The 57671-nt window shown below is 73.8% G+C and carries 45 protein-coding genes and 1 pseudogene (2 of these 46 only partly in view); 33 read left to right on the plus strand and 13 right to left on the minus strand.

Annotated elements, in window-relative coordinates; all coding sequences use genetic code 11:
- A protein-coding gene (locus tag Sspor_RS34990) for a UDP-N-acetylglucosamine--N-acetylmuramyl-(pentapeptide) pyrophosphoryl-undecaprenol N-acetylglucosamine transferase (protein WP_202202675.1) crosses the window boundary here: on the minus strand, nt 1-1067 show its 5' portion. The gene continues 124 nt to the left of window position 1, outside the view; only the first 1067 of its 1191 coding nucleotides appear in the window; it begins with the start codon at nt 1065-1067; its stop codon lies off the left edge, out of view.
- A gap of 73 nt (nt 1068-1140) precedes the next feature.
- On the opposite strand from Sspor_RS34990, the gene Sspor_RS34995 reads away from it, so the two are divergent.
- From Sspor_RS34995 to Sspor_RS35040, 10 genes are all read left to right on the plus strand, one after another.
- Nucleotides 1141-1866, plus strand: a complete 726-nt coding sequence (locus Sspor_RS34995; RefSeq protein ID WP_202202676.1) for a response regulator transcription factor — start codon at nt 1141-1143, stop codon at nt 1864-1866.
- Nucleotides 1863-3251: a sensor histidine kinase gene (locus Sspor_RS35000; protein ID WP_202202677.1), complete on the plus strand. Its 1389-nt coding sequence runs from the start codon at nt 1863-1865 to the stop codon at nt 3249-3251. The genes Sspor_RS34995 and Sspor_RS35000 overlap by 4 nt, the downstream gene beginning before the upstream one ends.
- Before the next feature lie 219 nt (nt 3252-3470).
- Nucleotides 3471-3866, plus strand: coding sequence for a peptidoglycan-binding domain-containing protein (locus tag Sspor_RS35005; RefSeq protein ID WP_237404161.1), 396 nt, complete (start codon nt 3471-3473; stop codon nt 3864-3866).
- Nucleotides 3867-3945: 79 nt separating this feature from the next.
- Nucleotides 3946-4341: a peptidoglycan-binding domain-containing protein gene (locus Sspor_RS35010; RefSeq protein WP_202202679.1), complete on the plus strand. Its 396-nt coding sequence runs from the start codon at nt 3946-3948 to the stop codon at nt 4339-4341.
- Nucleotides 4342-4346: 5 nt separating this feature from the next.
- Entirely contained in the window at nt 4347-4760 is a 414-nt protein-coding gene (locus Sspor_RS35015; protein ID WP_202202680.1) for a peptidoglycan-binding domain-containing protein, read from the plus strand.
- Nucleotides 4761-4849: 89 nt separating this feature from the next.
- Nucleotides 4850-5254 carry a peptidoglycan-binding domain-containing protein gene (locus Sspor_RS35020; protein WP_202202681.1) on the plus strand — a complete coding sequence of 135 codons (405 nt, stop codon included), beginning with the start codon at nt 4850-4852 and terminating at the stop codon, nt 5252-5254.
- 83 nt (nt 5255-5337) lie between these two features.
- A complete protein-coding gene (locus Sspor_RS35025; protein ID WP_202202682.1) occupies nt 5338-6108 on the plus strand; it encodes a tyrosine-protein phosphatase in 771 nt (256 codons plus the stop codon).
- Between the two features lie 69 nt (nt 6109-6177).
- Nucleotides 6178-7122 carry a hypothetical protein gene (locus tag Sspor_RS35030; RefSeq protein WP_202202683.1) on the plus strand — a complete coding sequence of 315 codons (945 nt, stop codon included), beginning with the start codon at nt 6178-6180 and terminating at the stop codon, nt 7120-7122.
- A 19-nt stretch (nt 7123-7141) separates the two neighbouring features.
- On the plus strand, nt 7142-7765 hold the full coding sequence (locus Sspor_RS35035) for a hypothetical protein (RefSeq protein WP_237404428.1): 624 nt from the start codon (nt 7142-7144) through the stop codon (nt 7763-7765).
- Nucleotides 7746-8579, plus strand: coding sequence for an inositol monophosphatase family protein (locus Sspor_RS35040; RefSeq protein ID WP_202202685.1), 834 nt, complete (start codon nt 7746-7748; stop codon nt 8577-8579). The genes Sspor_RS35035 and Sspor_RS35040 overlap by 20 nt, the downstream gene beginning before the upstream one ends.
- Here the strand turns inward: Sspor_RS35040 and Sspor_RS35045 are convergent.
- Nucleotides 8576-9766 carry an SLC13 family permease gene (locus Sspor_RS35045; protein ID WP_237404162.1) on the minus strand — a complete coding sequence of 397 codons (1191 nt, stop codon included), beginning with the start codon at nt 9764-9766 and terminating at the stop codon, nt 8576-8578. The genes Sspor_RS35040 and Sspor_RS35045 overlap by 4 nt on opposite strands.
- A 159-nt stretch (nt 9767-9925) precedes the next feature.
- Between Sspor_RS35045 and Sspor_RS35050 the strand changes: the two genes are divergently transcribed.
- Together Sspor_RS35050 and Sspor_RS35055 are read left to right on the plus strand one after the other, a co-directional pair.
- The gene (locus tag Sspor_RS35050) at nt 9926-15781 is read left to right on the plus strand and encodes a WD40 domain-containing protein (RefSeq protein WP_372499806.1); all 5856 of its coding nucleotides are present in this window, start codon (nt 9926-9928) and stop codon (nt 15779-15781) included.
- A 54-nt stretch (nt 15782-15835) separates the two neighbouring features.
- Complete coding sequence (locus Sspor_RS35055; protein ID WP_202202687.1) at nt 15836-16759, plus strand: aminoglycoside phosphotransferase family protein; 924 nt, start codon at nt 15836-15838, stop codon at nt 16757-16759.
- 2 nt (nt 16760-16761) lie between these two features.
- Here the strand turns inward: Sspor_RS35055 and Sspor_RS35060 are convergent, their stop codons facing one another.
- Nucleotides 16762-17352 carry an isochorismatase family protein gene (locus Sspor_RS35060; RefSeq protein WP_202202688.1) on the minus strand — a complete coding sequence of 197 codons (591 nt, stop codon included), beginning with the start codon at nt 17350-17352 and terminating at the stop codon, nt 16762-16764.
- A 166-nt stretch (nt 17353-17518) separates the two neighbouring features.
- Between Sspor_RS35060 and Sspor_RS35065 the strand changes: the two genes are divergently transcribed.
- Nucleotides 17519-18514, plus strand: a complete 996-nt coding sequence (locus tag Sspor_RS35065) for a GlxA family transcriptional regulator (RefSeq protein ID WP_202202689.1) — start codon at nt 17519-17521, stop codon at nt 18512-18514.
- Nucleotides 18515-18526: 12 nt separating this feature from the next.
- Here the strand turns inward: Sspor_RS35065 and Sspor_RS35070 are convergent, their stop codons facing one another.
- Nucleotides 18527-19285 (minus strand): anti-sigma factor, encoded by a 759-nt coding sequence (locus Sspor_RS35070; protein WP_202202690.1) that lies wholly within the window; start codon nt 19283-19285, stop codon nt 18527-18529.
- Nucleotides 19282-19866, minus strand: a complete 585-nt coding sequence (locus Sspor_RS35075; RefSeq protein ID WP_266818077.1) for a sigma-70 family RNA polymerase sigma factor — start codon at nt 19864-19866, stop codon at nt 19282-19284. Before Sspor_RS35075 ends, Sspor_RS35070 begins: the two co-directional genes overlap by 4 nt.
- A 222-nt stretch (nt 19867-20088) precedes the next feature.
- Between Sspor_RS35075 and Sspor_RS35080 the strand changes: the two genes are divergently transcribed.
- The 4 genes from Sspor_RS35080 (at nt 20089) to Sspor_RS35095 (ending at nt 24930) form a co-directional block, all read left to right on the plus strand.
- On the plus strand, nt 20089-20727 hold the full coding sequence (locus Sspor_RS35080; protein ID WP_202202692.1) for a fasciclin domain-containing protein: 639 nt from the start codon (nt 20089-20091) through the stop codon (nt 20725-20727).
- 108 nt (nt 20728-20835) lie between these two features.
- Nucleotides 20836-22458 carry an SDR family oxidoreductase gene (locus tag Sspor_RS35085; RefSeq protein ID WP_202202693.1) on the plus strand — a complete coding sequence of 541 codons (1623 nt, stop codon included), beginning with the start codon at nt 20836-20838 and terminating at the stop codon, nt 22456-22458.
- A gap of 75 nt (nt 22459-22533) precedes the next feature.
- Complete coding sequence (locus tag Sspor_RS35090) at nt 22534-23913, plus strand: cryptochrome/photolyase family protein (RefSeq protein ID WP_202202694.1); 1380 nt, start codon at nt 22534-22536, stop codon at nt 23911-23913.
- 93 nt (nt 23914-24006) lie between these two features.
- Nucleotides 24007-24930 carry an alpha/beta fold hydrolase gene (locus tag Sspor_RS35095; RefSeq protein ID WP_202202695.1) on the plus strand — a complete coding sequence of 308 codons (924 nt, stop codon included), beginning with the start codon at nt 24007-24009 and terminating at the stop codon, nt 24928-24930.
- On the opposite strand, the gene Sspor_RS35100 is transcribed toward Sspor_RS35095, so the two are convergent.
- Nucleotides 24918-25964: a MerR family transcriptional regulator gene (locus tag Sspor_RS35100; protein WP_202202696.1), complete on the minus strand. Its 1047-nt coding sequence runs from the start codon at nt 25962-25964 to the stop codon at nt 24918-24920. The two genes, Sspor_RS35095 and Sspor_RS35100, sit on opposite strands and share 13 nt — an antisense overlap.
- 99 nt (nt 25965-26063) lie before the next feature.
- Here Sspor_RS35100 and Sspor_RS35105 point away from each other — a divergent pair.
- From Sspor_RS35105 to Sspor_RS35150, 10 genes and pseudogenes are all read left to right on the plus strand, one after another.
- Nucleotides 26064-26642, plus strand: a pseudogene (locus Sspor_RS35105) (sigma-70 family RNA polymerase sigma factor); the annotation flags it as partial.
- Nucleotides 26643-26799: 157 nt separating this feature from the next.
- Entirely contained in the window at nt 26800-28056 is a 1257-nt protein-coding gene (locus tag Sspor_RS35110; RefSeq protein ID WP_202202698.1) for an NAD(P)/FAD-dependent oxidoreductase, read from the plus strand.
- Nucleotides 28053-28862 carry a DUF1365 domain-containing protein gene (locus tag Sspor_RS35115; RefSeq protein ID WP_202202699.1) on the plus strand — a complete coding sequence of 270 codons (810 nt, stop codon included), beginning with the start codon at nt 28053-28055 and terminating at the stop codon, nt 28860-28862. Before Sspor_RS35110 ends, Sspor_RS35115 begins: the two co-directional genes overlap by 4 nt.
- On the plus strand, nt 28859-30157 hold the full coding sequence (locus Sspor_RS35120) for an SAM-dependent methyltransferase (protein ID WP_202202700.1): 1299 nt from the start codon (nt 28859-28861) through the stop codon (nt 30155-30157). Before Sspor_RS35115 ends, Sspor_RS35120 begins: the two co-directional genes overlap by 4 nt.
- The gene (locus Sspor_RS35125) at nt 30154-30969 is read left to right on the plus strand and encodes a DUF1295 domain-containing protein (RefSeq protein WP_202202701.1); all 816 of its coding nucleotides are present in this window, start codon (nt 30154-30156) and stop codon (nt 30967-30969) included. The genes Sspor_RS35120 and Sspor_RS35125 overlap by 4 nt, the downstream gene beginning before the upstream one ends.
- Complete coding sequence (locus tag Sspor_RS35130; RefSeq protein ID WP_202202702.1) at nt 30966-31625, plus strand: alpha/beta fold hydrolase; 660 nt, start codon at nt 30966-30968, stop codon at nt 31623-31625. Before Sspor_RS35125 ends, Sspor_RS35130 begins: the two co-directional genes overlap by 4 nt.
- Nucleotides 31626-31719: 94 nt before the next feature.
- A complete protein-coding gene (locus tag Sspor_RS35135) occupies nt 31720-33309 on the plus strand; it encodes a molybdopterin-dependent oxidoreductase (RefSeq protein WP_202204046.1) in 1590 nt (529 codons plus the stop codon).
- A 230-nt stretch (nt 33310-33539) separates the two neighbouring features.
- Nucleotides 33540-34667 carry a sensor histidine kinase gene (locus Sspor_RS35140; RefSeq protein WP_202202703.1) on the plus strand — a complete coding sequence of 376 codons (1128 nt, stop codon included), beginning with the start codon at nt 33540-33542 and terminating at the stop codon, nt 34665-34667.
- Nucleotides 34655-35329: a response regulator gene (locus tag Sspor_RS35145; RefSeq protein WP_202202704.1), complete on the plus strand. Its 675-nt coding sequence runs from the start codon at nt 34655-34657 to the stop codon at nt 35327-35329. Before Sspor_RS35140 ends, Sspor_RS35145 begins: the two co-directional genes overlap by 13 nt.
- A 107-nt stretch (nt 35330-35436) precedes the next feature.
- Nucleotides 35437-38400, plus strand: coding sequence for a helix-turn-helix transcriptional regulator (locus tag Sspor_RS35150; protein ID WP_202202705.1), 2964 nt, complete (start codon nt 35437-35439; stop codon nt 38398-38400).
- A 14-nt stretch (nt 38401-38414) separates the two neighbouring features.
- Here the strand turns inward: Sspor_RS35150 and Sspor_RS35155 are convergent, their stop codons facing one another.
- From Sspor_RS35155 to Sspor_RS35165, 3 genes are all read right to left on the minus strand, one after another.
- The gene (locus Sspor_RS35155) at nt 38415-40010 is read right to left on the minus strand and encodes an ATP-binding cassette domain-containing protein (RefSeq protein WP_202202706.1); all 1596 of its coding nucleotides are present in this window, start codon (nt 40008-40010) and stop codon (nt 38415-38417) included.
- Nucleotides 40007-42697: a class III lanthionine synthetase LanKC gene (gene lanKC, locus Sspor_RS35160; RefSeq protein ID WP_202202707.1), complete on the minus strand. Its 2691-nt coding sequence runs from the start codon at nt 42695-42697 to the stop codon at nt 40007-40009. Before lanKC ends, Sspor_RS35155 begins: the two co-directional genes overlap by 4 nt.
- Nucleotides 42698-42813: 116 nt before the next feature.
- Nucleotides 42814-42939, minus strand: a complete 126-nt coding sequence (locus tag Sspor_RS35165; RefSeq protein ID WP_202202708.1) for a class III lanthipeptide — start codon at nt 42937-42939, stop codon at nt 42814-42816.
- A 255-nt stretch (nt 42940-43194) separates the two neighbouring features.
- Here Sspor_RS35165 and Sspor_RS35170 point away from each other — a divergent pair, with 255 nt between their 5' ends.
- From Sspor_RS35170 to Sspor_RS35195, 6 genes are all read left to right on the plus strand, one after another.
- Entirely contained in the window at nt 43195-45468 is a 2274-nt protein-coding gene (locus Sspor_RS35170) for a WD40 repeat domain-containing protein (RefSeq protein WP_202202709.1), read from the plus strand.
- A 143-nt stretch (nt 45469-45611) separates the two neighbouring features.
- Nucleotides 45612-46286, plus strand: coding sequence for a hypothetical protein (locus Sspor_RS35175; RefSeq protein ID WP_202202710.1), 675 nt, complete (start codon nt 45612-45614; stop codon nt 46284-46286).
- 461 nt (nt 46287-46747) lie between these two features.
- Nucleotides 46748-47350 (plus strand): hypothetical protein, encoded by a 603-nt coding sequence (locus tag Sspor_RS35180; RefSeq protein ID WP_202202711.1) that lies wholly within the window; start codon nt 46748-46750, stop codon nt 47348-47350.
- 122 nt (nt 47351-47472) lie between these two features.
- Nucleotides 47473-47946 carry a hypothetical protein gene (locus Sspor_RS35185; protein WP_202202712.1) on the plus strand — a complete coding sequence of 158 codons (474 nt, stop codon included), beginning with the start codon at nt 47473-47475 and terminating at the stop codon, nt 47944-47946.
- A gap of 81 nt (nt 47947-48027) precedes the next feature.
- On the plus strand, nt 48028-48627 hold the full coding sequence (locus Sspor_RS35190) for a hypothetical protein (RefSeq protein ID WP_202202713.1): 600 nt from the start codon (nt 48028-48030) through the stop codon (nt 48625-48627).
- A gap of 192 nt (nt 48628-48819) precedes the next feature.
- Nucleotides 48820-49836 carry a serine/threonine-protein kinase gene (locus Sspor_RS35195; RefSeq protein WP_202202714.1) on the plus strand — a complete coding sequence of 339 codons (1017 nt, stop codon included), beginning with the start codon at nt 48820-48822 and terminating at the stop codon, nt 49834-49836.
- A 75-nt stretch (nt 49837-49911) separates the two neighbouring features.
- On the opposite strand, the gene Sspor_RS35200 is transcribed toward Sspor_RS35195, so the two are convergent.
- The 4 genes from Sspor_RS35200 to Sspor_RS35215 form a co-directional block, all read right to left on the minus strand.
- Complete coding sequence (locus tag Sspor_RS35200; RefSeq protein ID WP_202202715.1) at nt 49912-50148, minus strand: response regulator transcription factor; 237 nt, start codon at nt 50146-50148, stop codon at nt 49912-49914.
- Between the two features lie 190 nt (nt 50149-50338).
- Nucleotides 50339-52777, minus strand: a complete 2439-nt coding sequence (locus Sspor_RS35205) for a SpoIIE family protein phosphatase (protein WP_202202716.1) — start codon at nt 52775-52777, stop codon at nt 50339-50341.
- Between the two features lie 129 nt (nt 52778-52906).
- Nucleotides 52907-53587: a 4'-phosphopantetheinyl transferase family protein gene (locus Sspor_RS35210; RefSeq protein WP_202202717.1), complete on the minus strand. Its 681-nt coding sequence runs from the start codon at nt 53585-53587 to the stop codon at nt 52907-52909.
- Nucleotides 53584-57671, minus strand: the 3' portion of a protein-coding gene (locus tag Sspor_RS35215; RefSeq protein WP_202202718.1) for a type I polyketide synthase. Its footprint extends 649 nt past the window's final position; the window shows 4088 of its 4737 coding nt (coding positions 650-4737); its start codon lies off the right edge, out of view; the stop codon is at nt 53584-53586. The genes Sspor_RS35210 and Sspor_RS35215 overlap by 4 nt, the downstream gene beginning before the upstream one ends.

The following is a 57671-nucleotide window of genomic DNA, read 5'->3' on the forward strand; positions in this document are numbered from 1 at the left end:
GCCGGGTCGGCCAGCAGCGGCCCGATGAGGCCGGCGAGGGATTCGGCGGTGGTCTCGGCGTCGGGCAGGAGCAGTCCCGCGCCCGCGTCCGACAGGACCCGCGCGTTGTGGGTCTGGTGGTCGCCGGGCGCGTACGGGTAGGGCACCAGGACCGACGGGACCCCGGTCGCCGCGAGCTCGGCGACGGTCGCGGAGCCCGCACGGCACACCACCAGGTCGGCGGCCGCGTACACGAGGTCCATCCGGTCCAGGTACGGCAGCGCCCGGGCGATCCGCTCCCCACCGGTCGACACCAGGTCGGCCACCGTGTCCGCCAGCGCGGCCGGACCGGTCTTGACCAGCAGCTGTACGTCGTCCCGGTACTGCCAGAGGTCGGCCAGCGCGGCCGCCGCCCGCGTGAGGCGTACCGCGCCCAGGCTGCCGCCGTTGAAGACGACCAGCCGGCGCCCCGCGGGCACCCCGAGCGCGCGCCGGGCCTCGGCGCGCAGCGCCACCCGGTCCGGTCCGGGCAGCCCGGCGAGGCCGGCCAGGGCGGCGGAGATCGGCATACCGGTGGTCAGCGCCCGGGCACCGCCCGACAGGTGGGCCCGGCTGCGGTCGAAGGCCACCGCGACGTGCGGGGTGAGCCGGGCCGCGAACTGGTTGGCGCGCCCGGGCACCGCGTTCGACTCGTGGATCACGGCCGGCAGCCCCGCCAGCCGGGCACCCAGCACGGCGGGGGCGCTCGGATATCCGCCCATGCCCACGACGGCGTGGGCCCCCTGCGCCCGGATCACCGCACGCGCCTGGTGCGCGGAGCGCAGCAGCGCCGCGGGGAGGAGGTACCGCTTCGCGCCCAGCGCGGGGTCGAAGGGGATCATGTCGACGGTGTGCAGGCGGTAGCCGGCGCCGGGGATCAGCTCGGTCTCCAGGCCCCGCTCGGTCCCGATGAACGAGACCACGGCTCCGGGCACGGCGGCACGCAGCGCCTCCGCGAGGGCGAGACCGGGATAGATGTGGCCGCCGGTGCCGCCCGCACCGATCACGACGGAGAGCGCCGCGGATGAGTGGGATGTGGTGGTGGTCATGTGCGCACACTCCCGGTGCGCCGTAAGAACCTTCTAAGAGGTTCTCTCAGAAGCCTTTGGCAGGCTTTGCCCCATGAGCTCCACGGACAGCACAGGCAGTACGGGCAGGTCAGGCGGGCACCGGATCCTCGTCGTCGACGACGAGCCCGAGGTCCGGGCAGCCGTCGAGGACGGACTCGCGGTCGAGGGGTACGAGGTCCGGGGCGCTCCGGACGGGCTCGCGGCCCTCTCCCAGGTCGCGGCCTGGGAGCCCGACGCGGTCGTCCTCGACGTGATGATGCCCGTACTCGACGGCCTCGCCGTCTGCCGGCAGCTGCGGGCGGTGGGCGACCGTACCCCCGTCCTCGTCCTGACCGCGCTCGACTCCGTCAGCGAGCGCGTCGACGGACTGGAGGCGGGCGCGGACGACTACCTCGTCAAACCCTTCGCCCTGGACGAACTGGTCGCCCGGGTCCGCGCGCTCCTGCGACGGGCCGCGCCCGGACCCGCCGGCGCCGCCGCCACGCTCGGCTTCGCCGACCTCGTCCTCGACCCCGCGACCCGGACCGGGCGCCGGGGGAGCCGTCCGCTGGAGTTCAGCCGTACCGAAGCGGCCCTGCTCGAACTGCTCCTGCGCCACCCCGGCCAGGTACTCCCGCGGGAACTGATCCTCGAACTCGTGTGGGGGCGGGACTTCGGGCCGGACTCCAACTCCCTCGCCGTCTACGTCGGCTACCTGCGCCGGAAACTGGAGGCAGCGGGCGAGCCCCGGCTGGTGCACACCGTCCACGGGGTCGGCTACCGGCTGGACGCGGCGTGAGCGGCGGCCGCCGGCGGCTCGGCCGGGTCTGGCGCAGGCGCGGCCCCCTGCGCACCCGGCTGGCGCTGTCCGTCACCGCCGCCGTGGCCCTCGTGGCCGTCGGGGTGTGCGCGGCGGCGTTCCTGGTGGTCCGGTCCGCGCTCTACGAGCAGCTCGACCTCAGCCTCACCCAGTCCGCGCGGCTCGCCGCCCAGCGCAACCCGGGGGCCGCGCCGGGCACCCTGGCCGGGGAATGCCGGTTCCTGGCGGCTCCCGCCTGCGCGGAGGTGGTGGCCGCCGACCCGGCCAAGGACCCCGCAACCCCGGGACTGCTGCCCGTGGACCCGGCCGCGCGAGAGGTCGCCGCGGGCAGCAAGGCCCCGTACTACACGAACATCACGGTGGCCGGGTATCCCGCCCGGATGCTCACCACCGACTACGCCAAGGGGCGCGCCCTCCAGGTGGCCCTGCGGGCCGACACCGTGGAGGACGGCATCGAGGAGGCGGCCGGGTGGCTGGTGCTGACGGCGGTGATCGGTGTGCTGCTGGCCGCCCTGCTGGGGTCCTGGGTCTCGCGGACCGGCCTGGCCCCGGTCACCCGGCTCACCGCGACGGCCGAGCGGATCGCCGCCACCCGCGACGCACGGCACCGGATCGAACTGCCGCCACCGGGGCGGGAGGACGAGATCACCCGGCTGGCCGCGAGCTTCAACACCATGCTCGGCGAGCTCGAACAGTCGATCGCCGCCCAGCGCCAGCTGGTCGCGGACGCCTCCCACGAGCTGCGCACCCCGCTGACGGCGCTGCGGACCAACGCCGAGCTGCTGGCCCGGGCCGATCGGCTCACGCCCGACCAGCGCGGCCGCGCCTCGGCCGCGCTGGGACGGCAGCTGCGGGAGGTGACCGGGCTCGTCAACGACCTGATCGAGCTGGCACGCGACGAGGAGCCGCAGCCGCTGGTGGAACAGGTCCGGCTGGGTGCGCTGGTGGAACACTGCGCGCAGGCGGCGCGGACGCACTGGCCGGCCGTGCCCTTCCACGTACGGGTGCCGGACCGGCCCGTCGTGGTGCCGGGGGTACCCGCGCGGCTCAGCCGCCTGCTGGGGAACCTGCTCGACAACGCGGCGAAGTTCAGCCGGGACGGGCTGCCCGTCGAGGTGGAGCTGGTGTCGGGCGTCCCGGGCGGCCGGGGACCGGAGCTGACGGTCCGTGATCACGGCCCGGGCATCTCGCCGGAAGACCTGCCGCACATCTTCGACCGGTTCTACCGGGCCGGGGCGGCCCGCGCCCTGCCGGGGTCGGGTCTCGGCCTGGCCATGGCCCGGCAGATCGCGAGGGCGCACTCCGCCGAGCTGACGGCCGAGGCCGCCCCGGGCGGGGGCGCGCTGTTCCGGCTGGCGTTCTGAACGCCGCACGGCCGTAGCCGGCGCCCGCGGCGGGCGGGGTACGACGACCGGGGCGGCGCCCGTCCCCCGAAGCCGCGGGACGTCCCTGGGACGAGCCTCGGGAAGCGGCTCTGAGCTGGGCGGATGCCCGTCCCTCGCGTCCCGTGCGGGTGGGACGCGGGAGGCGGCCGCGCGCCGTGTGGCAGCTTTTCGCTGTCACCAGCGAAAGGCTCTGCCGACATGCGTCACTCCCGCCCCGCCAAGGGCGTCACCTCGCTCCTCCTCGCGGCGGTCTCCGCCGGCGTCCTGCTCGTCTCCGCGCCGGCCGCCCACGCGGACGACTCCTCGTACAAGATCTGCAAGGACACCTACGGAACGCGCCTCTCGCCGAGCGGGCGCTACAACATCCCGCGGTTCAACTACTCCCAGGGCGATTCCGACGTCTGCGTCCGCGGACTCCAGGAGCTGGTCGCGCAGTTCGGCCTGACCTCGTGGGAGCAGAACGACGGCACCTTCGTCGACGGCGTCTTCGGCGCCCGTACCGACTCGGCCGTCCGCAGGTTCCAGAGGACCCACAACCTCGACGCCGACGGCATCGTCGGTCCGCGGACCTGGGAGAGGCTCCTGACGGGCTGAGCCCGTCCGGCCTCTCGCGGGCCTTCCCCTGCGCACCTTCCTTCCGTTGTTTTCCCTCATCGTCAGGAGACGCTCCTCCATGTCCTCGTTGCGCCGCATCCGCCCGCTGTCGGCACTCGCGCTCGCCGCTTGTGCCGTCGGCACGCTGCTGGTCACCGCCCCCACCGCCTCGGCGAGTGACTACCGTGACGCCTGTTACAGCAGCGTCGGTACCCGCACCTCCGCGAACGGCTGGGCCATCCCCGCACGCAACTTCAAGTACGGCTCGTCGGGCGTGTGCGTGCGCGAGATCCAGTCCGACCTCGCCTCGACCATCGGTGTCTCCGAAGCCGACTGGCCCGGTTTCATCGACGGCCTCTTCGGTCCGAAGACCGACGACTACGTGAGGGAGTTCCAGCGCCAGGCCCACCTGGACGTGGACGGCGTCGTCGGCCCCAAGACCTGGGAGGCGCTCATCTCCCGGACCACGGACTGATCGCCATGACGGACAAGGCAGCGCGCAGGCGCACGATCCGGGCGGGCGCGCTCGTCGCGGCCGCCGCGGCCCTCTTCGGAGGTCTGGCCACCGCCCCCGCCCAGGCCAGTTGGGGCAACGAGCTGCAGGCGTGCAAGGACGCCTACGGCGCCGAGTACTACATGGCCTGGGAGATTCCCACCGTGGTGCTCGCCAAGGGCTCGTCCGGCGTATGCGTCCGGGAACTCCAGGAGGAGCTCCTGGAGGCCGGCGCCGTCCGGAGCGAGGACCAGCCCGGCTTCGTCGACGGAAGCTTCGGCCCCAAGACGTACAACGCGGTGGTGAACTTCCAGCGCAGCGGCTCGACCAGGGGCGGCGCGGACGGTGTGGTCGGGCGCTACACCTGGCACCACCTGATCGCCACCGTCTACTTCGACTAGGCCGTCCCATCCGGATCCTGCCGGACGAGACCACGCAGCCACCCCGCGAGGCCGGCACGCCGACCCCGCACCGAGAGGAAACCCCTGGCATGAACACCATCAGGCGTACGGCGACCCGCGCCGCGGTCCTGGGCGCGACACTGCTCGCGGCCGCCGGACTCACCGCCCCGCAGGCCTCGGCCCAGGCCGGCTACCTGCAGTCGTGCACGAACCAGGTCGGCACACGCTGGGCGTCCAACGGCTGGCCCGTCCCGGCCGTGGACCTTGCCAGGGGCTCCTCCGGCGACTGTGTGCGGGCGCTCCAATGGGCTCTGGTCCGTACGGCGTTCGTGAACTCCGCCGATGCCCCGACCTTCGTCGACGGCGCCTTCGGCCCCAAGACCGAGGCGGCCGTGCTGCGGTTCCAGTCGAAGTACCCGCGGGAGACCGGCGGCCCGGACGGCATCGTGGGCGTCAAGACCTGGGGGTACCTCCTCCCCGCCGCGGAGGGCTGAGGGCCGTTCCGCCTCGACCCCGTCGGGCGGCCGTCCCGGGGCATGGTGTTGGCTTGAGGATCCGAAGACGGGGGAGGGATCCGATGGACCGGCACATCGCGTTCGAGCGGCTGCACAACTTCCGGGATCTGGGGGGCTATCGGTCCGCCGACGGCCGGACCGTCCGGTGGGGGACCGTGTACCGGGCAGACTCGCTCGGCAAGCTGGCGGGAGACGACTGGGAGCGGTTCCTGAGGCTCGGCATCGGGACCGTGGTCGACCTGCGCTATCCGTGGGAGATCGAGGCCAGGGGGCGGGTGCCCGAGGCGGAGCGGTTCCGCTACGTCAACCTGAGCATCGAGCACCGGCCCTACGACCAGGCCGAGATCGACCCGGATGTCGACCCCTGGCGCTACCTCGCGGACCGCTTCGCCGAGGTCACCGAGGACGGGGCCGAGGAGATACGGCAGGTCCTGGAGGAGATCGCGCACGCGCCCGGCCCCGTGGTCTTCCACTGCACCTCGGGCAAGGACCGGACCGGGCTCGTCGGAGTCTTCCTGCTGACCCTGCTCGGGGTCGGCCGGGCCGACGTCCTGGCCGACTTCGCGCTCACCGAACGGGCCACCGAGCGGCTCGCCGCCGACTGGCGGGCCGCCAACCCCGACCGGGTCATGAAGTGGCCGAGCTACGGCCGCGCCCCCGCCGTGATCATGGAGTTGGTGATCGCGGACCTGGAGGCCCGGTACGGATCCGTGCACGGCTACCTCGCGGACCGGGTCGGGCTGCCGGAACCGACGGTGGAACGGCTGCGCGCCCGCCTGCTGACGGGCGACGGCGACGGCGACGGCGACGGCGGGGGCCACCGCGCGACGTGAAGTCGCTCTGGTGGCGCCACCGGCGCATCTCCTACCATCGGAACACGGGTGGGGGAGGGGGGTGCGTTCATGGCAGCGCACGTGGGGCGGCTGGAACGGTTCGTTGCATGGGTGCTGCGCAACGCCGACGTCGTGGTCGCCCTGGGCATCGCGATGGCGGTCGGACTCCTCGACATCTTCGGAGACGTCATCAGTGACGACGTCTCCTCCGGTGCCACCCTCGTCGTCCTCGGCCTCCTCGCGACCGGCTCGATCGTGGAACGCGTACGCCGGCCCGCGAGCATCCAGGAGGCGATGAGCGGGACCCGGCAGGCCCTGGAAGACCTCGCGATGGTGCGTTCGCTCTCGGGCAACGAGGTCGGCGAGGCGCTGCGCAAGGCCCGCCAGCACACCAACCTCTGGTACTTCAAGGGCGGTACGGGCACCTACCTGCGGGCGGTCACGCTGCCCTTGTGCGTGGCCGCCGCGAAGGAACAGCGCTCCCAGCTCAACATGAAGATCGACATCGTCAGCCCGGCGGACGAGCGGGCCTGCGCCGCGTACGCCCGGTTCCGGCAGATGTTCGGCGGACAGCGTCGCGGAGACGACGTGTGGACCACCGACCGGGTCCGCCGCGAGTCGTACGCGACCGTCCTCGCCGCCTGCTGGTACCAGCGGCAGCTGACCACGCTGGAGATCAGCGTGCACCTGTCGGCCGCCGTGCCGACCCTGCGCTTCGACCTGTCCGAGACCTGTCTGATCATCACCCAGGACGACCAGTCCCGGGTGAACCTGCTGGTGGAGCGGGGGCAACCGCTCTACGACTACTACGTGACCGAGCTGCACCAGAGCCGCGAGCAGGCGACCGTGCTGGACCTGCGCGTCGCCTCCCCGCTCGGTCTGGAGCCCACCGTCGACGAGGTGCGGACGCTCTTCGACGACCTGCGGCTGCCACTGCCGCGCGTCTTCACCGACAGCGACATCGGCAAGATCATCGAAAAGGCCCTGCACGCGGAGGACCCCTACAGGAGGTGATGCGCTCCGGCGCGTGCCCATGGACCGCGACCTCGAAAGCACTCTCGTCACCCTGGAGGAAATCGCCTCCGGGACCCGGGAGTTACATGCAGTCCGTCATCCGCTCGGATTCCTCTGCCTGCCGCTGCTGAGAGAGGGGCCGCGCGGAATCTGTGTGCATCTCTTCGAGATCGGCAACCGTGCCGATCCGGACGCGTCACCGATGCACGCCCACAGCTGGGAACTGCGCAGCCGCGTGCTGTTCGGGCGGGTCGCCAACCTGCCCGTACGCACGAGCGTGGTGCGGGACGGCGAGGAGGGCGCCACCCACCGGGTCTTCGAGGTGTTCAGCGGGAGCGACGGCGTGGACGAGATCCGGCCGACCTCCGTCCTGGTACGGAGCGAGCCCGGCCCCGCCCACATCAGCTCGGGCGGGGAGACGTACACCCTGCCGGCGGGCGAGTTCCACGCCACCGCGCTGGAGGGAGTGGAGCCCGCGGCCACGCTCGTGCACGGCCTGTCGGTCCCCGGGCAGCTCGACCGCTCGCTGGGCCCGCTCGACGGCCGACCCCGCCGCACCACCCGCCGGCTGTGCGACACCGCGCAGACCGTGCGCAGCGTCCACACCGTCCTCAGGAGGATCGATGCCCAGCAGCGGGCCTGATTTCGACCGTGAGAGGCAGGTGGCCGTCGCCGCGGCGGAGGAGGCGGGCGGCCTGCTGCGCAGGCGATTCGGCACGGCGCGGTGCGTGCGTACGAAAGGCGGGGCCGGAGACGTCCAGGTGGACCTCGACCTCGCCGCCGAGGAGGTCGTGCTCAGCCGGATACGGCGCCACTTCCCGCACGACCGGATCCTCTCCGAGGAGGCCGGGCTCCTCGACGCGGCGGGCGAACGCACCTGGCTCGTCGACCCCTTGGACGGCAGCAACAACGTCGTGATCGGGCTGCCCACCTACGCGGTGGGGATCGGGCTGTGCCTGGGAGGCGCCCCGGTGATGGGAGTGGTGCACGAGCCGGTGACCGGGGAGACCTGGCACGCGGTCAGGGGGTACGGAGCCCACGGGCCGTCCGGTGCGCTGCCCGGCCCCGGCCTCACCCTGCCGCGCCCCGGCCCGCTCGTCGCCTGGACCCAGGGGTACGCCGTGCAGCGGGGCGACGCGGCGGCGGTGGCCCTGCGCGGCGTGCTGGAGCTGCGCTGCCGGCGCGTCCTGCAGCTGTGGGCGCCGCTGCTCGGCTGGAGCCTGCTGGCGCGCGGCACCATCGACGCCTTCGTCGGCTACCGCGCCGAGGGCGTGGACCTGCCGACCGGGGCGCTCCTCGCGGCCGAGGCCGGGGTGGAGCTGCGCACGCTGTCCGGGGAGGCGTTCAGACCCGGCTTCTCCGGGGCCGACACCGGGCGCAGCTTCGTTGCGGCGCGCGGCGAGACCCTCGCGTACCTGCTGGGGGAGGTGGGGGCCGTAGCCCCCGACGTCTCCTAGGTGGTCGCCGCCAGCGCCAGTGTCGCCGCGAGTGTGCCCGCCACCGCCAGCACGAACCCCGTACCGAGGAAGCGGCCCAGGCCGATCCGCGTACCGTGCCAGCGGCACCGCTCGAACCACAGCAGGGTGGCCAGCGAGGCCCACGGCGTGATGACCGGGCCCACGTTGACGCCGATGAGCAGGGCGAGCAGCTGCTCGTGATGGGCCACCGGAACGGCCGCCTCGCCCGCGAGGTAGGCCGGGAGGTTGTTCAGCACGTTCGAGAAGCCCGCACCGACCGCCGCCGACCTCAGCATGCCGACGACGCCGTTGTCGGACCCCATCGCCGTCGCGAGGACGTCGTGCAGTCCGTGGGCGTTGACCGTCTCCACGACCAGGAACATGCCCGGGACCAGGACGAGGAGCCGCCAGGGGATCAGGGACAGGCGCAGCGTCTCCCGGCTGCGCACCAGGAAGGCCACGACCACGACCAGCGCGGCCGCCGTCGAAGCCGACCACAGCGGCACGTCGGCGAGCAGGATCGCCAGCAGGAATCCGGCGCAGGCCACCGCGCTCACCCGGAACAGGACCCGGTCCGCGGGGCGCGGCAGGGGCGGCGGGGTGTAGCGGGTCTCGCCGCGGCGCCCCGGGCGCCAGTAGAAGCCCCACAGGCAGGCCATCGTGACCGCGATCGCGGCCAACTGCGGCGCCCACAGGGTGGCGGCCATCTCCGACGGGGTCAGGGCGATGCGGTCCGCGGCCAGCAGGTTCGTCAGGTTCGACACGGGAAGCAGCAGGCTGGCCGTGTTCGCCAGCCACACCGTGGTCATCGCCAGCGGTAGGGGCGCAATACCGACCCGGGTCGCCAGCGCCAGCATCACGGGGGTCAGCAGGACCGCCGTCGTGTCCAGGTTGAGGGTGATGGTGGTGACGGACGCGAACAGCACGCAGAGACAGAAGAGAAGGGGGTACCTGCCCCGTCCCGCCCGAGCCACCCAGGTGGCGACGACGTCGAAGACCTCCGCCTTGCCGGTCAGCTCGGCGAGCACGATGACGGACGCCAGGAACACCACCAGCGGACCGATGCGCTCCAGCACGTCCGAGGCGGGTCCGGTGGGCAGCAGGCCCGTGGCGACGCACAGCGCACCGAGTGCGAGCAGGCCGCCGGCCAGCCAGTCCAGTGGATGCAGACGCCTGAGGAGGGACACGGCGAACAGGTTCGCACATACACACGCCCCGGCATCAGACGGGGCGGACAGAATCGGACACGGCCGGCCGTTCGGGGTGTCCGGCGCCCCGGAGGAGATCACCTCGTCCTTGACGGGACAAACCTGCGGACGGGGGCACGGCCCTACGATGGACGCATGATGACGGACGGGCAATTCGGTGCTCCCGCAAGAGAGTTCGACTTCTTCATCAGTTACTCCCCGGCCGACGAGCGGTGGGCCGCGTGGATCGCCTGGACCCTGGAGGAGGCCGGCTACCGCACCGTGGTGCAGGCCTGGGACTTCGTACCGGGAACCAACTTCATAGACTTCATGGACCGGGGCGTCAGCGAGTCCCTGGCGGTCATCGCCGTACTGTCACGCCACTACGAGCGTTCCACCTACGGTCGCATGGAATGGCAGGCCGCGCTCCGGGCCTCGCCCGAGTCGCCCGAACGGAGGCTGCTGACCGTCCGGGTGGACGAGATCCCGATCGAGGGACTCCTCGCCACGATCACCTACGTCGACCTCGTCGGCGTGGCGGACATCGACGCGGCCCGCTCCCTGCTGCTGAACCGGGTCGGACAGGCCGTCGACGGCCATGCCCGCCCGGGCCGCCGTCCCGGCTATCCGGGGAGCGGACCGGGCCCCGTCCGGCACCCGGAGCAGCCCAATCCGGGTCAGCCGCAGCCCAGCGCGCTCGCCGGACCCGGCTGGTCGGGGCGCCGGCGGCCCGCCAGGGCGCCGCTCTACCCGCAGGCCGCCGCGGCCGGCGGCAGCGCCCAGGACGCCGTGACCGTCCTGCACCTGGCCGGGCCCGACTTCGGGCGCGGCCGCGAACCCGACTCCCTCAGCCGGCAGATCCGCGGCGACCTCATCATGCTCAGGGACGCGGGGGCACCCGCACCCGACCTGATGGTGGTCACCGGCGACCTCACCGCGTCCGGCAGCCCGCGCGAATGCGACCAGGCCCTCAGCTTCCTCACCGCCCTGCGGTCCCAGCTCGACCTGTCGCCCCAGCGGGTGATGGTCGTACCGGGCGCGCAGGACGTGAACCAGGCCGCCTCCCAGGCCTACTTCCACACCTGCGAGGCCGACGAGGTGGCACCGCAGCCGCCGTACTGGCCCAAATGGCGCCACTACACCCGGCTGTTCCGCAGCCTCTACCACGGCCTGGACACCGTGTTCGACAGCGACCAGCCCTGGACCCTCTTCCCGGTGCCCGAACTGAGCACCGTCGTCGCCGGATTCAACTCCTCCATGGCCTACAGCCACCGCCCCGAGGAGCAGTACGGCTTCATCGGCCGCGACCAGGCCGCCTGGTTCGCCGAAGCCATGCGCCGGTACGAGGAGGAGGGCTGGCTGCGCATCGGCGCGCTCCGCCACCCGCTCACCGACGGCCGCCGCCCCGGCGACGCCGTCGGCGGCCCCGGCGGGCTCCGGGACGGCGACACCTTCGCCCGGCTGGCCGCCCCGCGGCTGCACCTGCTGCTGCACGGGCCGACGGGCGGCCCCCGCACCACCAGCTCGGCCCCCAGCCGCACCCAGCTCGCCGGGGCCTCCGGGGCCTCCGGGGCGGCCGGTGAGCTGCCCCTGTTCGGCTCCGCGGCCCCCGCCAGGTTCCAGCTGCTCCAGGTCAGCGCGGAGGGCGTGACCCGCTGGGACGACCGGATCACCTCCGAGCCCGCGACCTTCCCCGCCGCATGGCGGCAGACCCGCCGGGTCTTCCCCGTACCGGAACTCCCCTCCGTCATCGACGTCGAGCCGGCCGCCGGCCGGGCCCCCCTGGACGACCCGGCCGCCTCGCTCGCCGAGCGCGTCAAGGAGATCTGCCGGGTGCGCCGGGAGGGCGTACGGCTGCGCGACGTCCCGCGCCGCGAACCGGGCGACATGGCGCAGATCATGGCCACCTGGCAGGAGCACGAGGACGGCGTCGTCCGGCAGCAGCGCATAGCCGTCCACCCCGGGAGCCCCACCGAGGAGGAACTCGACCGTTTCGTCGCCCAGGTGCACGCGACCGACACCGGATCCGAGGCCGTCCTGGTGTACGCGGGCGACGCCCCGGCCGGCGGGCTGCGCCGCAGGGCCGCCGCCCACGGCGTCCGGGTCCGGGTCCGCAGCTTCATCGAGTTCCAGGGCCTGCTCGACCTCCGGGGCTACGTCGCCGCGCAGACGGCCCGGCTCAGCAGCAGCGAACAGTACGCCCCCGGCCTCTACCTCCCGCAGCGCTACCGCGACGCCGACCGCTCCGACGGCCAGGGCCGGTCCGACCAGGAACGCGACGGACTCGTCGAGGAGCTGCTGGAACTCCTGGAGTCGGACCAGGGCCGGTTCGTGCTGCTCCTCGGCGACTTCGGACACGGAAAGACCTTCGCGCTGCGCGAGCTCGCCCGCCGCATCTCCGAACAGCTCCCGCACCTGACGCCGTTGCTGATCCCCCTGAACTCCCTCGACCGGGCGCACAGCCTCGAAGGCCTGGTCGCCGCCCACCTGGCCGGCCACGACGTCGACACCATCGACCTGCGGGCCCTGCGCTACATGCTCGCCCAGGGCCGGGTCGTCCTGCTCTTCGACGGCTTCGACGAACTGGTCAACCGGGTCAGCTACGACCGGGCAGCCGACCACCTCCAGGTCCTCCTCGACGCGGCCGTCGACCACGCCAAGATCGTCGTCAGCAGCCGCACCCAGCACTTCAAGTCGCACGCCCAGGTCCTCACCGCGCTCGGGGAGCGCGTCGGCCTGCTCCCGCAGCGCAGGATCCTGGCCGTCGAGGGCTTCACCCCGGCCCAGATCCGCGCCTACCTCGTACGCAGCTACGGCGACGAGCGCGCCGCCGACCGCCGCTACCAGCTCCTGCACAACATCCCCGACCTGCTGATGCTCTGCCGCAACCCCCGGCTGCTCTCCTTCGTCGCCGATCTGAGCCAGGACCAGCTGCGCGCGGTCGCCGGAGCCGGCCGGGCGCTCAGCCCCGCCCGGCTGTACGAGGACGTGTTCACCTCCTGGCTCGACCACGAGGAACGGCGCGGCCAGGGCGGGCCGGGCGCGCCGCCCGGGCTCACCATCGCGCAGCTGTGGGCCGCGGTCACCGCGCTGGCCTGGCGGCTGTGGGAGAGCGGCCGCAGCGCCCTGCGGCTCGACGAGCTCACCGAGACCGTGGCCGACACCCTCAGCGAACTCACCGAGTCCCCGCTCACCTCCTCCGAGCGCGCCCAGGCGGTCGGCGCGGGCAGCCTGCTGGTCCGCAGCGACGACGGGGTCTTCCAGTTCATCCACGGTTCCGTCGTCGAATGGCTGGTGGCACGGGAGGCCGCCCGCCAGCTCGCCCGCGGACAGCACACCCTGCTCCTCGCGCGCCCGTTCAGCCAGCTCGCCGTCGAGTTCTTCTGCGACCTCGCCGACCACGAGCAGTGCGCCCGCTGGGTGCGCGACGTCCTCGACTCCCCGGGGCGCGCCGCCGGAGAGGCCGGCCGCGCCAACGCCGTCCGGATCTCGGACCGGCTGCGGGTACCGGCCAACGCCGACCTGCGCGGCGCCCGGCTGGCCGGCGAGGACCTGTCGCACCGCGACTTCTCCGGGGTCGACCTCAGCGACGCGGACCTCACGGACGCCCGGCTGATCGGCGCCAACCTGTCCGGCGCTCTGCTGCGGGGCACCCGGCTGACCGGTGCCCGCCTCGACCGGGCCGACCTGAGCCGGGCCGACCTGACCGGAGCGAACCTCAGCCGGGCCCGGCTGACCCGGACCGATCTGCGCGGCGTCCTGCTGACCGGCAGCCGCTGGAACCGGGCCGCGCTGATCGACGTGACGATGGACGACGGGGTCCGGTCGGCCCCCGAGCTCGGCAGCGCCGCGATCGCCCCCGGGATGCCCGTGGACGCCGGGTTCCGGCCCTCCGCCGTCGGCGTCCCGTACGGATTCGGCATGCGCACCAGCCGCCTCCCCGAACCCATCGCCTACAGCAGCGACGGCGAACTCCTCGCGGTCGGCAGCGAGGACGGCTCCATCCTGGTCTGCGGAGCCGACGACGGCCGGGCCGTGCGCACCCTGCAGGGGCACGAAGGGCGCGTGTACGCCGTGAAGTTCCGGCCGGACGTCATCGCCACCGGTGGCTCCGACGGCGCGGTGCGGCTCTGGGACCCGGTGACCGGGGCATGCCGGCACCACCTGAGGGTCCACCCCGACGGGGTGTGGCCGGTCTCCTTCGACGCGGACGGCACCCTGCTCGCCACGGGCGACCGCGAGGGCCTGGTCACCGTCTGGGACGTGGCCACCGGCGAACCCCTGCACCGGATGCCGGGTCACACCGCGCCCGTCTACACCGCCGTCTACGGACCGGACGGCCTGCTGCTCACGGGCGACGCGAGCGCGAAGGTACGGCTGTGGGACCTGAGCACCGGGCACTGCGTCCGGGAGATCGACGGCCATCAAGGGGCCGTCTACCGCGCCCGGTTCAGCCCCGACGGGACCATTTTCGCCACCGCCGACCGGGGCGGGGGCGGGCAGGGCGGCACCGTGCGGATCTGGCGGACGGCCGACGCGCGGCTGCTGCACGAGTTCACCGGCCACACCGGCCGGGTGTACGTCCTGGACTTCCACCCCGACGGCAACCTCCTCGCCAGCGGCGACACCGACGGCCAGGTGCGGCTCTGGGACCCGGTGGTCGGCACCCCCGCCGGCATCCTCGAACGGGGCACCGGGGCCGTCTACCAGGTGCTCTTCGGCGACCACGGGAAGCTCCTGGCCGCCTGCGACAGCAACGGCGCCGTCCGGCTCTGGACGGTCACCGGCCGCCCCCACGGCTACACGGTCGCCCTCCACCCCCAGCAGCCGACCGAGCACCGCGGTACCGCCTGGGCGTGCGCCTTCCGGCCCGGCGACAGCCAGCTGCTCACCGTCGGCAACGACGGCGGCGCGCAGATCTGGGACGCGGCCACCGGCCAGGGCAAGCGCATCCTGCGCGGCCACGGCCGGCGGATCAGCGGGGTCGCCTTCAGCGCGGACGGCACACAGCTGGCGACGGCCGGCAACGACGGGGTCGTCCGGCTGTGGGAGACGCGCACGGGCCGGCGTACGGAGGAGCTCACCGGGCGCGGCGACCGGCTGGTCTCGGCGGCCTTCAGCCCTGTCGAAGCCGTCCTCGCCACGGCCAGCAACGACGGCGACATGTACCTCTGGGACCCGGTGGGCGGCGAGTACCTGAGGGAGCTCGACGCCGAGACCGAACACGTCTGGGCGGAGGCCTTCAACGCCGCCGGGACCCTCCTCGCCACCGCCAACGACGACGATTCCGTCCGCGTCTGGTTCCGCCCCACGGGTTCCCCCGTGTCGACGCTGACCGAGCACCGGGGCCGGGTCCGCTCGATCGCCTTCCGCTCGGACGCCGACGTACTGGCCACCGGCTGCGACGACAGTTTCGTACGGGTGTGGGACGCCAGGAGCGGCGACCTCCTGGAGCAGCTCGGCGGTCATGCCGACCGGGTCTACGGCGTCGCGTTCGGCCCGGGGGGCGCCTGGCTCGCCAGCGCGAGCTGGGACGGCACGGCCATCGTCCGGAGGGAGGGGCGGGAGGATCTGCGCCTGCGCGGACGCGGCGGCAGGCTGTGGGCGGTCGCCGCCCACCCGAGCCGTCCGCTGCTGGCCACCGGCGGCGACGACCGGGCCGTGGGCCTGTGGGACGCCGCGACGGGCGAGCATCTCACCGACCTCGTCGGGCACACCGGCCGCGTGCTCTCGCTCGCCTTCGCCCCGGACGGCACGACCCTGGCGAGCGGTGCCGAGGACGGCACCGTACGGCTCTGGAACGTCCCGGCGAACGGGGAACCGGCGTCCCTGCGCGCGACGCTGATGGGCATGGCGGGCGGCTGGGCGGCGCTGACACCGGCCGGCGGGTACAAGTACGAGGGCGACGTGGCCGGCGAGTTCTGGCACGTGGTCGGCATGTCCCGGTTCACCCCGGGGGAGCTCGACGAGTACCTGCCGGGTATCCACCGGCTACCGCTCGGCGAGGAGCTCTGAGGCCCGGCGGGTGCGTGGAGGCGGCCGCGGCAGGACCCCCTAGGGTTGGTCCGCATGACGCACCATGAGATAGAGGTCACCGCGGAGCTGGTCCGGGACCTGTTACGCGACCAGCACCCCGACCTGGCGGACCGCCCCGTGCGGTTCGGCGCCCGTGGCTGGGACAACCAGTTATGGCGGCTCGGGGACGACCTCGCCGTCCGGCTGCCCTGGGCGACGCAGTCCGCCGACGCGCTGCTGCGCAAGGAGCACGCCTGGCTGCCCGCCCTCGCCCCGGCCCTGCCGCTGCCCGTTCCCGTCCCGCAGCGCATCGGCGAGCCCACCGAGCGGTTTCCGCGCCCCTGGATCGTCACCACCTGGGTGCCCGGCGAGCCCGCCGACCGCGCCCCCGTCACGAACGGGCCGGACTCGGCCGACGCCCTGGCCGCCTTCCTGACCGCCCTTCACCGGCCCGCTCCCGAGGGGGCACCCGTCGGTGCCCACGGCCGCGCGGGGCCGCTGGAGGGAAGCGCCGAGGGGTTCGCCGACGGGCTCGCCTCGGCCACCCGCATGGGTCTGATCCCCGACCCCGATGCCGTCCGCGCGGTCTGGGAGGACGCCGTGAGCGCGCCCGTCTGGGCGGGCCCGCCGCTCTGGCTCCACGGCGACCTGCACCCGGCCAACGTCCTCACCGCGGACGGCACCTTCTGCGGCGTGATCGACTTCGGTGACCTCTGCGCGGGCGATCCGGCCTGCGACCTCGCCGCCCCCTGGATACTGCTGCCGGACGGCGCGGCCGACCGCTTCCACGCCGCCTACCGGCCGGCCCCGGACGAGGCGACCCTGCGCCGTGCCCGCGGCTGGGCGGTGCTGCGAGCCCTCGGCGGCATCCTCATCGGCGAGGCCGGCGTCCGTGGCAGGCCGGGAGGCAAGCCCACCTGGGGCCCGCCCGCCCAGGCCGCGCTGCGGCGCCTCGTGGCGACGGCGGGCCGGACGTAGCCTCAGCCCAGCGAGGAGACGGACGGGACGACGACTCCGTAGAGATCGGCGATCGTCGCGAGCGCGGCCCGGTGGAGCTGCTCGGCGGACACCTCGGCGACCGCCGTCCGCAGCGGACGCGTCGCGCAGGCGTCCGCGACGACCGTGGGCCGGTTGCCCCGCAGGAAAGCGCCCTCCGCGGAGAAGGTCACGCACATGTGGGTCATGAAGCCGGCGACGATCACGTCCTTGTGGCCGGCGGCGTCGACGTGGTCGCCCAGGTCGGTCCCGACGAACGCGTTGGGGACCGTCTTGACGACCACGGTCTCACCCTCGGCCGGAGCCACCCGGGGGTGGATCCGGCCGATCTCGGCCCGGATGTCGTACGGGCCTCCCTCGCCGCCGTCGTTGATCACATGGATGACCTTCGCCCCGGCCTCACGGGCCCGGGCCAGCAGCGCGGCGCCGGCCCCGAGGGCGGCCTCCCACCCCGTCAGCTCCATCACGCCCCGGGTGTAGGTGTTCTGGTAGTCGATCAGGATCAGCGTCGCCTCGGCCGGCGACGCCGGGCTCTGATCGAAGCCGCTCAGCTCGCGCAGGGTCGTCTTGGACATGGGAATACCCTCCTGGGGTGTCACGTCGGGAGATGCCGGCCGCGGACCGGCGGCCGTGCTCTCCACGCTAGGGACCGACCCTGGATGTCGGCAATGTCATCCAACCCGCAGAAACCGACATACGGTGGGTCCCGACAATGCCGTCGTCGCACCGATCGGAGACCCCTTGAGCACCGTCGGACGGTTCATCGTCGTCGTCCTCTTCGACGGCGTCGACCTGCTGGACGTCACCGGACCGCCGGAGGTGTTCGCCCTGCTGCGGCGGGAACTGGGCGAGGCGTCGGGCTACCGGGTGGCCCTGGCCGCCGAGACCACGGACCCCGTCACCACCTCCGCCGGGGTCCGGATCCTGCCGGACACCACCTTCCGGGAGGTGGCGGGGCGGAGCATCGACACCCTGCTCGTGCCCGGATCGGTCGAGGCCGACGACCGGGGCCGGGTCCGCGCCCTCGCGGACCCCGCCGTGGTCGACCGGGTGCGGACCCTCGCCGCCACGTCCCGGCGCGTCGCATCCGTCTGCGTCGGCGCGCACATCCTCGCGGACGCCGGGCTGCTCGACGGCAGGAGGGCCACCACGCACTGGTCGACCGCGCGCCAACTCGCCGACGAACACCCCTCGATCGAGGTCGACGCGGATCCGATCTTCATCCGGGACGGGGACGTGTGGACCGGCGCCGGAATCAGTGCCTGCCTCGACCTCTCGCTCGCCCTCGTCGCCGAGGACTTCGGCGAGGCCGTCGCCCTGCGCGTCGCCCGCCAGCTGGTGATGTACCTGAAACGGCCCGGCGGCCAGAGCCAGTTCAGCGTCCCCCTCGAACCGGTGTCGACCACCCGGCGCATCGAGGACCTGCGCCACTACATCACGCGCAACATCGCCGGACAGCTGACCGTCGCCGACCTCGCCGCACAGGCGCACGTCGGCGAACGGCAGCTCACCCGGATCTTCCGGACGGAACTGGGGAAGACCCCGGCCGCCTACATCGAATCGGCCCGCGTCGAAGTGGCCCGCAACCGGCTGGAGTCCACGGACGACACCCTCGAACGCGTCGCGACCGTCTGCGGCTTCAACACGACCGACACCCTCGTCCGTGCCTTCCGCCGACAGCTGGACACGACGCCGACGGAGTACCGCAACCGCTTCCGGGCGTCCGCCGGCGTCTGACCGGCACCCGGCTCAGGCCGACGGGAAGCCCAGCAGGGCCACCGGAGCCGAGGTCGGCTGCGGCGAACCGCCGGCCGGTTCGACGGTGACGCCCATCCCCGACGCCGTGTCGACCGGGCCTTCGAGCAGGGTGGCCGTCGCCGGGGTGCCGGGGTCCATCAGACCCGCCGGACGCATCCGCCCGCCGCCGTCGTTGTACCAGAGCTGGTACACCTTCCCGCTGGGCGGCGCCGGCAGGCCGGAGGCCGCGAAGACCGCCTGGTTGCGGGCGGCCGAGACGACCACCGTGCCCACGGCTCCGCCCCGCAGCGGCGCCGTGGTCACCCGGGCGTCGGCGGCCGCGAGGACCGCGCCGACGGCATCGTTCGCGATCCGGGCCCGCTGCGCCTGCTGCCGGGCGTCCTCGGCCCGTTCGTACTGGGCCACGGCGACACCGCCGAGCGCGACCGCCCCCGCGAGGCAGGCCGCCAGGGCCCAGTTCGACGGCGGCCGCCAGCGGGGCCGTACGCGGGCGCTGTGCGCGCCCCTCACCGCCCGGGGCGGTTCCTGGCGTACCGTCGCGATCCGGCGCATCACCTGGTCGCGCAGCGCGGCACTCGGCGGCGCCGCGACGGCGAGCCCGAGCCGGGTGGCGGTCTCGGAGAATTCCTGGACCTCCTGCGCGCAGGACGGGCAGTCGGCGAGATGCCGTTCGACGGCGATCCGTTCGGCCGGTTCCAGGGCGTCGAGCACGTACGCGCCCGTCAAAGTGTGCAGATCAGCGGCGTTCACACGCCCACCCCCAGGCAGTCACGGAGCCGGATGAGCCCGTCGCGCAGCCGTGTCTTCACCGTACCCAACGGCAGGGCCAGCAACTCCGCGACCTCCCGGTGGGTCAGGCCCCGGTAGTACGCCAGGGTGACCGACTGGCGCTGGAGTTCGCTGAGTCCGTGCAGACAGCGCCGTACCTGCTCGCGCTCGAGCCGGGTCTCCACCTGTTCCACCACCTCGTCGTAGGCCGTGGTGTGGTCCAGCAGCGCCGCCCGCTTCTCGCGGTTGGTCGACGCCTGCGCGGAGCGCACCCGGTCGACGGCCCGCCGGTGGGCCAGGGTCAGCACCCAGTTCATCACCGAGCCCCGCGCGGGCTGATAGCGGGCGGCGGTCCGCCAGAGTTCGACCAGGACTTCCTGGGCGACCTCCTCGGACTGGGCCGGGTCCCGCAGCACGGACCGTACGAGGCCGAGGACGGGGCCCGACACGGCCTCGAACACGACCGTGAACGCCTGCTGATCACCGCGGGCCACCCGGCCCATCAGTTCCGGCAGGTCGGGAGCGGCCGACGGATGCCGGCCTATGCGCACGTTCTCTCTCACCGGGGAGGTCCTCCAGGAGTACTCGGTTGCACAGCTCATTCGGAGCCGAGGGGGATGAGGATTGGCGGCGGCGGACCCGGCCTCCGGCAGCCCCCGAAACGAAGTTCGGCAGCCTGTGCAGGCCGCCACTCGTTCGGGTGATGGGGCCATCCGGACCTGAGCCCGTGCCGAATGGGCGGCGTGAGTCACCGATGGGTGACTCCCGTAGACGCAGGAGAGACCATGAGCATTCAGACCTTTCGCCGTGCCGCCCTCGCCGTGACCGCCGCAGTGCTGCTTCCGCTGGCACTGTCCGCCTGTTCGGAGGAGAGTACGAGCAATGAGGGGGCGGCCGCGCCCGATGCGGTCTCCTCACCCGAGCCGATCGGCGACACCGGCGCGGCTGCGGGCGGTCCGTTCGGGCCGGCGTGCGCCTCGGTGCCGAAGAGCGGCGCGGGTTCCTTCGACGGCATGGCGATGGACCCGGTCGCCACCGCCGCCTCGAACAACCCGGCGCTGTCGACTCTGGTCGCGGCCGTGAAGAAGGCCGGCCTGGTGGACACGCTGAACAACGCGCAGAACATCACGGTGTTCGCGCCGACCGACGCCGCGTTCGCGAAGATCCCGAAGGCAGACCTGGACAAGGTCCTGGCCGACAAGGAGACGCTCACCAAGATCCTCACCTACCACGTCGTGGGCGAGAAGCTCACCCGGGAGCAACTGGGGAGCGGCTCCTTCCAGACCCTCCAGAAGGGCATGATCACCACCAAGGGCTCGGGCACCGCCTACGTGGTGAACAACTCCTCCAAGGTGGTCTGCGGCGACATCCCCACCGCCAACGCCACCGTCCACATCGTCGACACGGTCCTCATGCCGAAGTAGGCGCGCTCCACACGATCGGTCCGTGGGCGGCGGTCCGTGCATCCAGCGGGACGCTGCCCCCGGAAGAAGTCCGGGGGAGCGCCCGCGACACCCGATCGGAGCAACTCCATGACGGACGCACAAGGACCTTCGGCGCCGGCTCCGGACTCCGCCCCGCCTCCGGACTCCGTCCCGGCCCCGGGCACGCTGTGCCTGGTCACCGGAGCCACGGGCTACATCGGCGGCCGGCTCGTCCCCGAGCTCATCACCGCGGGCCACCGGGTGCGCTGCCTCGCCCGCACCCCGGAGAAGCTGCGCGACCACCCCTGGGCCGGGCAGGCGGAGATCGTCCGCGGCGACGTCACCGACGCGGCGTCGCTCGCCCCCGCCCTGCGGGACGTCGACGTCGCCTACTACCTCGTGCACGCCCTCGGCACCGGGCGCGACTTCGAGCACACCGACCGCCTCGCCGCACGGAACTTCGCCGAGCAGGCCCGCGCCGCCGGCGTCCGCCGCATCGTCTACCTGGGCGGGCTGACCCCCGACGGGGTCCCCGACCGGGACCTCTCGCCCCACCTGCGCTCCCGCGCCGAGGTCGGGCGCATCCTCCTGGACTCCGGGGTCCCCACCACGGTGCTCCGCGCCGCCGTCATCATCGGCTCCGGGTCGGCCTCCTTCGAGATGCTCCGCTACCTGACCGAGCGGCTGCCCGTGATGGTCACCCCCAGCTGGGTTCGCACCCGGATCCAGCCCATCGCCGTCCGCGACGTACTGCGCTACCTGGTCGGGAGCGCCGGCATGCCCGCCGAGGTCAGCCGCGCCTTCGACATCGGCGGCCCCGACGTCCTGACCTACCTCGACATGATGCAGCGCTACGCCAGCGTCGACGGGCTGCCCCAGCGGCTCATCCTGCCCGTACCGGTCCTCACCCCGCGGCTGTCCAGCCACTGGGTCGGCCTGGTCACCCCGGTGCCCCGCGCCATCGCCCGCCCCCTCGCCGAGTCCCTCAAGTACGAGGTCGTCTGCGACGAGCACGACATCGCCACCTGGGTGCCCGACCCGCCCGGCACCCCCCTGGACTTCGACACGGCCCTCACCTACGCCCTCCAGAAGGTCCGCGACGCCCAGGTCGTCACCCGCTGGTCCTCCGCCTCCGTGCCCGGCGCGCCGAGCGACCCGCTGCCCACCGATCCCGACTGGGCCGGCGGGAGCCTCTACTCCGACGAGCGCGAACGCGTCGTCGAAGCCTCGCCGCAGGCCCTGTGGCGGGTCGTGGAGGGCATCGGCGGGGAGAACGGCTGGTACTCCTTCCCGCTGGCCTGGGCCGTCCGCGGCTGGTTCGACCGGCTCGTCGGGGGTGTCGGACTGCGCCGGGGCCGCCGGGACGCCGCCCACCTGCGGGTCGGCGACTCCCTGGACTTCTGGCGGGTCGAGGAGATCGAACGCGGCCGACTGCTCAGGCTCCGCGCCGAGATGCGGCTGCCCGGTCTCGCCTGGCTGGAGATGTACGCCGAGCAGGACGAGGAGGGCCGCACCCGGTACCGGCAGCGGGCCCTCTTCCACCCGCGCGGCCTGGCCGGGCACCTGTACTGGTGGAGCGTCTCGCCCTTCCACGCCGTCGTCTTCGGGGGCATGGCCCGCAACATCGCGCGCACGGCGGAGGCGGGCGACGACCGCGGCCCGACCGCGTCCGGCGCCGCCGCCGCATCCGGCCCGCCCGCTGCATCCGCGGCGGCCGCCCGCGCGGAATGACGGTCAAGGCCAGCCCAGCGACCACCGCGCGGCACCTGCGAGTCCGTCCGGTGGCCCGATGCCAGGAGCAGCACCATGAACGTCCCGGTCGTCCTGTTCACCTCGGACCTCCGCGTCCACGACCATCCGCCGCTGCGCGCCGCGCTGGGGCAGGGGAACGAGATCGTCCCGCTCTTCGTCCGGGACCCGGCCGTGGACCGCGCGGGCTTCGCGGCGCCCAACCGGCTCGCCTTCCTCGCGGACTGCCTGACCGGACTCGACTCCGGGCTGCGCGAGCGCGGCGGCCGGCTCGTGGTGCGCTCGGGTGACCCCGTCGCCGAGGTGTGCTCCGTCGTACGGCAGACCGACGCCGACGAGGTGCACATGGCAGCCGGGTGCAGCGCCTTCGCCCTGCGCCGAGAGCAGCGGCTGCGCAGTGCCCTGGAGGCCGACGGGCGGCGGCTGTACGTCCACGACGGCGTCGTCACCGCCCTGCCCGCCGGCGCCGTGACGCCCAGCGGATCCGATCACTTCGCCGTCTTCACCCCGTACTTCAGGCGCTGGTCGGGCGAGCGGCTGCGCGAGCCGCTGGCGGCGCCGCGCGAGGTCCGGGTGCCCGGCGGGATCCGCTCCGAGGCGCTCCCGTCCCGCGCCGCGGTGCCGTCCGTCTCGGAGGGCCTGGCCACCGGGGGCGAGCCGGAGGGCCGGCAGAGGCTCACGGACTGGCTGGGGCGGTACGCCGACCGGTACGAGGAGGGCCACGACGACCTGCCCGGCGACGCGACCTCCCGCCTCTCCCCGTACATCCACTTCGGCGCGGTCTCGGCGGCCGAGGCCGTGCACCGGGCGCGGTCCCGGGGCGGAGCGGGCGCCGAGGCCTTCGTACGGCAGCTCTGCTGGCGCGACTTCCAGTACCAGCTCCTCGCGGCCCGCCCCGGCGCCGCCGATTCCGACTACCGCACCCGGGACGACCGCTGGCGGCGCGGCAAGGCGGCCGAGGCCGACCTGCTGGCGTGGAAGAAGGGTCGCACCGGCTACCCCGTGGTGGACGCGGCCATGCGGCAACTCGCCCACGAGGGCTGGATGCCGGGCCGGGGCCGGCTGCTCGCCGCGTCCTTCCTGACCAAGACGCTGTACATCGACTGGCGCGCCGGAGCCCGCCACTTCCTCGACCTGCTGGTCGACGGCGACGTGGCCAACAACCAGCTCAACTGGCAGTGGGTGGCCGGTACCGGCACCGACAGCCGCCCCAACCGGGTGCTGAACCCGGTGATCCAGGGCAAGCGCTACGACCCCGACGGCGCCTACGTACGGCGCTGGGTCCCGGAACTCGCCGGACTGCCGGGCCCCTCGGTCCACGAGCCCTGGCGGCTGGCCGGCCTGGAACGGGCCCGGTACGACTACCCGGACCCCCTGGTCGGCCTCCCGGAGGGGCTGGCCCGGTTCCGGCAGGCCCGCGGCAAGGACGGCCCGTGACAGGGACGGCCCGTGACAGGGACGGCCGGTGACAGGGGCGGCCCCTGATCCCACCGGCTGTCGGCGGTCACCGCCGGGTGCCAGACTGGACGGGTGTTCGCAAGACGCCTGGTCCGGGCCCGTCGCGCGTCCGCCGCCGCTGTCACCCTCGCCGTCTCGCTCGCGCTGTGCGCGGGGGCGGCGGCCCGGGACGACGGTGACGCCCGCCCGGTGGGCATCGGCGGCGGCCGCCGCGTGCTGCTGGACTGCCGCGGATCCGGGTCCCCGACGGTGGTGCTCGTGTCCGGTGCCGGGGGTGCGTCGGACGAGTGGACGCACATCGCGGACGCCGCGCGTCCGGAGTCCGGCCTGAAGCCGGATCCGTCGGCGGTGCTCCCGCAGGTCGCCCGGTTCACGCGGGTGTGCGCATACGACCGTCCCGGAACGACCAGGCTGGACGGTACGCCCAACGGCTCGACGCCGGTCACCCAGCCCACCTCGGCGGCAGCGGGCGTCAGGGACCTGCGGGCGGCGCTCGCCGCGGCCGGCGAGCAGCCGCCGTACGTCCTGGTCGGTGCCTCGTGGGGAGCGATGATCGCCTCGCTGTTCGCGCGGGCCGAACCGGCACGGACCGCCGGGGTGGTGACCGTCGACGGTGCCTCCCCGTTCCTGAAGGACACCCTGACACCGGCCCAGTGGTCGGCGTGGATGGACAAGATCCGGGCCGCGGACCCCGGGAAGGGCCTCGAAAGACCCGACTACCCCGCCGCCGTACGGGAGCTGCGCGGGGCGCCGGCCCCGCCACGCGGCCTGCCCGCCGTCGTGCTCACCTCCGACCACCCGTGGGACCTCTCGGTCGGAGGCGGATCGACCTGGCCGGCCTGGCTGGCCGCCCAGCGGCGCCTGGCGGACGACCTGCGGGCCCGGCACGTCACCAGCACCGACAGCGGCCACGGCATCGCCGTCGAGCAGCCGCGACTCGTCGTGCGGGCGATCCTGGACGTGGTCGGGCAGACCCGTGCCGGTCAGGAGCGTTGAGGAGCCGCGCCGCCGCCTCCCGCCGGGGCCGTCGCCGCCTCGCACAGTCCGCGCAGCAGGCCCAGGGCCTCCCGCAGCCCGCCGGGGCGCAGCATGCCCGGGGCGGGTGCGGGGCCCGCCCAGCCCGGGCCGGCCAGGAGGACCGTGGTCCGCGCCCGGGCGCCCTTGACGCCCCAGGCGGTCTCGGCGACATGCCGGGCCAGGGCGTGGTGCGCGGTGGAGCGGGCCTGGGCCCACAGCACGACCGCGGCGGGCCCGGTCCGGCGTACGGCCTGGTCGAGCGCCTCGGGCGGCACGGCCGCCCCGAACATCCGGGCGGGTAGGCCCAGTTCGGCGAGACCGGCGGCGAGCGCCTCCAGCGGGAGCGTGTGCTGCTCGCCCGGTACGCACGCCAGCAGGATCGGGGGAGCGCTCGCCCGGGGCCCGGACAGCGCCCCGATGCTCACGCGGCGCAGCGCGGTGGAGACGTGCCAGGAGAGCAGGTGCTCGACCTCGACGTACTGGTCACCCGAGGTCTCCCACTTGCGCCCGACGGCGTGCAGGGTCGGCACCATCACCTCCTCCCAGGTGGTGACCAGGCCGTACTCGCCGATCAGGGAGCCGAGCATCTCGTCCATGGTCGGGGAATCGAGGCGGACGGCGGCCCGGCCCAGCCCCCGGCACTCCTGGCGCACATCGCCGAGCGGCAGGCCGTTCCCCGAGCCGGGCTGACGGGCGGGTGCGGGGGAGGGGGCCGCCGGGGGCGCGGCCGCCACCGACCCCGCGCGGGCGGCGCGCGCGGCCTCCGAGGGCGGCACCCCCGACGCGGTCAGGCGGCACATCTCCTGCAGGACGGCGATGTCCCCGGGGGTCCACCGCCGGTGTCTGCCGTCCTCGCGGGCGGCCGGCCCGATGCCGTACCGCCGGTCCCAGGAGCGCAGGGTCGTGGGGGCGACCCCCAGCCGGCGCGCCACGGCCCCGGTGGTGACGCCGTGCGCGGGGTCGGTGGGGTCTGCGGGGTCGCCGCGCCCCGCGGGCTGTGCGGGCTCGTTCATGGATCCATCATGCGACGCACAATCGATGCGAGTGGAATCGATGCGCGGGTGGGTCGGAATCTGGACGGGAACCGGTCCCGGCCCCGAGGAGCAGTCGCCATGACCGCACAGAGTGTCACCGCCCGGCCGTTCCCCGGGTCCGCGTCCCGGGAGCGGCTCCTCGACCACGAGGTCGCCGAGGGTTTCGTACGCGGCGACGAGCGGTGCCTGAGCGCCGCGTACCGCCGCTGGGGCGGGCTCGTCCTCACCCTGGCGGCCCGCACCCTGGGCGATTCCAGGGAGGCCGAGGACGTCAGCCAGCAGGTGTTCCTGGCCGCCTGGCAGGGCCGCGCCACCTACCGGCCGGAGCGCGGCCCGTTCCCCGGATGGCTGGTCGGCATCACCCGGCGGAAGACCGCCGACGCGCTCACGGCCCGTACCCGGCGCCTCCACCTGGTCGCCGCCGCCGGGGCCGCCCTGCCCCCCGCGGGCGAGCCGGTGGCGGGCCCGGAGACCGTCCTGGACCGGCTGCTCGTCACCGGCGAACTGGCCAAACTGCCGGACGCGCAGCGGGAGGTGCTGGCCATGGCTTTCTACGCGGACCTCACCCAGGCCCAGATCGCCGAGCGCACCGGACTGCCGCTGGGCACCGTCAAGAGCCACGCCCGGCGCGGGCTGCACCGGATGCGCCACTGCCTCGGTGGCGAGGCGCGCGGGGGCGGGATCGGGGGCGCCGGCCGGTACCCGGCGCACCCCTCGGAACAAGATCCCATCCGCGGGGCGTCCGGCACCGAAGTACCCGTGAAACGCCCCGCACCGGCCGTGCGGGGCAGGCGAGCGCGAGGGGTTGAGTGACGTGGACCGTCGGAGGGTCGCTGTGGTGGGCGGGGGCGTGGCTGGGCTGACGGCCGCCCACATCCTGCAGAGCACGTACGACGTGGTGCTGTACGAGGCGGACGACCGCCTCGGCGGCCACGCCCACACCCATGAACTGCCCACCCAGGACGCGGGAACGGTCCACGTGGACAGCGGTTTCATCGTGCACAACGAGCGCACCTACCCGCACCTGCTGCGGCTGTTCCGCGAACTCGGCGTCACCACCCAGGAATCCGAGATGAGCATGTCCGTGCGGTGCGACGGCTGCGGTCTGGAGTACGCCGGCGCCCGGGGCGCGGCCGGACTGCTCGGCGGAGGCAACCTGCTGCGCGGCCGCCACCTGAGGATGCTCGCCGAGGTGCCGCGCTTCCACCGCGCCGCCCGGCGGCTGCTCGCCTCCCCCGACAGCGGGCTGACCCTGGGGGAGTTCCTCGACCGGCGCGGCTTCTCCCGTTACTTCGTCGGCCACTTCGCCATCCCGCTCGTCGCCGCCGTCTGGTCCTGCGCGCCGGACACGGCCCTCCAGTACCCCGCCCGCTACCTCTTCCGCTTCCTGGCCCACCACGGACTGCTGTCCGTCAAGGGATCCCCGCAGTGGCGTACGGTCACGGGCGGTTCCGCCGCCTACGTGGCCAAGGCGGCCAAGCACCTCACCTCCGTCCGCACCTCGACCCCGGTGCGGGCCGTCGTGCGCGCCGCCGACCACGCGCGCGTGCTCACCCCGGACGGCGACTCGACCCCGTACGCGGCCGTGGTCGTCGCCGTCCACCCCGACCAGGCGCTGCGCCTGCTGGCCGATCCGACCGAGGACGAGGTCCGGATCCTCGGCGCGTTCGAGTACTCCCGCAACCCCACCGTGCTGCACGGCGACACGTCGCTGCTGCCCCGCTCCGCGCACGCGCGCGCCTCCTGGAACTACTGGCTCCCCTCCTGCTCCGCCCGGCCCGAGACCGTCCAGGTCAGCTACGACATGAACCGGCTCCAGCGGCTGCCGACTGCCGAGCCGCACATCGTCACCCTCAACGCCCGCGGCCGGGTCGACCCCTTCGACGTCATCGCCCGCATGGTGTACGAACACCCCGTCTACACCCCCCGGTCCGTGGCGGCGCAGCGGGAACTGCCCCGGCTGAACACGTCCGTGACCGCCTTCGCCGGGGCCTACCACGGCTGGGGCTTCCACGAGGACGGCTGCCGCTCCGGCGTCGCCGCGGCCGAGGCCCTGGGGGTGCGGTGGTGACCGGCACCTCTGCGCGGCCGGCCGCCCCGCCCCACGTCCCGGCCCTCTACGCGTGCACCGTGGCCCACACCCGCACCACCCCCGTCCGCCACGCCTTCCAGCAGCGCACCTACCTGTGGCTCATCGACATCGACGAGCCGCCGCGCATACCCCGGGCGCTGCGCCCGCTGGCCCGGTTCGACGCCCGCGACCACTTCGGCGGCGAGGCCCCCACCCTGCGGGCCGGCCTGGAGGCACAGCTGTCCGCCCACGGGATCGAGAACGCGGACGGACGCATCCTGATGCTCGCCCACGCCCGGGTCCTCGGGCACGTCTTCAACCCGCTCACCCTCTACTGGTGCCACGACCGCGCCGGTACCCCGGTCTGCGTCGTGGCCGAGGTCCACAACACCTACGGCGAGCGCCACTGCTACCTGCTGCGCCCCGGCGCCGACTCGCTGGCCGAGGTGCCCAAGGACTTCTACGTCTCGCCGTTCTTCGCGGTCGAGGGCTTCTACCGGATGCGGCTGCCCGTCCCCGGCGACGACCTCGACCTGACCGTGCAACTGCGCCACGACGACGGGACCTGCCCCTTCACCGCGACCGTGCGGGGCACCCACCGGCCGGCCGGTGCCCGCGCCCTGCTCGGCGCCGCCCTGCGGCACCCGTGGTCCACCGCCCGCGTCTCCGCCGGCATCCGCTTCCACGGGATCCGCCTCCTCCTCCGCGGCCTCCCGGTCCGCCCCCGCCCCGTCCGTTCCGTCGGCGCCGTCCCTCCCGTCAGCGCCGTCCCTCCCGTCCGTCACCCGCAGGAAGGCACCCTGTGACCTTCTCGTACATCGCGGCCCACGAGAGCGCGCCCGCCCCCGTCGACCCGGCGCGCTGGCCCGACGTGGCACGGCCGCCCCGCGCCTCGGCCCTGCGCACCGCCGTCGCCGAGCGGATCATCGGCCGGGCCCTCGCCCGGCTCCCGCTCCGGGTCCGGTACGGGGCCGGAGAGCCGTCCGCGTACCGTGTGCCCCTGCAGGCCGGAGCGCTGCCCACGCTCACCCTCCACGACCCCGAGGCCTTCCACCGCCGGATCGGCGCCGACGGCCTGATCGGTTTCGGCGAGTCGTACATGGCCGGCGAATGGGACAGCGACGACCTGGTCGGCGTCCTCACCGTGCTCGCCGCCCACGTCGACGACCTGGTGCCGGCGCCGCTGCGCCGACTGCGCGAAGCCTGGGTACGCAGGCGCCCGGAGCAGCAGCGCAACACCCCCGAGGGGGCGCGGGAGAACATCCACCGCCACTACGACCTGTCCAACGAGCTGTTCACGCTGTTCCTCGACCGGAGCATGAGCTACTCCGCGGCGGTCTTCGCCGCGTTCCCCGCCTCACCCGCCACCTTCACCGCCGCCCAGCACCGCAAGATCGACCGGCTCCTCGACCTCGCGGACGTCGGACCGGGCACCCGGCTGCTGGAGATCGGCACCGGCTGGGGCGAACTGGCGATCCGGGCCGCCTCCCGGGGCGCCGAGGTGCTGACGGTGACCCTCTCCGCCGAGCAGCGCGACCTGGCCCGGGAACGCGTCGCCGCGGCCGGCCTCGGGGACCGGGTCACCGTCGAACTGCGCGACTACCGGCACGTCGAGGGCTCCTTCGACGCCGTCGTCAGCGTGGAGATGATCGAAGCGGTCGGCGCCGAGTACTGGGCCACCTACTTCGCCGCCCTGCGCCGCCTCCTCGCCCCCGGCGGCCGCGTCGCCCTCCAGGCCATCACCATGCCGCACGAGCGCATGCTCGTCACCGCCCGCACGCACACCTGGATCAGCAAGTACATCTTCCCCGGCGGGCTGATCCCCTCCCGGGAGGCGATGGCGCGCGCGAGCGCGGCGGCCGGACTGCGCACCGTGGAGGACGACGGCTTCGGCGACCACTACGCGGAGACGCTGCGGCTGTGGCGCGAGGAGTTCGACCGCCGGTCCGACGCCGTCGCCGCCCTCGGCTTCGACCGCACCTTCCGCCGTATGTGGGAGCTCTACCTCGCCTACTCCGAGGCCGGCTTCCGCTCACGCTACCTGGACGTACGCCACCTGCTCCTCACCGCCGACGACGACGAGCCGCGGGAGCCCCGATGACCCCCGACTGGGGCGCCCTGTCCCTGAACCTGGCCGCCGCGGCCGGCTCCGCGCTCGCGGTCATGCTGGTCACCTTCGCCGTGGCCACGGTCAAGGGCCTGCACCGGATCGTGGACGTCGCCTGGGGCGTGGCCTTCGCGGCGGTGGCGCTCGTCAGCTGGCTGCTGTCGAGCGGGTACGGTGACGACGGCCGACGGCTCGCGGTCGCCGCGGCGACGGTCGTCTGGGGGCTGCGCCTGGCCCTGCACATCGCCGCCCGCGGCCGGGGTCACGGCGAGGACCCGCGCTACGCCCGCATGCTCGCGCGGGCTCCGGGCAGCACCCGGCTCTACGCCCTGCGCAAGGTCTACCTCCTCCAGGGCGCGCTGGTGTGGCTCGTCTCGCTGCCCGTGCAGGCCGCGTCGTACGTGCCCGTTCCCCTCGGGCCGCTCGCCGCCGCGGGCCTGCTGCTGTGGGCGACCGGACTGCTCTTCGAGGCGGTCGGCGACTTCCAGCTGGCCCGCTTCAAGGAGCGCCCCGAGCACCGCGGGACGATCATGGAAGGCGGGCTGTGGAGCTGGACGCGGCACCCCAACTACTTCGGTGACTTCCTGGTCTGGTGGGGTCTGTACCTGCTGGCCTGCGCGACCTGGCAGACTGCGGCACTCACGCTGGTCTCACCGCTGGTGATGAGTGCGCTGCTGATCTGGGGCAGCGGCAAGAGACTCCTGGAGGCGCACATGGCGGACCGGCCCGGCTACGCCGCCTACGCCGCCCGCACCAGCGGGTTCTTCCCGCGCCCGCCGCGCCGCATACGCCGGGAGGCGGGGTGACGGCCGGGACCGAACGGGAGACGGAATCCACCGGCGAGGGCCGCGCCCTCGTGCTCCGTACGTCCCCCGCGGTACCGGCGGCCGCGGTCCTGCTGCTGCACGGCGGCCGCGAGGAGGGGCCGGAGCCGCCGCCGCTGCTCAACCTTCCCGCCCTGCGGATGCGGCCCTTCGCGGCCGCCGTCGTCCGCGCCACGCGCGGCCGCGACGTCCTGGTGGCGGAGGTGCGCTACCGGCACCGCGGCTGGAACGGCTCCCGCTGCGACGCCGCCCGGGACGCCGAGGCGGCCCTCGCGCGGCTGCGCGGGATCGCCGGGGACGTGCCGGTGGTCCTGGTCGGCCATTCCATGGGGGGCCGGGCCGCACTGCGGGCAGCCGGAGCACCCCTGGTCCACGGCGTGGTGGCGCTCGCCCCCTGGTGTCCGCCGGGCGAGCCCGTCGACCACCTCGCGGGTCGCCGGCTCTACCTGCTGCACGACGAGCAGGACCGGGTCACCTCGGCCGCCGGGTCCTGGGAGTTCGTACGCCGGTCCCGGCTGGCGGGCGCCTGTGCCACCGCCATCCCGATGGCCACGGGCGGCCACGCGATGCTCCGCGGCGCGGGCTCGTGGCACCGGCGTACCGCCGCACTCGTCACCGGCCTGGTCACGCGGGACTGAGGTCCGCGCCAGGACCCTTCGGCCGGGTGTGCGACCAATCCGGCGGCGGCCGCGCCGCGAAGTCACCGGTGTGAGCATCGACGGAGCAGTCATCATGCGCGGAGCGGCGGCCGCGTTGGCCGGTCTGGTGTCCGGCTACGCGGCACTGGCGCTGGCGGAACCGGTCGCGGCCGTGATCCGGCCCGAGGCCGGCCCGGTCACCGTCGTCGGGGGAGCGGCCGTCGACCGTACGCCGGCCGCGGTCAAGGACTGGGCGATCCGCACCTTCGGAGCCGACGACAAGCTGGTCCTTCAGCTCGGGATCCTCGCCGTGGCGGCCCTCCTGGCCATGGCCCTGGGCCTGTTCGCCCTGCGCGGGCGGCGGACCGCGGCGGCCGGCGTGTTCCTCTTCGGGCTGGTGGGAGCCGTGGCCGCGCTGAACCGGCCCGACTCCGGCGGGTTCGCCGACGCCCTGCCGTCCCTGACCGCCGGACTCGCCGGCGCCGCCGCCCTGTACGTCCTGACCGGCCCGCTCGTGTCCTTCCGGCCCCAGGGCGGGCCGGATGCCGGAGAAACCGGAGCCGACACCGGCACCGGCACCGGCACCGCGGCGGGATGGAGCCGCCGCCGCTTCCTGCTGCTGACCGGGGCCGCCGCCGCGTTCGGCACCGGTGCGGGGGCCGTCGGACGGGCCCTGGCCTCCGCACGCTCCGGCGACGCGATCGCCTCCCGGGCCGCGGTGGTGCTGCCGTCCCCCGTGTCACCGGCGCCGGACCTCCCCCCGGGCGCGGCCCTCCGCGTACCGGGGGTCAGCCCCTTCATCACGCCGAACAAGGACTTCTACCGCGTCGACACCGCCCTGGTCGTCCCCCGGGTCCCGGCGGACACGTGGCGGCTGCGGATCCACGGCAAGGGTGTGCGCCGCGAGCTGAACCTCTCCTTCGAGGAACTGCTCGCCCGGCCGCTCGTCGAGCGGGACATCACCTTGACGTGCGTCTCCAACGAGGTCGGCGGACCGTACGCGGGCAACGCCAGGTGGCTCGGCGCCCGGCTCGCCGACCTCCTCGCGGAAGCCGGCGTACGGCCCCCGTCCCAGGGCGGCCCCGCCGACCAGCTGGTCGCCCGCTCCGTCGACGGCATGACGCTGGGCACGCCGGTCGAGGACGTCATGGACGGGCGCGACGCCCTGCTCGCGGTCGGGATGAACGGCGAGCCGCTCCCGCCGGCCCACGGGTTTCCGGTGCGGATGGTCGTCCCGGGCCTGTACGGGTACGTATCGGCCTGCAAGTGGATCGAGGACATCGAGCTCACCACCTTCGACGCCTACGACCCGTACTGGGTGAAGCGCGCATGGGCGCCGCGGGCACCGGTCAAGACCCAGGCGCGCATCGACACCCCCAAACCCTTCGCCCGCCCCGCCGCCGGCCGGGTGACGGTGGCCGGAGTCGCCTGGGCCCAGCACCGCGGCATCGACCGCGTCGAGCTCCGGATCGACGACGGGCCGTGGCAGGAGGCGGATCTCGCCACCGAGGACACCCGCGACACCTGGCGCCAGTGGTCCTACGCCTGGCAGGCCACCGCCGGTACCCACACCCTCACCGTCCGCGCCACCGACCGGACGGGCGAGACCCAGACCGAACGGCGCGCCCCGACCATGCCCGACGGGGCCAGTGGCCGGCATTCCGTCGTCGTGATGGCCGGATAGGCGCCGGAGAGGCGTCGTACGGGCGCCGGTCCGTCGCCGGGAACACCTTTCCGGTCGACCTGGGGTGCCACCTCGGCCAAGCCGTGAGCAGGCCGGTACGCGCCTATTTGACGTGCACCTGCTAGGGCAAAATGGCAGATGTCACAGGCAAATGGGTACGGGAAGGTGTGGTCTTGGCGTTGCTGTCCTTACCGGTACGGCGCATACGGGCACTACGCGGGACGAGCGGGGTGGGATCGGGCCTGCAGCGCGCCCAGTCCTTCATGATCGTGGCCACCCTCCTGTACCGGGCGAGCCATCTGACGGTGGGCGCCCTCGCCGTCGCCCAGCGCCGGTCGGAACTCCCCCTGCAGTACGCGGGATTCGCCGCCGCCCTGGGACTGAGCGTGCTCACCTACGGCACCGCCCTGCGGCGCGGCTGGTTCGACCGCCGGCACATCTGGGCGGACGTCCTGGTCACCGGCTGCGTCCTGCCCCTGGCCCTCTGCGCCTGGGGCGGCGTGCGCGAACCACCCGCGATCGCGTGGGCCATGCTGCTCGGCGGCTCGGCGAGCGCCGTCGCGGCCATCTCCCTCGAACGACTCCACGCTCTCACCGTCATCGCGCTGCTCGTCGCCACCCACGTCATCGGCTACCACGCGGTGGGCGCGAGCCCCGCCGTCCTGCTCGGCCACCTCAACTCGATCGTGTCCTCGGCCGTGATGACCTGGCTCTTCCGCTGGTACCTGCTCCGCCAGGGCCGGCTCCTCGACGAGGCCAACGCCCGCGCCGTGGCCGCCGAGGCCCACAAGGCGCGCTACGCCGAGCGGCTGGAACACCACCGGGCCCTGCACGACACCGTCCTCGCCACCCTCACCACCCTGGCCTCCGGCTCGGTCGACGCCAACGCCCCCGAGGTGCGCCGACGCTGCGCGCGCGAAGCCGCGTACCTGCGCCGGCTGATCCAGCAGACCGCGGACGAGGTCCACCACCGCGAGATCGGTACGGCCCTGGAAGAGGCGGTCGGATCCGTCGAGGGACTCCAACTGCGGGTCACCGCCCAGTACCACGACCTGCCGCAGGTGCCCCCCGAGGTCGCCGCCGCGCTGGGCGACGCCGTCCGCGAGGCCCTGAACAACGTACGGCGCCACGCGGGCACGGGACACGCTTACCTCACCGCCACCCGGGACCCGGACGCACGCGGGGGAGCCGTCGTCACCGTGGTCGACCGGGGGCCCGGCTTCGACCCCGAGCGGTGCGAGCCGGGCCTCGGCCTGCGCGGCTCGGTGCACGGCCGGATGGCGGAAGTGGGAGGCCGGGCGACCGTGGACACCGCCCCCGGCGAGGGCGTACGGGTGGAGCTGAGATGGCCCGGGTGATCACCGTCTCGGTGGTCGACGACGACCGGATGCTCCTCGACGGCCTGCGGGCCTGGCTCGGCGGCGTGCCGGAGCTGCGGCTCGTGGCGACCGCCGCCACCGTCGGGGAACTCCTCGGCGCACCGGACGCGCAGCGTCCGTACGGATTCGGAGCGACGGGCTACGCGCCGCCCGACATCGTCCTCCTCGACCTCCTCCTGCGCGACGGCTCGGCCCCCGCCGACAACATCCGGCGGCTGCTGCGGACCGGCAGCCGCGTCCTGATGATCAGTACGGTGCCCGACCGCTCCCGGATCATCGAGGCCGTCCGGGCGGGCGCCGACGGCTACCTGACCAAGGACCACGACCTGCCCACCCTGGTCGCCGCCATCAAGGACCTGGCCTCGGGCCAGGGCTCCCTCTCCACCGAACTCGCCTTCGCCTGCGCCTACGACGACAGCCCCGCCCGCCCCCGCCTCTCGCCCCGGGAGCGGCAGATCCTCCTCGACTACGCCTCCGGGCTGACCCTGAAGTCCGCCGCCCGGCGCGCCGGCATCACCGTCCACACCGCCAAGGACTACCTGGACCGGGTCAAGGCCAAGTACCAGCAGGCCGGCCGCCCCACCTACACCAAGCTCGACCTGGCCCGGCGGGTACGGGAAGACAGCCTCGACGCGGGCTGACCCCCCGCACAAGCCCCCCAAACGGACGGCTACAGGGGGCACACGCGCGGTCCCTATCGTCATCCCCGGCGGAGCATCGGAAGGCCCGCCGGAAAGGGGACGAGCCGGTGTCCATCTTCTGGCCGGCGCTGCCGGAGGACTGTACCGTCGCGGGCCCGGACGGCGGCCCGCACCCGAGGCGAGGGCAACTCATCGGCCGCGGCCCCGAGATGGGGCAGATCATGCGCGCGCTGGCGGCCGCCCGGTCCGGGAGCGGCGCGGCCCTCTTCGTCACCGGCGAGCCCGGTGTCGGCAAGACCCGGCTCGCCACCGAGGCCCTCGCCGTGGCCGCCGAGACGAACATGGTCACGGTACGGGGGCGGGCCAGCGACGTCGGCCCGCCCGTCCCGTACCGGCCCCTGGTCGAGGCGCTGCTCCTGCTGTCCCGGGCCGGCCTGCTGCCCGACCCGGACGAACTCGGCCGCTACGGTGCGGTCATGGCCCGGCTGCTGACCGGCGCCCGGGACAAGGACGCCGACGCCGCCTCCCACCTCGTGGTCGCCGAGACGATGCTGCGCCTGCTCACCGTCGTCGGAGAGCGGCAGGGCTGCCTGCTCGTCCTCGACGACCTGCACGACGCCGACGCCGGCACCCTGGCGGTCGTCGAATACCTCCTCGACAACATCGGGCACCAGCCCGCGGTCCTCCTCCTCGTCACCGGATGCGCACCGTGCGCGGCGACCGAACTGGCCACACGCTCCCGCCGGAGCGGCGCCGCCGAGGTGCTCGACCTGGCTCCCCTCAGCCGCCCCGACGTGCACCTGCTCATCGCGGCCGAGCTGCGGGTCCCCCCGGTCGAGGTCTGCCCCGACCTCGTCCACCGCGCGGTCGAGTCCAGCGCCGGGATCCCCTTCGTCGTCAAGGAGCTCGTCCACGACCTCACCGCCCGCCCCGCCCGCCACGACCCGGGGACGGCCTCCGTCCCGCTCAGCGTCCCGCCCACCGTCGCGGACAGCGTCAGACGCCAGGCCGGGCGGCTCGGCCCGCTCGGCGCGGAACTCCTCGGCATGGCGGCCCTGTTCGGCCGCCGCTTCGCCCTGCCCGTGCTGGAACGCGCGCTCGGCCGCGACCACGCCGAACTGTCCGCGGTCCTGCGCGCCGCCGTGGCCTCGTACCTGATCACGCCGGACGGGCCGGGCACCCAGTGGTACACCTTCCGCTACCCGCTGGCGGCCGAGGCCCTGCTGGACGACCTCGGCCCGGGGGAGCGGGCCAGGTACGTACGGCGGGCCGCGCGCGCCCTCACCGAACTCCACCCCGGGCTGCCCGGAGCGTGGTGCGAGCACGCCGCCCAGCTGCACGAGCACGCCGGCGACACCCCCGAGGCCATCCGCCTGTACGGCGAGGCGGCCGGCCGGGCCACCGGCGAGGGCGCCGTGGACCGGGCGGTGGAGCTGCTCACCCGGGCCCACCGGCTCGTCGAACCGGGCACCGCGCCCGAACTCCACGCCACAGTGCTGGAGCTCCTGCTCGACGCGGTCGCCCGCTCGGCGCGCTTCGACCGCCTGCCCGCGCCCGCCGTCATCCTGGACACCCTCGGCGGCGACGGCGGCGAGCACGGCATCCCCGCCCCACGGCGCGCCGGACTCCACGCCCGGCTGAGCGACATCGCCACGCTGACCGGACGACCCGCGGAAGCCCTCTGGCACCTCGACATCGCCCGCGCACTGCTCGGCAGCCACCCGGCCGACGCGTACGCGGCCCTCGTGGACCTCTCCGCCGTGCACGTGGAACTGAGCCGGCTCGCCCCCGACCGGCTGCGCACCGCCACCCGGTACGCCCACCGGGCCCTGGAGGCCGCCCGGCGCGCCGACCTGCCCGACGTGGCCTGCCGGGCCCTGCTGCTGCTCGGGCAGCTGGCCCGGGAAGAGGACGAGCCCGCGGCCGCGGCCCACTTCCGGCGGGCCCGGGCCATCGCCCTCGCCCGCCGCCTCCCCGTGCCGCGGGTGGCCGCCGACGTGCACCTCGCCGTCGTCGCCGCCGGCCACGAGGACCGGTCCACCCGGATCGAACAGACCCGGCAGGAAGCCCTCGGCATGGGCCTGCTGCCCCTGGCCCACGAGAGCGGCTTCGTCCTCGCGCTGGACCGGATCCGGCACGGCCGGTTCGACGAGGCCGGGGACCGGATCCGTGAGGCCGCGGCCGACGCCTCACGCCTGGGACTCGGCCGCCACCTGGCGATGCTCCGGCTCGCCGAGGCCGTACGGTACGCCCACCAGGGCCGCCGCGCCGAGATGCGCGGCGCGCTGGAGCGACTGGCCCCGCTGCTGGACGCGGCACCCGGGGTGCGCGCGATGTCGTACGGGCTGGCGCGGGCGTTCTGCTCGCTGCTGGAGGAACGCCACGAGGCGGCCGGGCAGGAGTTCGCGCAGGCCCTCGCCTACGACGCGGAGAATCCCGCGACGGGCGGGTTCGGCAAGCACGGAATCATCCTGCTGCTCGGCGTACTGGCGGGCCGCATGGGCCGGCGCCACCACGCCGAGGTCACACGGGCGAGCGCCGGCACCACCCGCTGGAACCACCAGTTCACCGGCCTGGCGCACGCCGTGCTGCTCGGCCGCGAGGGCCGCCCGGAGGAGGCGACGGCCGCCGCGGGCAAGGCGCTGGAGGCGGCCGAACCCTTCCCCATGGCACGCCGGCTCTGTCTGCGCCTGGTCGCGCAGTCGGCGCACGACGACGGCTGGGGCACGCCGGTCGAGTGGCTGCGCGAGGCGGAGGAGTACTTCCACGACGCGGGCCTCCAGGCGGTCGCCGGAGCCAGCAGGGCGCTGCTGCGCGGGATGGGCGCCTCGGTCCGGCAACGGCGCACGGGCACCGAACGGGTGCCGCCGGACCTGCGCCGGTGCGGGATCACCGTCCGCGAGTTCGAGGTGGCCCGGCTGGTCGCCGAACGCATCAGCAACAAGGACATCGCCGGCCGCCTGCACATCTCCCTGCGCACCGTCGAGAAACACGTGGCGAGCCTGCTGCAGAAGACCGGCCACCCGAACCGGACCGCCTTCGCCACCGCCACCCGTGACCTGGTCGCCTGACCGCCCCGGCCGTCTCAGGAGAGCCGGGCCAGCGGGTGTCCGGCCGCCAGGGTCACCACACGGTCGAAGCGGCCGTCGAGGTCCTCGTCCCCGTGGTGCACGACGAGCAGCCCGCGCCCGGCGGTCCGCTCGCGCAGCAGCCGGAACACCAGCTCCCGGCCCTGGTCGTCGAGGTTCGCGAACGGCTCGTCGGCGAGGTACACGTCCGCGTCCTCGCACAGGAGCGCGGCGACCCCGACGCGCTGGCGCTGGCCCGAGGACAGCTCCGACGGCAGCCTGCCGGCCGGCGCGTCCAGGTCCAGCGCCGCGCGCAGGCCCGCGTCGGGGACGAGGTCGCGCACCGGCAGCGGGGGCAGGTTCACCGGAGCGGTCAGGCTCGCCACCCGGGGCGGCAGGGTGACCGACCCGGAGTCGGGGGCGAGCGTCCCGGAGATGATGTGCAGCAGCGTGGTCTTCCCGCAGCCGTTGGGACCGCGCAGCAGCACGTGCTCGCCGGAGCGCAGCTCGAAGGTGTCGAACGAGACCCCGGCCACCTCGCGCTCCCCGGGCCCGCCGCCGCCCCCGGGCCCGCCGCCGCCCCCGGGCCTGTCCCCGTCGGCGCCGCCGTACACGACCCGCGCCCCGCGGACCCGTACCAGCGCCCCTTCGTCGTGGTACGGGGTCTCCCGGGACGCCCGCAGGGACTCGATCCGTTCGAGGACGGCGGTGCTCCGGCGGGCCTGCGGAATCATGTTGACGAGGTCGAACATCCCGGTCACCGCCCGCCACAGCGAGTTGACGAAGGCGAGGAAGCTGCCGAAGGACATCCGGCCGGAGAAGACGAAGAAGGCCCCGACGATCATCGAAGCGGTGTCCGACAGGTTCATCACCAGGTCGCTGAGGGTCCGCTGGCGCTGTGCCAGCCGGAAGTTGACGAAGGTGATGCCGAGGAAGCCGCGCAGCGCGTCCTGGTTGGCGCGGCGCGTGCCCGGCAGCAGCGACGGCAGACCGCGCAGGGCGGGGAAGGCCTCCAGGGTCCGGGTCAGCGTGTTGACGTACCGGGCCTCCGCCTCGCGTTCGGGGCCGGTGTTCTCCTCGATCCGCCTGCCGAGCCGGTTGCTGACGAACACCAGCGGCGGCACGATCACCAGCAGGACGAGGCTGGCCTGCCAGGACAGGTACAGCAGCACCCCCAGGAAGACGACCGAGGTGACCGCCTGCCGCGCGATGCGCAGGGACACGTCGACGGCCGGCAGCACCCCCTGGGACACGTCGTTGTGGATGCGGCTGACGTACGAGGCGTTGCCCGCCCGCGACACCTTCCGGCCGTCCAGGCCGAGTGCACGGCCCAGCAGCTCCGTCTCCAGCACCAGCGTGAACGCGTTCTCGAACCGCTTGCGCCGGCAGGCGATCCAGTAACCCGTGAGGTTGAGGGTCAGCCCGAGCGCCAGGTAGGTCAGGCCGAGGACCAGGAAGCGCCGGAGGTCGGCGGTCAGGATCGCCTCGTCGAACAGGGCCTTGAGCAGCAGCGGGTGCAGCAGCGCCTCCAGCCCGCTCGTGGTGACCTCGGCGGCGAGGATCACCACGAAGGGGGCCCGGTGACCGCGCAGCGTGCGCCAGAGCTGCCTCACCGCCCGGCCTCGTCCAGGAGGAAGTCGGCCGGGCCGCCCCGGTTCACCCGGTGGAGCACCCGCAGCACGCCCGCCGAGCCGGTCAGATAGTCGGTGGAGCAGCGCAGCAGTCCGTCACCGGGCAGCCCCAGCAGGGGCGGCCGGCCCTCCTCGCGCGGCAGCCCGAAGCGTTCCGCGGGCTCGAAGAGGAAGACGTTCCGGACGAAGTCGAGCTGGCGCAGCGCCGTGTCGCGGTACGACCGGTCGCCCGTGAACGCGGCCGCGTCCAGCAGCGCGTCGGCGACCCCGGCCATGCCGAAGGCGTAGCCCGGCATCACCGAGTACCGGACGTCCAGCCCGCGCAGGACGGTCCGGGCCGCGTCCGTGTCCCCGTAGCGCAGCAGCACCTTCAGCACGCCCGCCGAACCGACCTCGACGTACGGCTCCATCGTCCCCTCGTGCTCGAACATGACCGGCCCGCCGGCGTCGTCGATGGGTCGGGCGTGGGCCATCTCCCAGGCGAGCGCCTCCCGCCCGAGCCGCAGGTGGCGGGCGTCTCCCGTGATCTGGTGCATGCGCAGCAGGAACATCGCGACACCGGCCTGCCCGAAGCCCAGACCGGTCAGCGGGCCCTTCGCGGTGAACTCGTTCAGCCAGTGGGCCCGCCCGCCGTCGCGCCGCGCCGTCTCGTGCAGGGCCCGCGCGCACTCCCGCGCGGCGGCGAGGTCGCGGGGGTCGTGGCCGCGCAGGAAGAAGCGCAGGTTCGTCATGCCGACCCCGGAGAGGCCGTAGTAGAAGGTGTGGTCGCCCTTCTCCACCGCGCGCTCGTTGGCCCGGGTCAGCAGTTCCCTGGCCGCCGCGGCGAGCCCGAGGGAGTCGGCCGCCCAGGCGATGCCGGACAGGCCGTTCATCAGGCCGTCCGGGTAGCGGGCCGGATCGATGGTGTCCAGCCTGCGACCCAGCCACGCGAGCCACTCCGGCCGGACCGGGACACCGCTGGCGTGCAGCGCCCACAGCACGCCGCTCGCCCCGAAGCCCAGGCTCAGCGGGTTGGTGACGTGCGCGAAGGGGTCCACCGGGAAGAGCGTGTCGCGGCCGGTGTCGGCGGTGGCCTCGATGAAGGCGGCCACCCCGGTCTCGGCCTCGGGCAGGGCGAGCCGTTCCTCGACGACCGGGCGCGGCGGCAGGGCCTCGACCGCGTCGAGCAGGCCGTCCTCGTCCTCCAGGGCCCGCAGCAGCCCGGTGAGGTCGATCCGGCCCCGGGCCAGGTCGGTGATCAGCCCGTGCACCCGCTCCGGCCAACCCAGTCCCTCGGTGATGAAGATCCGGTACAGGTCGAGGACGTCCTCACGCAGGTACGACATGGCGGCGATCGGGAAGACGAAATACGCCATGGTGGACGCGAGGGCGTACCGGTCGCCCTCCGGCCCGTACGCCTTGAAGCGGTTGCGGGAGAGACTGAACCCCGGGGTGTAGAGCTCGACCGGCTTCGTCAGGGCGGCGTCACCGCCCTCGGCCAGCCGGCAGGCCTCCAGGTCGACGATGGTCACCTCGAAGGTGTCCGGGTCGATGAGCAGGTTCGCGGCCGTGAAGTCGGCGAGGATCACCCCGCGGTCGTGGGCGGCCTGGATCGCGCGGGCCAGCCCGCGGAAGACCGCGAGGAAGATCCGCAGGTAGGCGCGGGAACCCTCGATGCCGGATCCCGGCCGCGCGAGCGGGTTGCGCTCCAGCAGCACCGAGCGGATGTCGGAGCTGTCGACGAACTCCTCGGCGATGTAGTGGTGTTCCCAGTGGCGGAACTTCGCGATCGGCGCCGGGTACGAGCCCGCGTCGGCCAGCCGGTTCAGGAACATCCATTCGCGGCCGAGGATGTCCACGGCGTCGTGGTCCTGCCGCGGGTTGATGTTGGTGTGCGGACGGGCCTCCTTGAGCAGCACCGGACGGTCGCCGTCCGCGGTGTCCTCGGCCGTGTACACGCCACCGCTGTTGGAGAACTGGATCGCGCCGGTCACCCGGAAGCGGCCCCCGAGCAGGCCGTCGTCCGCCTCGTCCTCCTCCTCGGGCGGCTGCCAGTCGTCGAACGGCCAGGGCACCCAGGAGGGCCGTGCGTGGCCCGGGCGCCGGTCGTCCGCGACGGGGCCGTCCGGTCCGAGGATGCGCGGCCGCCTGCGGCCGAGGACGTCGACGGTATGGGTGTCGAGGAACTGGCCGTAGCGGAAGTAGAGGGCCTTGCTGTCCCGGTACCGCAGGTCCGACAGGACGTAGGCGCCCTCGACGCCCTTCAGGAGGCGGGCCAGGTCGGCCAGGCACGTCCGGAACTCGTTGTCGTCACGCGGGTAGACGGTGACGAGCTTGCCGCCGCTGCCCCGGGAGATGGACTTGGAGTTGAGCATCTCGAAGATGTTCAGATCGAGCGCGATCTTGAAGTCGGTCCCGCGCTCCGTCAGGTGTCCGATCACCGAGGCGGCGACCTCGCGCACGTGGCGGTGGCTCGACGAGACGTGGATCTTCCAGCCCTGCGCCGGCAGGGCCTCGTTGTGGCGGAAGCTCCACCAGATGCCGCTGCGGACGAAACGGGACCGCGTCCGCTCGTCGAGCGCGGCGAGGAAGTGGTCCTCGTTCGGCTCGTAGAAGACATCGAGCGGATCGAAGAACAGTGTGTCGTTCCACGCGAAGAGGAAGCGGTAGACCCAGCGTTCGTTGCGCATGTCAGCCTCTGTGATCGTCCGAGGGCCGGCGGCGGGCAGCAGTGGCCGCGGCGGTTGCCGCCGGGAACGGCGGGTCCGTGCGGGGGCGCGCCGAGCCCGCGCACGGACCCGGTGGGTCAGTTCGGGTTCTCGGGCTCGCGCGGAGCCTTGCAGCAGTTGCTGTTGCTGCTCGTCAGGCTGACGGTGGCCGCAGCACTCTGCGTGGTGCGGGCCTCCATGTTCTGAAGCTTGAGGACGCTCATCCGGATCACCTCCTCGAAGGTCGGGTGCGCGGTTCGCGCGCTGGTGTCGCTTGTCTGCCGGCCGATCGGCAGGTCCGACTCAACGCCATCCGCCCCGACCGCACATGGGCGGTGGCCCCGCATAATCCCCGCCCGCGACCCCTACCGGAGTTCCGCCCCGCGCAGGGCGAAATGGTGGTGGTCCGCACGCTCCGGCCGGCGGTGCGCGGTGTGGTAGGGAAGGGCGTTGTCAGAGGCGGTGTCTAGCTTTGGGGTATGTCTGAGACCTCCACGGGCGCGCCCGACGACGTGAACGCTCCGCTGCCCGAGCCGCGGTGGACCGTGCAGTGGGCCGACGGCCCCGTACCGGACGAGCGGCGGCTGCGCCCACTCATCGGCCACGGCGGCCCGGTGCGGTCGGTGGCCACGGCGGTCGTCGACGGCAGGCCGGTCGCGGTCTCGGGCGGCCGGGACAACACCGTGCGCGTCTGGGACCTCGCGACGGGTGAGCAGCTCCACGAGCCGGTCACCGGACGCACCGACCCGGTGTCCTCCATGACGGCCGAGGTGCTGTCCGTCGCCACGGCGGTCGCCGACGGCAGGCCCGTGGCCTTCAGCCTGCACGACGACGACTCGGTCCTGGTGTGGGACCTGGCCACCGGTCGCGCGGCCGGGGAGTTCGTCGCACTGGTGGAGAGCACCGTCCTGGACGGCCGCCGGGTCCTCCTCACCCTCGGGTCCGACCGGACCCTGTACGTGGGGGATCCGCTCACCGGCCGCAGGGTCGCCGCCCACCCCTCGGCGACCGGCATCGCGCTGCTGGACGGCCGCCGCGTCGTCCTCACCGTCGACGACGTCGACGTGGAGCGGACGGTGCGCGTGCGGGACCTGGGCACCGGCGAGCAACTGGCCCGGTCACTGGAGGTGGTGCGGACCGTCGAAATCGACGGACGCGTGCTCGCCGTCACCGCCGGGGAGGCGGACCAGGAGGTGTGGGACCTGGCCACCGGCGAGCCGGTGGGGACCTCCCCGGCCGCCGCGGCCCTGTCGGGCGGCGTGGACCGGCCCGGCGTGACGACCGTGACGGTGGTGCACGGACGTGCGGTCGCCGTCGGCCTCGACGGTGAGGAGCCCCGCTTCATCGGGCCCCTGGCCCTCGACCGCCGGAACGGCGCCCTCGTACGGAGCCGGGCGCGGGAGACCGCGGTGCTGGACGGACGTACCGTCGCCCTCACAGCCGAGGCGGACGGGACCCTGCGCATCTGGGACGTGACGGACGACCGGCAGCGCGTGAACGGCATGCGGGTGATCGTCGCCGTCGGCGCGAGCGGCACGGCGCCGGCCCTCCGGCCCGGCCCGGAGCAGGACGGGGACCTCTGGCACCGGATCTCCGGCCGCGGGGACGGCCCTTCCGACGGCGGCGGCCCGGTCCTGCTCACCGCGGAGCGGGACGACACGGTGGTGGTACGGGACCGGGCCACCGGAAAGCCCGTGGGCCCGCCGCTGACCGGCCACACCGGCAAGGTCCTGGACGTGGCCACGGCCGTCGTCGGCGGGCGGCACGTGGCCGTCACGGCGAGCGCCGACCACACGCTCCGGACCTGGGACCTCACCCACGTCCACGCGGACGCGCCTTCCCGCACCGGCCACACCGGAACGGTCTCGGCGATCACCACGGCCGTCCTCGACGGGGCCCCGGTGGTCGTCACGGCGGGCGCCGACCACACGCTGCGCGTCCGGGACCTGCGCACCGGCCGGCCGGCGGCGGCCCCCGTGACGGGCCTGGAGGGCGAGGTGACGGCCATGGTCGCCTCGGTGATGGACGGGCGGCCGGTGGTCGTGACCGCGGGCCCCGGTGACAGCCTGCACCTGCTGGATCCGGTGAGCGGGAAGCACCTCGGCGAGCCCGTCACCAGCGACCACGGACGGGTGCTGGCCCTGGCCGGCGCGACCCTGGACGACCGGCCGGTCGTGGTTACGGCCGGCGCGGACCGCACCGCGGCGATCTGGGACCTCGCCACCCGCCGCAGGGTCGGCGAGCCGCTCACCGGCCACACCAGCAGGGTGACCGCCGTCGCGACGGCGGAACTGGCGGGGCGGCCCGTCGCGGTCACCGGCAGCTGGGACAAGACCGTACGGCTGTGGGACCTCGCCACCGGCCGGCAGATCGGCGCACCTCTGACCGGCCACACCGACTGGGTGACATCGGTGGCCACCACACTGGTCGACGGCAGGCCCGTCGCGGTCAGCAGGAGCCGGGACCAGACCGTCCGCCTGTGGGACCTGGCCACGATGCGGGAGACCGGCGAACCGCTGACCGGCCACACGGATCCGAACGGGCCCATGGTCGTCACCGTCGCGGGCGCCCGGCCGGTGGTGGCCATCGGCCAGGGCCAGGCCGTGCGGTTCCGGGACCTCGCCACGGGGCGGGAGGCGGGGAACGAGTACGCGCTGCCGCTCCCGGTGACCGCCCTCGGGGCCGCGCCGGACGGGCGGCTCGTGGTCGCCTGCGGCCCGGAGGTCACGGTGCTGTGCCCGGTGGCGGGTTGACTCAAATGGACCGTACCCCTCCGGTAGGTCGGGATGATCTCAGGAGCAAGAGGCGGTGATCGACCGCACGGGTGGGGGCGAGTGAACGGGCCTCCGGCGTACGGCGGTTCACCGATCCCCCCAGCACCGTGAGAGGCACCACGATGACCACACACCGCGTCAGCCGTTACGCGGCCCGCGCGTTGACCCTGACGGTGGCGGCCTGCGCCGTCGCCGCGGCGACCACCCTTCCGGCCACGGCCGCCGACCAGCCGACCCGGCAGCAGCTCATGGCGGACTGCGCCTCGGGCGAAGGCAAGTGCACCTTCAACTCGCCCAGGCTCGGGGAGGCGTACCTGGGTGAGCTCCGGCAGGTGTCGAACTCGCTGTTCAACTGCAGTACGTCCGACTCCACCCAGTCGATGACCTGGGACGACACGGTGGGCTCCACCGACTCGCTCGGCGTCTCCGTCACGGCCGGAGGCAAGATAGCGGGCATCGTGGACCTGAGCGTAACCGCGAGTTACAGCCATAGTTGGTCGAGCAGTCATTCGGAGAGCAGCTCGCTCAACATGACGGTGAAGCCGGGCGAGGTGGGCTGGATCTCGCGGGCCCAGGTGATGCAGAAGGTCTCCGGTACCTGGCAGACCCACTACGACAGCCCGAGGTGGAGCCACTACTACTGGTTCTTCCAGGACACGATCACCAGCCCGGCCAAGAACGGCACGGACGGCAAGAGCAACGCGGTGGTGGTGAAGACCCGCAAGATGACGGCTGCGGAGAAGCGCTCCTGCAGCGCCGGGGGCCACCAGGGCCACACGTTCGTCGAGCCCCGCTGACCCACCACGGCCCCACCCCGGCCCCGCCCCGCGACCCGGGGCGGGGCCGGGCGCGCGACGGCGGGGTGGTCGAGGACGCGCGGGGGACCGTCCGGGAGCCGGTCGAGCGGGCGACCCGCCCCGGGCCGGCGTTCTCCAGGGTCGTGGCTGAGAGCGTTTCCCTCCCCGGGTTGTAGGCCTGTACGCCACCGTGCTCCCGGAACCGCTCGGTACGCGGCCACCGCAGCGTCGCGACGGCGCTTTTAGCCGGTGTTTATGAGGGTGTCAAGTCCCGAGATTCCGGAACATGACCCGGGTGTGGCCCCCGGGGCTTACTTGTGGTGCGGGCCTCACCGGAAACAGAACGAGGCAGACGAAAGAAACGGAATACCTCCCGAGGATCCCTTCTCTCGCCGACATCACCGCACCGTCCCGGAAAACCGGGCACCTCAAATACACCTCTTGATCTGTAGGAGAAAGTCATGAACCGCAAGATGCACACGAACAACGTTGTCCGCCCCAGCCGTCGCGGGTTCCGTATCGCCACTCTGGTCGCCGCGGCCGCTGTGGTCACAGGAGGAGTTGTGCTTCCCGCGTCCATGGCCTCGGCCGCTCCGGTGGCCTCCCACGTGGCTACTGCGCTCCCGAACGCCGGAGGCGCCGGAGGTGACGGTGGCAAGGGCGGTACCGGCGGTCTCGTCGGTGGCGCCGGTGGGTCCGGTGGCTCCGGTGGCGGCAGCGTCAAGGGCACCGGCGGCAAGGGCGGTAACGGCGGTGGCGGCGGCGACGGCTTCCTGCTCGGCGGCGCCGGTGGTGGCGGCGGCGGTGGCGGCGAAGGCCGGATCGGTGGCGCCGGTGGTAACGGCGGCGACGGCGGCTTCGGCGTCCTCCAGGGCGGCAACGCCGGTGGCGGCGGTGGCGGCGGCGACGGCTTCCTCAAGGGAGGCAAGGGCGGCAACGGCGGTAACGGCGGCTTCAGCTTCTTCAACGGAGGCAACGGCGGCAAGGCCGGAGACGGTGGCGTCGGCGGCCTGATCGGTGGCCTCGGTGGCGACGGCGGCGCCGGTGGCGGCAGCCTCTTCTGACCGCTCACCGCTCACCGCAGTACCCGGCTCAACGGGGTGGAGGCCTTCGGGCCTCCACCCCCACCCCCCACCCCCTTTCTCATCCCCCTCATCGGTTTTGCGCCGAAACGGAGAAACCCCTCATGTTCACGAAGTCCTGGCAGCGTCCGATCATCCTGGCCACGGCCTCTCTGGCCCTCGTCACCGGTACGGCGTGCGCCGCGCAGGCGTCGCAGACCCACACCCCCACGAACATCAGCGCCTCGGCCCCGGCCGACCAGCCCGAGCACTGCATCGGGTTCGGCGCAGGCGGCAAGGGCGGAGAGGGTGGCAAGGGCGGCCGGGGCGGTGAGCCCGGTCAGCCGGGCAAGCCCGGGCAGCCCGGCGGGACCGGCTGCTTCAAGTTCGACGACCTGCCCGACAAGTCGAAGTCGGATCTGACGGTGGTCGACAAGGTACGCATCGTGCTCATCGTGCTGGCGGCCGACGACCCGGACGAGACCACGAAGAAGATCGCCGACAAGTACAAGATCACGGACGAGCAGATCGACTCCTGGAAGCAGAACTACGTCGACGGCGACTGGTTCGCCCTGATGGCGGACGACATCGGTCAGTGAGGCCCCGGCGCCCCGGCCCGCAGGAGGCCGGGGCGCCGGCGAAATCCCGGCGAAGCGAATTCCAGGCAAGGGAGAATTCTCATGCGTATGCGATCCACGAAGTTCCGGCTCGGTCTCATCATTTCGGCGACTCTGATCGGCGCGGGTGCGGTGGCACCGGTCGCCACGGCGGCTCCGGCCCCCTCCGCTCACGTGACCCCAGCCTTCGGCAACGGCAACGGCAACGGCAACGGCAACGGCAACGGCAACGGCGACGGGCGGCCGGGCGGCGGCCGGTTCGACGGCAAGGCCGTCTTCAAGAGCGTCAAGGTGGACAAGGGCAGTGTCCGCGTCGGTGACCGGGTCTGTGCGGGCAGTTGCGACGGATCGGTGAACGGCACCAAGGGCGGCAAGGGCGGCATCTGCGCCGGGCTGTGCAACGGCAGCGCCAACGGCGGCGAAGGCACCACGGGCGTGCCGGGCGGCAACGGTACGAACGGCGGCAAGGGCGGCATCTGCGCCGGAACGTGCAACGGCAGCGCCAACGGCGGCAAGGGCGGCACCGGCGGGATCGCACTGCCCGGTGGTGACGGCGGCAAGGGCGGCACCGGCGGCGACGGCGGCCTCTGCTTCGGCCTCGGCTGCGGGATCACCGGCGGCTTCGGCGGTAGCGGCGGCGCCGGCGGCAGCGACGACGACTGACTCCGGCCGAGTGTCATGGACCGCATCGCACACCGTGACCGTCCCTTCGGGGGCCGGTCACGGTGTGCGTTCCTGCGCGTGGACGCGTTCCGCGACGGGGCGCTCGGACGGGGCGCTCGATAGACTTCCAGGTATGGAACAGCGGCCCGCCGCTTCCGGCGGCGTCACACGGCCGGGTGAGGTGGGCGCCCGATGAGCGAGGTTTCGAACCTCAGCGTGTACGCGGGCCGCGCCTCGGGCCTCATCGGTAAGCAGATCGCCGGCTACCGCGTCGAGCGCATGATCGGCCGCGGTGGCATGGCCGTCGTCTACTGCGCCAAGGACCTGCGCCTCGACCGTACGGTCGCGCTCAAGCTGATCGCCCCCGAGCGTGCCCGCGACGAGACCTTCCGGCGCCGCTTCACGCACGAGTCGCGGGTGGCCGCATCGATCGACCACCCGCACATCGTGCCCATCTTCGAAGCCGGCGAGACCGACGGCGTCCTCTACATCGCCATGCGCTACGTCTCCGGCCTGGACCTGCGCGCGCTCCTGGACCGCGAAGGCCCGCTGCCCGTCGCGACCGCCCTGCGCATCGCCGCCCAGGTGGCATCGGCGCTCGACGCGGCCCATGACCACGACCTCGTGCACCGGGACGTCAAGCCCGGCAACATCCTGGTCGCCGCGGGAACCGACAGCGACCACCCCGAGCACATCTACCTCACGGACTTCGGGCTGACGAAGAAGGCGCTCGCGCTCACCGGGTTCACCACGGACGGGGAGTTCGTCGGCACGCTCGACTACATGGCCCCGGAACAGATCTCCGGCAGGCCGGTGGACGGCAGGTGCGACCTCTACAGCCTGGCGTGCGTCGTCTACGAGACCCTCGCCGGCGGGCCGCCCTTCCAGCGCGAGGAGGACGCGGCGCTGCTGTGGGCGCACCAGTACGACCCCCCGCCCCCACTGACGGAACGGCGGCCGGGAATCGCTCCCGCCGCCGCCGATGTCATGACCAAGGCCCTCTCGAAGGTCCCCGAGGACCGCTACGGGTCCTGCCTCGAGTTCGTGGCCGCACTGCGCCTCGCCACTGGAGGCGGCATCGGCGGTTACGCCGGTCCGCCGTCGCGGGAGGATGCCCGTTCCCCCGTCGTCCCGGGGGACTCCGCGCCCCCGCGGGAGCCCCCGGTCTGGGCCCGGCCGGTCTTCTACGGCCTGCCCGGCGGCCCGTAGGCCGCCACCCCCGCCACCCCCGGCGGCCCGCAGGCCGCCACGCCCGTCAGGGGCGCTTCCGTTCTCCCGTGAACGTCACAGCCCCATGGAGATGGCCAGACGGGTCATCTCGGCGGTGGTGCTGATGTTCAGCTTGGCGCGGATGCGGCGCAGGTAGGCGTCGACCGTGTGCTTGGAGAGCCCCATCTGGCGAGCCGTCTGCAGGTAGGTGCAGCCTGCGGCGATGTGGCGCAGCGCCTCCTGCTCGCGCGGGGCGAGGATGGGGGCGGTGGCGGTGGCTTCGGTCTGCGGGGCGACGAGGGTGAGGCTCATGATTTCCTCCGACGGATCGGCCTGGTCATCACTGCTCACGTCCTCGGAAGCAGGGGACTTATTACCTGAATGTCGGTGTTTGTCCCTGATAAAGAGCTTGTCGGTGGGACTTCATGGAGCTGTCCGTCGACTGTCACAGGCACGTCACAGGGAACATTTCCGTGCATACCGCCCAGCCCTGTACGCGTCCTCAGTACTCCGTCAGGGACTGCTCGGCCCAGATGGTCTTGCCGATCGCCGCATGCCGGGTGCCCCATCGCTGGGCGAGCTGCGCGACCAGCAGCAGGCCCCGCCCGCCCTCGTCGAAGGTCCGGGCCCGCCGCATGTGCGGGGCGGTACTGCTCGCGTCGGAGACCTCGCAGATCAGGGTGCTGTTCTTCTCGTGGATCAGCCGCAGCTGGATCGGCGGCTGCCCGTACCTGATCGCATTGGTGACCAGCTCACTGACCAGGAGCTCGGTGACGAAGGAGGCCTCCTCCAGCCCCCAGGCCGTCAGCTGCTCGGTGCTCTGGCGCCGGGCCGTGGCGACCACGGAGGGGTCGGAGGCGAGGTCCCAGACCACGACCTGGTCGGCGTGCAGGCCCCGGGTCCGGGCGACGAGGAGGGCCACGTCGTCGTCCGGGCGGTGCGTCAGCATGGCCGTCAGTACGCGGTCGCACACCGTGTCCAGCGTGTCCGCGGGCCGGACCAGGGCGGCGAACATGCTGTCCAGCGCCTCGTCGAGGTCGTGGTCGCGAGCCTGCAGCAGACCGTCCGTGTACAGGGCGAGGATGCTGCCCTCGGGCAGTTCGACCTCCAGCGTCTCGAAGGGCAGGCCGCCCAGGCCCAGCGGGGGACCGGCCGGGACGTCCAGGAGGTACACGGACCCCTCCGGGGACACCACGGCGGGCGGCGGGTGGCCGGCCCGGGCGATCGTGCAGCGGCGGATCACCGGGTCGTAGACGACGTAGAGGCAGGTGGTGCCGATGCCCCCGGCCGTCTCCCCGCCCGACTCCTGGTCGCCCTCGTCGGCGGACAGGTGGATGACGAGGTCGTCGAGGTGGGTGAGCAGCTCGTCGGGGCCCAGGTCTACGTCGGCCAGGGTGCGTACGGCGGTGCGCAGCCGTCCCATGGTGGCGGTGGCCCGGATGCCGTGACCGACGACGTCCCCCACGACCAGCGCCACCCGGGCGCCCGACAGAGGGATCACGTCGAACCAGTCGCCGCCCACACCGGCCTCGCCCGCCGCGGGCAGGTAGCGGGAGGCGATCTCCAGCGCCGCCTGGTCGGGCAGCGTGTGCGGGAGCAGGCTGCGCTGCAGGGTCATGGTCGTGGTGTGCTCCCGGCCGGACCGGTAGGCGTTGCGGATCCCGGCCGCCGCCCGGGCCGTGAGCTCCCCGGCCACCCGCAGGTCCTCCGGCTGAAAGGGTTCCCGGCGCCGGTGGCGGCTGAAGACGGCCACACCGAGCGTGCCCCCGCCGGCCCGCATCGGCACCACCATGATCGAGTGGGCCCCGTACTCACCGATCCAGGCGGCCCCGGGGTCCTCGGCCGCCCACCGGGCCAGGGCCGGGTCCGCGGCCCCGTACACGGCTCCCCGGCCCGCGACCAGCGCCTCGACGGGCGGCGACAGCGGCGGATAGCTGGTGGTGTCCCCGACGGCGACCCCGGACTCCGGGGTTCCGTCGAGGACCGAACGCGCCGCCGCACGGCACACGGTCACCGGCCCGCCGGCCTGGACCGAGGACGGCTCGTCGCCGCGCGGGAGCGGCTCCAGCAGGTCGACGACCGCGAAATCGGCGAACCGGGGGACGGCGGCGTCGGCCAGCTCGTGCGCGGTACGGACACTGTCCAGCGTGGTCCCGATGGGCGCGGTGTCGACCTCGTCCGTCAGGAGCATCTGGTGCTGGAAGCTCTCCACACCGCCCCGGTCGTGAGCGGCCAGGCACACGGCGCGCACCCGGCCGTCCGGATCCCGCAACGGCGCCAGCGAGGTGGCCCAGCCGTGATCCGCGCCCGCCCCCGTCGGGTGGACGAAGGCCTCCATGTACTGCGCCTCGCCGGAGTCCAGAGCCAGGCGCATCCGGCGCTCGGTCTCGTCGCTCACGGGATCCGGCGCGATCTCCGGCAGCCGTAGTCCCCGCATCTCGGCCTCCGAGAGGGAGAGCATGCGCTCCATGCCGGCGTTCGCCCGCACCAGCCGCAGATCCGCGTCGAAGACCGCCAGGAAGCAGGGGGACTGGGTGAACGCCCATTCCTTCAGCGGTTCGTCCCAGGGAGAGCGGTGCGTGGCGCCGACGGCGGACACCACGAACCACTTGGTGGTCCCGCCGCTGGACGTCCAGCGGTGGGCGAGCAGGGCGACGTCCATCCGGTGACCGTCCCGGTGGCGCAGCGCCACCGTCCCGCTCCACCGCTCCTGCTCGGACGGCACCCGCCGCGCCGCTTCACCGAGGACGTCGGCGAGCCGGTGGGCGGCCGGCAGGCCCACCACCTCGGACGGTACGTAGCCGAGCAGCCGGGTCGCGCCCTCGCTCCACTCGGTGACGATGCCCTGCTCGTTGATCGTCGCCGAGGCCGTGTAGGCCGACTCGAGGGAGGCGCCCGTCTCCTCGGGCCGCTCACCAGGAGAGGTGGGAACTTGCTCCATCGCCACTCATCTCGCCCTCGCTCGTTCCGCTGCCGCCGTCCCACGGGGACGTGCACGGCCAGGCGCTCCTCAGACCAGAATGATTCAGCCGGGCAAGGAGCACCAACGCAGTGCCGTCACGCGGGGCACTCAGCCACCCGGGTGCGCGAGGACGAGGGCCAGGGCCGCGTCGCCCGCCCGCCACACCATCGCGCGGCGCCGTCCGCCGAGGACGGGCGGCCGCAGGCCGAGGATCGGGATGCCGCGCGGAGCGGCGCCGAACATCCCGCTCCGGTCGGCCTTGACCGCGGCCTCCTTCAGCGCCCAGGCCCCGGTCAGGGCATCGGGCCGCTCGCTGCCGATGAGGCGGAGCTCCTCGCGCGACAGGAAATGGTCCGCGACGCGGCGTACGGCGTCGGCCGAGGCGGTCTCGCACAGGTCCACCCCGACGGGTTCCGGCGCGAGAGCCGCGGCGACGTGCCGGGCCGTGTGGCTGATGGAGAGGTGCAGAGCCGGTATCGCGCTGCCGCCGACGAGGACGCGGGGGCTGCCGTCGTCCCGCGGGAGGATCTCCACGTCCCGGGCCGGCGCTGCGACCACCTCACGCACCAGCCGCTTGGCCAGCAGCCGGCCGGCCGTCCACTCGGCCTGACGCCAGGCGGGCAGCGCGGCCACCAGGCTCCGCTCGGCCGGTGAGAGCGGCGGCACCTGCCGGAGGCCGCCGGCCCGGGCCACGACCAGGAGGGCTCCGCCCCATCGGTGGACCCGGTCCGGTGCGATCGGCCGGAAGGTGGTGCCGGTGCCGGTGCCGGCGTCCACGGCGGCGGTCATGCGGCCGGGACCGGTGCGAGGAGCAGCAGCTCGCGCGCCAGCGCGGCCACGGCCCGGCGGATCTGGCCCGGGGTGTGGTCGTACGTGATGAAGAAGCGCAGCCGGGCCTGCTCCTCCGGAACGGCCGGATGGAGGATGGGGCTGACGCTGATGCCCTGCTGGAAGAGGGCCTCCGCGAGCCGCAGGGTCTTCAGCGAGTCCCCGACGATGCACGGCACGACCGGTGTGTCGTGGCTGTCCCCGGTGTTGACGCCCGCCTCGCGTGCGAGGTGGACGAACAGCGCCGCGTTCTCCGAGAGCCGTGCCACGCGCTGCGGCTCGGCACGCAGCATGCGCAGGGCGGTGAGCGAGGCAGCGGTGTCGGCCGGGGTCATTCCGGCGCTGTAGACGAAGCCCGGCACGGTGTAGCGCAGGTACTCCACCACCGGTCGGCTTCCCGCGACATAGCCGCCGCAGCTCGCCAGCGCCTTGGACAGCGTGCCCGCCCACAGGTCGACGGCCGAGCGGTCGGTGCCGTAGTACTCGCCGATGCCGCGCCCGGTCCGGCCGATCGTCCCGATGCTGTGCGCCTCGTCGATCATCAGCAGTGCACCGTGCCGGCGCTTGACGTCGACGAGGGCGGGCAGGTCGGCGATGTCCCCGTCCATGCTGTACACGCCTTCGACGACGACGAGCACCCGCCGGTACTGGTCGCGGACCTGCGTCAGCAGGGCGTCCAGCGCGGTGGCGTCGTTGTGGGGGAAGGGCCGCCGGGTCGCGCCGGAGAGCTTGCACCCCTGCAGGATGCTGTCGTGGGCGAGGGCGTCGTGGACGATGAGGTCCCCGGGTCCCACGAGGTGCCCGATCACGGTGACGTTCGTGGCGTGGCCGTTGGCCAGGGTGATCGCCGCCTCGCATCCGAGCAGGTCGGCGATCGCGCTCTCCAGTTCCAGGTGGAGCGGTCGGCTGCCGGAGAGCAGGCGGCTGGCGGAGACCGAGGTGCCGCAGCGCTCTATCGCCTCGTGGGCCGCCTCGTTCACCTGCGGGTGGGTCGCCATGCCCAGGTAGTTGTAGCTGGAGAAGGAGAGGAGTTCCCGGCCGTCGATGACGGTCGTGTCGGTCAGCGCGCCCTCGTGGACGAGGAAGTACGGGTTGGGCAGGCCCAGCCCGTCGAGCGAGGCGATGCGCTCGGTGTGGGCGGTGACCTCGGGGAAGCACTCGATCCGCGTGTGCTCCTCGGGCAGCGGCGCGGCGGGCGGGTCGGCGGGTGGGTCGGCGGGCGCAGGAGCCGGGGCCTCCTCGCCTCCGGAACGCTGCTCGGGGACAGGAGCGGGGACGGCGTCGCCGCAGCCGTTCGCGATCATCGCGGCGATCCCTCCGACGGTCGGCCGGTCGGTGACCGATTCGTCGCGCGTCCAGTGCGGCCACTGCCGCTTGAGGGAGGTGAACAGGTCGGTCAGCATCAGCGAGTCGAAACCGAGGTCCTCGATCAGCAGCTGGTCCTCGCGCAGATGGGCCACGGGGAAGGCGCTGACCCGGGCCACGTGCGCGAGCACGGCCTCCGTCACCGTAGTCATGTCCCCGGTCGGCGACGGTTCCGGATCGGCGGGTGCGTCGGGGACGGCCGGTGCGGCGGGTGAGGCCGGTGTGTCGGGGACGGCCGGGGGCACCGGGGTGGTTTCGGCCGTCGCCGGGGCGGCGGCCCCGGCGGCCCGGTGCCGCTCGGGCAGCGTCTCGGCGAGGCGGGCCAGCAGCGCCGCCTCCGTGGCCGGGTTCGGCCCGGGGAGGGTCTCGGCGAGGCGGGCGAGCAGCGCCGTCTGCTGCTGTACCAGCTGGAGCAGTTCTTCCATCGGGTGGAGCGGCGAGTCGTTCATCGGGATCTCCTCGGGGGAAACGGGCCGGGCCTGGGGCTGGGGGGAGGGGACGGACGCGCCCGTCTTCCCCGGGCGCCGCGCGGGCACCCAGTAGGACTGGGTGGCGAGCCTGGCCACCGGCAGGTCGACCAGGCGGCGTTCCTCACGGGGCACCAGGGTCCGCGGGTCGACCGGGGCGCCGAGGACCGCCAGCCGGGCGAGGGCCCGGACGAAGCCCAGGCCGCCGTCCGGCGTCGCCCCGGTGACCGGGACGACGTGGACGTCGCCGTGGTCGGTGAGGTTGCGGCGGACCGAGGTCAGCAGCGAGTTGCCGCCGGTCACCTGGAGGAAGACGCGCGCCCCCTGGTCGTAGGCGGTGCGTACGGCGTCACCGAACTGCACCGGCGCGGACGCGTGCCGGGCCCACAGCTCGCGCAGCCGCTCGGGGTCGGAGCAGACGGCCGCGTTCACGGACGAGACGAACGGCAGGACGGGGCTGCTGACGGGGCGGCCGGCGAGGTCCGCGCGCATCCTCTCGTCGGCGGTGGCGAGCCTTGGTGAGTGGAAGGCGTTCGACACGTCGAGGTCCACGGTGACGACCCCCGCCTCGGCGCAGGCCCGCCGCATGGCGTCGAGCCCTTGTGGCGTACCGCTGACCACGACCTGCCGCGGCTGGTTGAAGCAGGCGAGCCACACGTCGTCGATGCCGGTCACCAGGCGGCGGCAGGTCTCCTTGTCGGTCTGTACGGCGAGCATCCCGCCGCGCAGGCCGTTCTCGGCCTCCCGGAGGGTCGCGCCCCGGTGCACCAGCAGCCGCACGGTGTCCTCGTCGGTGAGGGCGCCGGCCGCCGCGGCCGCGGCGAACTCCCCGACGCTGTGGCCGAGGACCAGGTCGGGAGCGATGCCGGCACCGGCGAGCAGCCGGGTGGCGGCGATCTGTACGGTCCCCAGCAGCGGCTGGCACACCTCGGTGGAGGCGAGCCGCAACCCGGCTTCCCCGGCGTCGTCCCCGACGCCGGCCGCCCCGCCGTACAGCAGGCCGGCGATGTCGAAGCCGGTGCCCTCGCGGGCCACGGCGCCGAGGTCGTCGACGGTCGCCCGGAAGCCGGGGAACCGCTGATAGAGGTCCCGCATCATGCCCGGCCGCTGACTGCCCTGACCGGGGAAGACGAACGCGAGGCGGCGCTGCTCGGCCGGCAGCGGGGCGTCGGCGGCGAAGGCGCCGTCGCCGAGGTCGCCCCGGTCGCCCTCGGCGAGCTGCCGGCGGGCTTCGCACAGCCGCCGCACGAAGGACTTCGTGTCCTCGGCCACGATCGCGAGCCGGGCCGTCAGCGGCCGGCGGGAGCCGAGGGTGTGGGCCACGGCTGCCAGCGGGGCGGGGTCCGCCGTGTCGAGTGCGCCGAGAACGTCGCCGATGTGCTGGTCCAGCAGTTCGTGACTGCCGGCCGAAAGCAGGACGAGCTGAGGGCCGGTGTCCCCGGTGTCCCCGGCGTCCCCGGTGTGTTCCGGAAGGCGGGGGGCGGGGGCGGGCCGCTCCTCCAGGACCACGTGGACGTTGGTCCCGCCGAAGCCGAACGAGCTGACGGCGGCCCGGCGCGGAGCACCCGAATCCGGAAAGGGCCGTGAGGTCTCGGCGATGCGCAGGCCCGCGGCGCCGATGCCCAGGCCCGGGTGCGGGTCGGTCTGCGGCTGCGGAACGATCGTCCGGTGGTGGACGACCAGGGCCGTCTTGATCAGTCCGGCGATGCCCGCGGCGGACAGCGAGTGACCGATGAGCGCCTTGCCCGCGCCGACGTAGCACAGCGACGGGTCGTCGTCGGGGTACTCCGTACGCAGCCGGCGCAGCGCCTCGACCTCGGCGCGGTCGCCGGTGGCGGTACCGGTGCCGTGGGCCTCCAGGAAGCCCACCGAGGACGGGGCGATCCCCGCGTCGTCGTAAGCCCGGCGCATGGCGCGCAGCTGGCCCTCGGGGGCGGGCGCCAGCGGTCCGGGGGACGCGCCGTCGTTGGCCGAGCCGATGCCCTTGATCACCGCATAGACCCGGTCACCGGCGGCCAGCGCGTCCGCGAGCGGACGTACGACGACGGCTCCGGCGCCCTCACCGAGGACGAAACCGTCGGCCGCCTCGTCGAAGGGGCGGCACATCCCGGTGGCGGACAGCGCCCGCAGCGTGGAGAAGCCGATCAGGCTGTCGGGTGTGAGGTTGAGGTACACGCCGCCGACGACGGCGATCCGGCAGCTGCCCTGGCGCA

Source organism: Streptomyces spororaveus (assembly GCF_016755875.1).
Classification (GTDB): Bacteria; Actinomycetota; Actinomycetes; order Streptomycetales; family Streptomycetaceae; genus Streptomyces; species Streptomyces spororaveus.

Coding starts and splice junctions, on each gene's coding strand:
- Sspor_RS35015 (WP_202202680.1), top strand. CDS start 4,347: ATGACGGACAAGGCAGCGCGCAGGCGCACGATCCGGGCGGGCGCGCTC.
- Sspor_RS35195 (WP_202202714.1), top strand. CDS start 48,820: ATGAGCGAGGTTTCGAACCTCAGCGTGTACGCGGGCCGCGCCTCGGGC.
- Sspor_RS35050 (WP_372499806.1), top strand. CDS start 9,926: ATGACGGACGGGCAATTCGGTGCTCCCGCAAGAGAGTTCGACTTCTTC.
- Sspor_RS35135 (WP_202204046.1), top strand. CDS start 31,720: ATGCGCGGAGCGGCGGCCGCGTTGGCCGGTCTGGTGTCCGGCTACGCG.
- Sspor_RS35030 (WP_202202683.1), top strand. CDS start 6,178: ATGGCAGCGCACGTGGGGCGGCTGGAACGGTTCGTTGCATGGGTGCTG.
- Sspor_RS35080 (WP_202202692.1), top strand. CDS start 20,089: ATGAGCATTCAGACCTTTCGCCGTGCCGCCCTCGCCGTGACCGCCGCA.
- Sspor_RS35125 (WP_202202701.1), top strand. CDS start 30,154: ATGACCCCCGACTGGGGCGCCCTGTCCCTGAACCTGGCCGCCGCGGCC.
- Sspor_RS35010 (WP_202202679.1), top strand. CDS start 3,946: ATGTCCTCGTTGCGCCGCATCCGCCCGCTGTCGGCACTCGCGCTCGCC.
- lanKC (WP_202202707.1), bottom strand. CDS start 42,697: ATGCGCAACGAACGCTGGGTCTACCGCTTCCTCTTCGCGTGGAACGAC.
- Sspor_RS35025 (WP_202202682.1), top strand. CDS start 5,338: ATGGACCGGCACATCGCGTTCGAGCGGCTGCACAACTTCCGGGATCTG.
- Sspor_RS35035 (WP_237404428.1), top strand. CDS start 7,142: ATGGACCGCGACCTCGAAAGCACTCTCGTCACCCTGGAGGAAATCGCC.
- Sspor_RS35020 (WP_202202681.1), top strand. CDS start 4,850: ATGAACACCATCAGGCGTACGGCGACCCGCGCCGCGGTCCTGGGCGCG.
- Sspor_RS35005 (WP_237404161.1), top strand. CDS start 3,471: ATGCGTCACTCCCGCCCCGCCAAGGGCGTCACCTCGCTCCTCCTCGCG.
- Sspor_RS35180 (WP_202202711.1), top strand. CDS start 46,748: ATGAACCGCAAGATGCACACGAACAACGTTGTCCGCCCCAGCCGTCGC.
- Sspor_RS35090 (WP_202202694.1), top strand. CDS start 22,534: ATGAACGTCCCGGTCGTCCTGTTCACCTCGGACCTCCGCGTCCACGAC.
- Sspor_RS35165 (WP_202202708.1), bottom strand. CDS start 42,939: ATGAGCGTCCTCAAGCTTCAGAACATGGAGGCCCGCACCACGCAGAGT.
- Sspor_RS35175 (WP_202202710.1), top strand. CDS start 45,612: ATGACCACACACCGCGTCAGCCGTTACGCGGCCCGCGCGTTGACCCTG.
- Sspor_RS35200 (WP_202202715.1), bottom strand. CDS start 50,148: ATGAGCCTCACCCTCGTCGCCCCGCAGACCGAAGCCACCGCCACCGCC.
- Sspor_RS34995 (WP_202202676.1), top strand. CDS start 1,141: ATGAGCTCCACGGACAGCACAGGCAGTACGGGCAGGTCAGGCGGGCAC.
- Sspor_RS35185 (WP_202202712.1), top strand. CDS start 47,473: ATGTTCACGAAGTCCTGGCAGCGTCCGATCATCCTGGCCACGGCCTCT.
- Sspor_RS35100 (WP_202202696.1), bottom strand. CDS start 25,964: ATGAACGAGCCCGCACAGCCCGCGGGGCGCGGCGACCCCGCAGACCCC.
- Sspor_RS35170 (WP_202202709.1), top strand. CDS start 43,195: ATGTCTGAGACCTCCACGGGCGCGCCCGACGACGTGAACGCTCCGCTG.
- Sspor_RS35190 (WP_202202713.1), top strand. CDS start 48,028: ATGCGTATGCGATCCACGAAGTTCCGGCTCGGTCTCATCATTTCGGCG.
- Sspor_RS35145 (WP_202202704.1), top strand. CDS start 34,655: ATGGCCCGGGTGATCACCGTCTCGGTGGTCGACGACGACCGGATGCTC.
- Sspor_RS35040 (WP_202202685.1), top strand. CDS start 7,746: ATGCCCAGCAGCGGGCCTGATTTCGACCGTGAGAGGCAGGTGGCCGTC.
- Sspor_RS35060 (WP_202202688.1), bottom strand. CDS start 17,352: ATGTCCAAGACGACCCTGCGCGAGCTGAGCGGCTTCGATCAGAGCCCG.
- Sspor_RS35055 (WP_202202687.1), top strand. CDS start 15,836: ATGACGCACCATGAGATAGAGGTCACCGCGGAGCTGGTCCGGGACCTG.
- Sspor_RS35205 (WP_202202716.1), bottom strand. CDS start 52,777: ATGGAGCAAGTTCCCACCTCTCCTGGTGAGCGGCCCGAGGAGACGGGC.
- Sspor_RS35085 (WP_202202693.1), top strand. CDS start 20,836: ATGACGGACGCACAAGGACCTTCGGCGCCGGCTCCGGACTCCGCCCCG.
- Sspor_RS35210 (WP_202202717.1), bottom strand. CDS start 53,587: ATGACCGCCGCCGTGGACGCCGGCACCGGCACCGGCACCACCTTCCGG.